Here is a 57671-nt window from a genome sequence, read left to right as displayed (position 1 = left end):
CGGTGAAGACCCTGCGGGCGGACCTCGCCCGCGATCCGTCCTTCCAGGCCCGGTTCCGCCGTGAGGCCCAGTCGGCCGCCTCGCTGAACCACCCGTCCATCGTCGCGGTCTACGACACCGGCGAGGACTACGTCGACGGGGTGTCGATCCCGTACATCGTCATGGAGTACGTGGACGGGTCCACGCTCCGTGAGCTGCTGCACTCCGGGCGGAAGCTGCTGCCGGAGCGGTCGCTGGAGATGACGATCGGTGTGCTCCAGGCCCTGGAGTACTCGCACCGCGCCGGGATCGTGCACCGCGACATCAAGCCGGCCAACGTGATGCTGACCCGTACCGGCCAGGTCAAGGTGATGGACTTCGGCATCGCCCGGGCCATGGGCGACGCCGGGATGACCATGACGCAGACCGCCGCGGTGATCGGTACCGCCCAGTACCTGTCGCCGGAGCAGGCCAAGGGCGAGCAGGTCGACGCCCGCTCCGACCTGTATTCGACGGGCTGTCTGCTCTACGAGCTACTGACGGTACGGCCGCCGTTCGTCGGGGACTCCCCGGTCGCGGTGGCCTACCAGCATGTGCGGGAGGAGCCGCAGCCGCCGAGCACCTTCGATCCGGAGATCTCCCCGGAGATGGACGCGATCGTCCTCAAGGCACTGGTCAAGGACCCGGACTACCGCTATCAGTCGGCGGACGAGATGCGGGCCGACATCGAGGCGGCGCTGGACGGCCAGCCGGTCGCGGCGACCGCCGCACTGGGCGCGGTCGGCTACGGCGAGCAGGACCAGCCGACGACGATGCTGCGGGCGCAGCAGGACCCGGGCGGCCCGAAGACGGCGATGCTGCCGCCGATGAACCCGGACGACGGGGCCTACGGCTACGAGGACCGCGGCGACCGGCGGCGCGGCGGCGGCCAGAAGAAGAGCAACGTCTCGACGATCCTGCTGGTGCTGGCGGCGATCCTGGTCCTGGTCGGTGCGATCTTCATCGGCAAGGCGATGTTCAGCAACAGCAACAAGAGCAACTCCGTCACGGTGCCCAACCTCGTCGGCAAGACGCTGCAGGAGGCGAAGTCCTACGGCGAGAACAGCTCCTTCAAGGTCGTCAAGAACGGCAGCAAGCAGTGTGACAACGCCAAGAAGGGGCAGATCACCGAGCAGGATCCGGCGGACGGCGGCAAGCTCGACAAGGGCGGCACGGTCAAGGTGACGATGTGCTCGGGCGCGGTGACGGTGTCCGTGCCCGATGTGCAGGGCATGCAGTTCGAGGCCGCGCAGCAGGAGCTCAACAGCAAGGGCTTCAAGAACGTCACCAAGGTGGAAAAGGAGTCCGACCGGACGGAGGGCGTCGTCATGGGGCAGGACCCCAAGGCGGCATCCCAGGCGGCCAAGGACACCCAGATCACGCTGACGGTGGCCAAGGCGGCGCCGAAGGCGACGGTTCCGGACGTCACGGGACAGGACTACAACGCGGCGAAGAAGCAGTTGGAGGACCAAGGCTTCCACGTCAACCCGACCTATCAGAATGTGCCCGACCCGGCGCAGAACGGAAAGGTCATCCAGCAGTCCCCGACCGGGAACAGCCAGGTGGCCGAGAGCTCGACGATCACGCTGACGGTCGGCAAGGCCGCGCAGGCGCAGGTCCCGGAGGTACGGGGCAAGAAGGTCAAGGACGCCAAGCAGATCCTGCAGCAGGCCGGCTTCACCAGCATCCAGTTCGCGGGCGGCAGTTCGCAGGACGACAACGCCATGGTCGTGAACCAGGACCCGCCGCCGGGGACCCAGGGCGACCCCGCGTCGACCACCGTGAACCTGACCACCGTGGGTGGCGACAACGGCGACAACAGCGGAGGCATCTTCGGCGGGCCGTTCGGCTGGGGGAAGAAACACTAGCCCGGTGCGACCTGCATAAAGTGGAGCTCCCGCGTCCCTAGGAAGGGACGCGGGAGCTCCACTTTATGCAGGTCGCACCGGGGGCCCAAGTGGCTGCTTTCAGTTCTGGAGAGTAATCTCTTGACGAAGACAACCTTACGAGGCTCTTAGAGCGCCCCGATCAAGGCAACCAAAAGGGGATCAGCAAGTTAGCAGAGGCTCTGAACTCGACGCCCAAGACCAAGAGCCTGCCTATCCCTGATGTCACTTATGCTTCAAAGCAAGTGACCACGCGGCAGACTTGCTGTGAAGGTTATCACCAGGCTTTAGCTGGTAACTCATACCCGTGCAATTCTTACCCTTGTAAACCACCACCCAATAAGCCTGCCAGGGTTCCTCATAGCCAATCAGCCCGTTCACCTGAGCAGAACGGATCGGATGGGAGGTGTTGTAGCATTCACCGTGCCACGAATTCGGCCCAAAGGATGTTTCCCCCTTCGAATGCCCATAATACTCGTCGGAATACAGACAGAGCATTGGCGTTCCGCAGTCGCCCGAAGCCTGAGCAGGCGAAGCCAGAACCGGAATCGAAAGCGCCGCAACTGAAGCTATTACAAGTCCAGTTCGAGCAGCCTTCCACTTCATCAAGTACAGCCCCTTTACTATCCCCTGAAACAAAGAATGACTTGAACGCCCAAGACCAGCTCGTAAATCTCAACCACGAGAGATCATCGACACTGCAAACGAGGATCGCACGTATGCTCGAATATGTCCATCCCGCCCCTCTCATTCAAGCCAGGTACGCTTTCCATCTCGCGCACACTAGCCATTTTTGGTAAAATTTTCTATTTGACTGTAATTCCCTCAAATTTCGGACTAATGCCCCGAAGGGGCGGCCGGCACAGGGAATGGGCGCCGCCGGTATTCCGAGATTCGAATGAGAGCCGGCACGCCCCCACCCAGTGGGCAGCGAGAACGGCGGAACTGCAACCCCGATGTGCGGAGAAAACGCGAGCCCCGGAAGTATCTGCTCGCGAAGGCACCCCAGGGGAACCCGACCACAGCGCCCGACCGCGGGCCCGTTCTTGTCCCGCCTGTCCCACCGCACCACCGGCGCACACCGTGCACAAGACGTGCGCACCACGCTCGAGCCACTGGTACGTATGTGTGTGCCGGAGGGACCCCATGTCACGCACTGCGATAAGGCGGCCAGGTGGGACGCACATCTCGCTGATCATCGGACCAGCCGCATTCTGGGATCTGACCCGCTCCGTGCTCGCGGTCGCCCGCGACCGCGTCCGGGAGGCGAGTGATCGGGAATAGATGCTGACCAAGAACAGCCTACGAGCGCTTGATCAGCAGCCACTCGCATACCGCATCGACGCCTGCTCCAAGCGCCAACTGGACCAGCTGGGCTACTGAGACTTTCGGTTCGGGGCGACGTGATGGCGAAGCTGGGATCAGTTCGGCCTCGGCGATGAATCCGTCGAGCAGGCTGGGTTGGTACTGCATTCGATTCAGGCATGTGCGGGCCAGTGCGGCGCGATCTTCGATGCTGCACGGGGCCAGGTTGCCCAGGCTGTGACGTCGGTGCGGCGCTGGCTTTCTCCACCGGCGGCTGGTTGACATTCGTATCCGCTGTCCGGTGTGGAGAGTTCTCTGTCTAAGCCAATTCGCGAGCCCCTCGGATCGTCGGCCTCCATCGCCTCACACTGGGGGCCGCCGCCACGTCCGCGTGCGGCAGCTCTCCGGCCTACAAGGCAGCACGAATCTCATTGCATTACAGCGGTGTCCCGACGGCGCTTAAAGGGCACACTGGAGGTTCTCGTGGACCGGCGCGGGCTGGATACGGAAAACCAGGACCTGACGGTTGGCCTAGCGGAGTTCGACGGGCGGCGTACGGTCGGCGTCGACCTTCTGGGTGCGGACCAGTTCGCCCCAGACGACGTAGCGGTACTCCGAGGTGAAGACCGGGGTGCAGGTGGTGAGGGTGATGTAGCGGCCGGCCTTGTGCTTGCCGGATTCGGCCGGGATCTTTTCGAGAACCTTCACGTTGTACTTCGAGGTCTGCGGCAGCGTCGCGTAGACCTTGTAGACGTACCAGGTGTCCTTGGTCTCGAAGACGATCGGGTCGCCGGCCTTGAGCTTGTCGATGTTGTGGAACTTCGCGCCGTGGCCGTCACGGTGGGCGGCGAGGGCGAAGTTGCCCTGCGGGTCCTGCGGCAGACCGGACTTGACGGGCTTGGTGTAGTAGCCGGCCACGCCCTCGTTGAGGATGTCGCTGTCGGTGCCCTTCTTGACCAGCACCTCGCCGTTGTTCATCGCCGGGACGTGCAGGAAGCCGATGCCGTCCTTGGTGTCCAGCTCCCCCGGCCCCTTGGGTCCCGGTGGCGTCGCCGCCCAGTGCTTGCGGATCTGGTCGCTCTGCTTGTGCGACTCGCGGTCGGCGAGGACGTTGGTCCACCACAGCGAGTAGACGACGAACAGGCCCATGATCAGGCCGGCGGTGATGAGGAGTTCACCGATGACGCTGACGACGGAGGCGAAGGTGCGCCACCCCCGGCGCGGCTCCGGTGACATCGCGGGCCGGTCGAGTTCCTCGTCGATTCCGCTGGCAGTCACCGCGTAGCTCCCCTTCAGTCGTCCGCTCAGCCGGCGAGCGCTTCCGGTTTGCCCTTGCTCCGCGGCCGCTCGTCGACCATCTTGCCCCAGACGATCAGCCGATAGGTACTGGTGAACTCGGGGGTGCAGGTGGTCAGGGTGATGTAGCGCCCCGGCCTGGTGAATCCCGAGCCGGGCGGCACCGGGTTGATCACGCTGGTGTTGCTGGGCGAGGTCTGCGGAAGGACGCTCTCCATCTCGTAGGTGTAGTAGGCGCTCTGCGTCTCCACGACGATCTTGTCGCCCTTGGTGAGGCGGTTGATGTAGCGGAACGGCTCGCCGTGGGTGTTGCGGTGCGCGGCGACGGCGAAGTTGCCGGTCTTGTCCCAGGGCATTGCGGTCTTGATGCCGCTGGCAGGGCCGTAGTGGCCGATCATGCCGTGGTCGAGGACGGAGTGCTTGTCGATGCCTTCGGCGATCGGGGCCTTCACATCCAGCTTGGGGATGTACATGATGCCGAAGCGCTCGCCCTCGGCGAGGTTCTTCTTCTCGCCGCCGCCCTTGTCCCACTGCTGCTGGAGGTTCTTGGTGGCGCCGCCGGCCTCCTCGTCGGCCATGACGTTGGTCCACCACAGTTGGTAGGTGACGAAGAGCAGCATCAACACGCCGAGGGTGATGAACACTTCGCCCAGCGCGCGGCTGGCGATCAGGCCGGGGCTGTCCTTGGCGGCGCGCTGGGCCCGGCGGGCCTCGACGCGGGTCATGGGGGCCTTGGGCGTCTCGGCCGGCGCAGCCAAGGCCGAGGCGGCGCGGGAGCCATGGCGGCCGTGGCGGCCACCGCGTTTGGCGGCGGCCTGGGCGGCCTTGCGGCGGGCCGCGCGGCCGCCCGTCGCCGGAAGCGCCGTGGTTTCACGTGAAACGGCGGTGGCGGCGTCGGTTTCACGTGAAACGGTGCCGCTGGTTTCACGTGAAACGGTGCCCCCGCCGTGCTGTTCGGCCTGGCGCAGCGCCATGGTCTCGTTGTCCGGCCGCGACGGAGTCTCGGCCGGCGCGGACCGGGCGGGCCGAACGGACCGCGGCGGAAGCAGGGGCTGGATCGTGGGGAGGGGCGCGGTCAGGGCCTCCGGGACGCCGTGCGGGCCGGGTATGCGTTCGGCGGGCGGGGCGTATCTGCCGTGGCCGAGGCCGCCGTTCACCTGGCTGTAGGCGTCGGCTTCGGGGGCGTGGGGGCGGGCGGGCCGGGGCGGGGGGACCGCGTCCCCGGGGCCGGGCTTGCGGTGCCGTGCCGGGCGCCGCGGCGCGGTGTGCGGCGCGGGGCGGGGGGACGCCGAGGGGTCCTGGCGGGGCCGGAACCACGGCGAGCCCTCGGCCGTGACTCCCCCGCCGGTGCCGGCGGTCGGCGTTTCCTGCGGGTAGGGGCCCGCGCCCGGGTGGTGCCCGGGGGCGCGGCCGGGCAGGGGGTCGTTCAGCGGGTCGTCGAGCCGCTGAACCGCCGTCTCCAGCGCGTCGGACCGTTCGTACGGGGTGTCCGCCGCGTACGGCTCGTGCGGAGCGTACGGCTGGTCGTCGTACGGCTCGTGGGGCCGTCCGTCGCGCTCGGGGCGCAGCGCGGTCACGCGCCGGCCTTGCCGACCACCGGGGCAAGCCCCGCCGAACGCTCCACCGCCTCCTTGTCGCCGCACTCCACCAGCCAGTTGGCCAGCATCCGGTGTCCCCATTCCGTCAGGACCGACTCGGGGTGGAACTGCACGCCCTCGACGGGGAGTTCGCGGTGCCGCAGGCCCATGATGATCCGGCCGCCGGGGGCGTCGTCGGCCTCCGTCCAGGCGGTGACGGCCAGTTCCTCGGGGACGGTGTCCGGTTCGACGGCCAGGGAGTGGTAGCGGGTGGCGGTGAACGGCGAGGGCAGTCCGGCGAAGACGCCGGCGCCTTCGTGGAGGACGGGCGAGGTCTTGCCGTGCAGCAGTTCGGGGGCCCGGTCCACCACCCCGCCGTAGGCGACCGCCATCGACTGGAGGCCCAGGCAGACGCCGAACACCGGGACACCGGTGGCGGCGCAGTGCCGGACCATGTCGACACAGACCCCGGCCTGCTCGGGCGTCCCGGGCCCCGGGGAGAGCAGCACCCCGTCGAAGCCGTCCTGCGCGTGGCGGGGGGCGACCTCGTCGTTGCGCAGCACCTCGCAGCTGGCACCGAGCTGGTAGAGGTACTGGACGAGGTTGAAGACGAAGCTGTCGTAGTTGTCGACGACGAGAATCCGTGCGGTCATCGGGTGGCTGCCATCCCTTGGTCGACAGTGACGTCATTGAAGGGCAGCAGGGGCTCCGCCCACGGAAAGACCCACTGGAAGAGCACGAAGACCACCGCCAGCGCGAGCACCACGGAAATCAGCGCCTTCACCCACGTGTTGCCCGGCAGATGCCGCCAGATCCAGCCGTACATGCTGTCGCTGTCCCCTTGCCGATGCCGTTGACGATGTCGATTGCGACACCAGAGTAAAGGGAGAGGGTGCGGGCAGGTGGGTCAGCCGGCCAAAGCCGAGGGCCTTCCTTGTGTGACGGGTTGGGTGGAATCGAGGTGTGCCCAGGCGATCAGCCGGTGGCTGTGGCCCCACTCCGGTTCGCAGGTGGTCAGGGTGAGATAGCGGCCGGGGCCGGTGAAGCCGGATTCCCGCGGTACGGGGTCGATCACGCCGATGTCGGTGGGGAGCGTGGTGAAGGGCCGGTTGTCGATGCGGTAGGTGAACCACGTCGTGCCGTCGGTGAGGACCACGGCGTCCCCGGGGCGCAGGCGGGGGAAGTCCTTGAAGGGGTCGCCGTAGGTGCGACGGTGGCCGGCCACGGCGAAGTTGCCGGTCGCGCCGAGGCGGGCGGTGCGGTCGTAGTGGCCCAGGCCGCGCTGGAGGACGTCGGTGCCGGTGCCCTCCAGGACGGGCTTGGCCCAGTCCGGGCCGAGGCGGGGGATGTACATCACGGCGAACGAGCGGCCCGGCTCGTAGCGGCGGGGCGGGGCGGTGGGTGCCGGGCCGGGGGTGCCGGGGGCCGGGGTGCCGGCCGCGGCGGCCGGACCGGTGGACCACTGGTGCTGGAGGCGGTCGATCTCGCCGTCCATCGCGCTGTCCGCCCGGACGCCGGTCCAGTAGAGGAGGTAGACCACGAAGAGGACGATCAGTGTGCCGGCCGTGAGGCAGATCTCGCTGGCCGTCCGCACGATCCACCGCACCGTCATCGGGCCGCCCCTCCCCGCCGGCCCGCGGGTGCGGGCTACGGCTTCACAGGCTGTGCGTAGTGGAGATCCACTGTGCCGGAGTAGCCGGGAAGAGTCACCGCCTCGTGCTGGTCGACTTTCCAGCCGAGCCCGTAGGCGTTGACGTACTGGAGGTAGTTCTGGATGGCGAGGGAGGCGGTGAGCGCGCGGTTGAGCGCGTCCCGGTCGCCGACCGCGGTGATCCTGTACGGCGGGGAGTAGACCTGGCCCTGGAGGATCAGGGTGTTGCCGACGCAGCGGACCGCGCTGGTGGAGATCAGCCGCTGGTCCATGACCTTGATGCCCTTGGCGCCGCCGTTCCACAGGGCGTTCACCACGGCCTGGAGGTCCTGCTGGTGGATGACGAGGTCGTTGGGCTGGGGTTCGGGGATGCCGGGGATCTTGGCGGTGGCGTTCGGCGGGGCGTCGGTGAGGGTGACCGTCAGGCCGGGGCCGGACAGCGGCTTGGTGCCGGCGTTCTGCTCCAGTGCCTTGAGCCTGGCCTCCGCCGCGCCGGAGGGGCGGGTGTCGCGGCGGGCCAGGGCGTCGACCTCCGCGCGCAGGCCGGCCATCCGCTCGTCCTGGACGCCGTTCTTGTGGCTGCGTTCCTGGATGAGGTCGGACAGGCGCAGCATCGAGTCGTCGGAGCGGAGGTTGGTGCCGCGGGCGGTGTCGAAGCTCAGCCAGAACATCAGGCCGGCGAGGGCGAAGACGAGGAGGGTGAGGAGCCGGACGGGCCGCAGCCGGAGGCGGGAAGGGCGCCCGGGGGAGCCGGCGGAAGTGCTCAACGTACCCTTACTCCTTACGACGCCGCGGAAGCACTACGCTAACGGACGCCTGGGAAGGAAATCCGTTCCCCTCGTGTCCGTACCCTGGCTCCCGCCCCGTAGCGCCCCGCCCGGCGGGGGAGACCGCCCGCTCGCCGTGGAGAGCGGGGGAGCAGCACATCGACAGGAGAGTTCCTCGTGCCGAAGTCACGGATCCGTAAGAAGGACGACTTCACGCCGCCGCCGGCGAAGTCCACCAACCTGAAGATGAACTCGGGTCGTGGCTGGGTCGCGCCGCTGATGCTGGCGATGTTCGTGATCGGGCTGGCGTGGATCGTGCTGTTCTATGTGTCCGAGGGCGATCTGCCGATCAAGGCGATGGGCAACTGGAACATCGTGTGCGGCTTCGGCTTCATCGCGGTCGGGTTCGGCGTCTCCACACAGTGGAAGTAGCGCGGGACGCGCTCCCGAGGGCGGCACAAGCCCTGCCCAAGGCCATCCACACAGTTATCCACAGCCGGGGAAAACTTCAGAAGATCTGTGGATAACCTTCGGGAGGTTGACGCCGGTGTGACTGGCGGCACCTCCCGCAAAGGCCCTCCGCCCCCGTCTCTTCCTGCGGAAACGCCGTTCTACGAGGCGCCGGGGCGGACGTCCGCACAGCATGCACAAGATCCTTCACGGACTGTGGACAACGCGCGCGCCGAGCGCCTCAGCCGGTCAGCTGAAGGGTCCGTACCCACACCGTCGCGACGATCGCCAACAGGACCACCACGCACGTCCCGACGTGCACCAGCGTCCGGCGGTCGCGCGGCGCGTGCACCATCCCGAACGCCACCGCGGCGCCCACGACCAGGCCGCCGACGTGCGCCTGCCAGGCGATGTTCGGCCACAGGAACGTGAAGGCCAGGTTGAGGCCGAGCAGGATCAGCACCGGCTTCATGTCGTAGCGCAGCCGGCGCATCAGCACCGCCGTGGCGCCCATCAGCCCGAAGATCGCGCCGGACGCGCCGAGCGAGGGCTGGTTCTGCGCCGCGAGCAGGTAGGTCAGGGCACTGCCGCCCAGACCGGCGAGCAGATAGAGCACGGTGAAGCGGAGCCGGCCGAGCGCCGCCTCCATCGGCGGGCCCAGCCACCACAGCGAGAGCAGGTTGAAGCCGATGTGCGCGATCTGCTGGTGCAGGAAGACCGCGGTCAGCAGGCGGTACCACTCGCCGTGGGCGACCCCGACGAGCTGGTAGCGGGCGGGGTCGACGGCCAGACTGATCATGTCGAACCGGCCGGGCAACGGGCTCGCGTCGCCGCCGGTCGCCAGGACCGCGATGAAGACGGCGACGTTGAGGCCCAGCAGGATCTTGGTGATCAGCCGGGGGTCGGCGGTGAGCGTGCCGCCCGCTGTCGTGCGCGGCGCGCCGGCCTGCGGGGCCGGGCCGCTGCCGCCGCCGGTGCGGACGCAGTCCGGGCACTGGAAGCCGACCGAGGCGCTGATCATGCACTCCGGGCAGATCGGCCGGTCGCAGCGGGTGCAGCGGACGCCGGTGGGGCGGTCCGGGTGGTTCCGGCAGGTGGGCAGGCCGTCGTGGCCGTGCGCCTGCTGCGGCTCCTGCGGGCTGCCTGGCTGGTCCATCGGTCCCCTAAAAGTCCCTACGACGAGCTTCGCGCCCCGCCCTCCCGTCGCCCGGCCACCGCCCCACAACGAGCTTCGCGCCCCGTCTCTCTATCATCTACGACCGGACGGGGCGCGATGGTTCCCCGGAGCGGGCCGGGGAACGCGACCCGGGTCAGCGGGTCTCGATCACCACGGACTCGATGACGACGTCCTGGACCGGACGGTCGGTGCGCGGGTTGGTCTGGGTCTCCGCGATGGCGTCCACGACCTTCTTGCTGGCCTCGTTGGTGACCTCACCGAAGATGGTGTGCTTGCCGGTCAGCCAGGCCGTCGGGGAGACGGTGATGAAGAACTGCGAGCCGTTGGTGCCCGGGCCGGCGTTGGCCATGGCCAGCAGGTACGGCTTGTTGAACGCCAGGTCGGGGTGGAACTCGTCGGCGAACTGGTAGCCGGGGCCGCCGGTGCCGTTGCCCAGCGGGTCACCGCCCTGCAGCATGAAACCGCTGATCACGCGGTGGAAGACGGTGCCGTCGTAGAGGGGTGCCTGCGTCGGCTGGCCGGTCTTCGGGTCGGTCCACTGCCGCTCGCCCTTGGCAAGCTCGACGAAGTTCTTGACCGTCTTGGGGGCGTGGTTCGGCAGAAGCCGGAGTTCGATGTCGCCCTGGTTGGTCTTCAGGGTGGCGTAGAGCTGCTCAGCCACGATCTACCTTCCATAAGTCTTCACTGACGATCCCCGATCCTCGCATGAAGCGGCCACCGGGTGTCGGGCCGCCACCTCTTCTTGCGGTTCGTACTGATTTCCCGCGCATGCCGCGGCACCCCGTGGCATGGTCGTCACAAGGCTCCGGAAAGTCCCCGATGCCCCGGATGCCCGCTCGCAGGTGCCGTGCGGGCAGGGAGCGGGCATGCTCGTCATTCGGGTGGACAGGCGACACAGCAGAGGTGGGGGAGCAGCCCCCAGACCCGGACCCCACCGAGGAGGAGGATCCCCGTGACCCGCAAGGACAGCGTGCGCGCCGCGACCCATTCCGCCAAGGACGGCGTGCGGCACGCAGCGGAGGTGGTGGCTCCCTACGCCGGTACGGCCAAGGACACCGCTGTCCACTACTCCCACGAGGCGTGTGCCCGGCTGGCCCCCAAGGTCGCCGAGGCGGCCCACCAGGCCCGTGCCCAGTACGACGCCCGTCTGCACCCGCGGATCGAGCACGCCCGCGGCGCACTGCCGCCCAAGGTGGACGCGGTGGCGACCCGGGCCGCCCGCCGCACCCGCAAGGCCGCCCGGCAGGCCGCCGACTACACCGCCCCGCGACTGGAGAACGCCGTGGTCAGCGCCCGGGCGGCGGCCGAGCCGGTACGCGAGGAGGCGCTGGCCCGGGGCAGTGCGGCGCTGGCGGTGCTGCGCGGGCAGGTGACGGCCGAGGAGATCGAGAAGCTGCACCGGAAGCAGTGCCGCCGGGCGGCGTGCGGCAAGGCCGCCCGCCGGCTGGCGCTGCTGGGCGTCGTGGTGGCCGGCGCGGTCGCCGCCTGGAAGTGGTGGGACAAGCAGGCCAACCCGGACTGGCTGGTCGAGCCGCCGGCGCCCACCGAGGTCGGCGACCGCGGCCACCTGAGCGCCGTCGACGGCAGCCAGGGCACCCCGCTCGACCCCGAGGTCCAGGCCAAGCAGGCCGAGGCCGAGGCCGACTCCGACAAGCGGCGCAGCGGCGGCAACAGCGCCTGATCCCGCTGACGTACCGCCGACGGGCCGCGCACCGCACCGGGGCGCGGCCCCGCCCGTACGGGGCCCCGAGGGGCCGTGGACGGCCGGGAGCGCCGTGGACGCCCCGGGGGCCGGTCAGGACACCTCGGCCCGGGTCTCCTCCCCGGCCAGCGGGTCGGCGCGCCGGGCCAGGTCGAGGAGGGCGTGCAGGGACCGTTCGGCGAGGCCGAGACGGGGGCGCCACTGGGCGACGATGCTGACCGGGCGGATCGGCTCGGCGAGCCGGAGGGTGACGAGGTCGCCCTGCTCCAGCTCCCGGGCGACCGCCAGCCACGGCAGCAGCGTGACGCCGTGGCCGTGCGCGGTCAGCCGGAGCAGCGCGGAGAGCGAGCCGGTGACCTGCGCCGTGTGCGCTCCGGCGAGGAGGTCCCGGCCCAGCCGGTCCACCAGCATTTCGGAGGTGCAGCCCCGTTCGGCGACCAGGAACACGCAATCCAGGAGCCGATCCGGCGTCACCCGCTCCTCTTTGGCCAGCGGGTGGCCCGGGCCCACCACCAGGACCGTGCGGTCCCGGCCGACGACGGTGTGCGGGCCGAGTGTCCGCCCCCCGTTGTCGTACTGGAACGCCACATCCAACTCGCCCTCGCCGAAGGCCCGTTGCACGAGGGCGCGGTTGCCGACCGTCAGCTCGACGTCGGCGCCGGTGCCGGGCCCGGCCGCGCCGTACTCCAGGGCCGCCAGCACCTCCGGCATCCAGCCGTGCGCCAGCGACTCCTGGGCGCCGATCCGCAGCCGGGGGCGGTCGCCGCGGGCGGCCCGCCGCATCCGCTCCTCCAGCTCCAGGGCCTCGCGGGCGTGCGGCAGCAGCCGGCGGCCGGCGTCGGTGAGGGTGGCGCCGGTGCCGGCGCGCACCAGGACCGCCGCGTCCAGCTCCGCCTCCAGCCGCTTGAGCTGGGCGCTCACGCTGGACTGGGCATAGCCCAACTCCTGGGCGGCGGCGGAGATTCCGCCGTGGTCGGCGACGGCGACGAAGGCGCGAAGATAGCGGGAGTCCACGCGCCAAGGATGCCACCGGGCATCGGAGTTTCCGATGGGGATATCGGAAGTGCGGCGTCGCCGACGGGGCCGCTTCCGGGCGACCGTGCCGCCATGACCACCGACACCGTCGCGCCGGCCGCCGGCGCCACCTCGCCGGCACCCGCCCGGTCCCGGCTCGCGTTCGCCGGGATCGCCGCCGGCAATCTGCTCGTCCTCCTCGACACCACCATCCTCAACGTCGCCCTGCCCGACCTGCGGCGTTCCCTGCACCCGGCCGCCGCCGCGCTGCCCTGGGCGGTCGACGCCTACACCGTGGTCTTCGCCGGACTGCTGCTCGCCGCCGGGGTGTTCGCCGACCGGTGGGGCGCCCGCCGGATGTACACCTGGTCGCTGGCCGGCTTCGCGGTGCTGTCCGTGCTCTGCGCCGCGGCGCCCGCCGCCGGCCCGCTGATCGCCGGGCGGGCGCTGCTGGGGGCGGCCGGCGCCGGCCTGGTGCCTGCCTCGTTGGCGCTGCTCATCGCCCTCTATCCCGACCCCGCGCGGCGCACCCGGGCGATCGGCGCCTGGGCCGCGCTGAGCGGGCTGGGCGCGGCGGCCGGCCCGGTGCTGGGCGGCGCTCTGGTCGAACTCGGCGGCTGGCGGCTGGTGTTCCTGGTGAACCCGCCGATCGCGCTGGCCGCGCTGCTGCTCGCCCGCCGGCTCCCGGCGCCGCCTGCCCGCGCCACCGGCGGCACGCCGCGCGCCCTGGACCGGGCCGGGCTGCTGCTGTCCACCGGCGCGCTCGGCGCCCTCACCTTCGGCCTGGTCGAGGCCGGCATCGAGGGCTGGTCCGCGCCGTCCGCCTGGGCGCCGGTCGCGGCCGCGGTGCTCGCCCTCGCCGCGCTGGCCGCCGTGGAGCGCCGGGCCGCGGCGCCCGTACTGGCGCCGGCGCTGCTCGCCCTCCCCCGGGTCCGGGCCGCCCTGCTGGCCGCCGCGGTGTCCTGCTTCGCCTACTTCGGCGGGATGTACCTGCTCGCCCTGTGGCTGCAGCGCACCTACGCGCTCGCGCCGCTCGACGCCGGGCTGGCGTCGCTGCCGCTCACCTTCCCGGTGTGCGTGATGCCGTTCTTCACCGGGCGGCTGGTCGCCCGGCACGGCGCCCGCCCGGTGCTGCTGGCCGGGATGACGGCCACCGCGCTGGCCGGGGCGCTGCTGCTGCTCGCCGGCGGCCGGCCGCCGCTGCCCCTGCTCCTGGCGGCCGAACTGGCGCTGGCCGCCGCGGGCACCCTGTCCATCCCCGGCGCCGCCGCCGCGGTGGCCGTCGCCGCACCGCCGGAGCTGACCGCCACCGCACAGGGCGCCCTCAACGGCATCCGGCAGGCCGGTGCGGCACTCGGGGTCGCCGTGCTGGGCACCCTGGGCGGGCTGCCGCACGCGGGCGGGGTGCTGCTGGTCGCCGGGCTCGCAGCCGCCGCACTGATCTTCCGCGCGGGCGCCCCGAGCCGCGGGTGACGGCGGCCGGTGCGGCGGCGTCCCGCAAGACGTCGCCTTGGTCCGACGAGCTCCCGACGACGGCCGAACCCTGCTTCAGCCGACGCCGACAGTAGCCATGGCCTCACCAGCACGTTCGGGCTCCGCGCGGCACGACGGGGGCAGCCGCGCGAAGAGCCGACCACACTCGGCCGAGGTGTAGGACCGGTTGCGATACAGGGGGCTGTGGACAGCGCCGACAGCGACGCACTGCGTCCTCCAGAGACTCGAGCGATACCTCATCGCGATCGCCGGCCTTGAACGCGACGTCGCACAGCGCCTTGTCGATGCCGACGGCCTGCATCTTGGCCCGCACGCGGGCGTCTTCGGGAGCCCCCCGCTCCGTCCGCGGCCTTCAGGTCGAACAACGGCTTACGAGCATCATGAGCCAGTGGCATCAGACTGCGGTAGTTACGCAGCGTTGCAATGCGATACCGATCGTCGTCACGCGATGGCGGTTGCTCCCCGCGGAAGCGGAATACACCCACGGGATTCGCTGCAACCAGCGCTCATACGCTTTGACTGGCCTGTCAAGGCGCATCTCCGGCTGCCGATGGGCGAGCAGCGTCGGCAACGCCTTTGGAGCAACGATCGAGCCGGGTCGGCCGGGCGATCCGCCAGCGGATCTCGAACCCGCCTCTAACGCGCGCCCCGATGCTGCTGCCATGACACCTCCGATCAGCATCACCGACCTGGTCTGCTGCGGCGTCGTGGCCGGAGTGCTGTTCGCGGTCGCGCTCGGCGCCGTCCCGGCGTTCCTCGCCATGCCCCCCGCGGGCCATGTGCCGGTGCACCAGCTGGTGGGCGCGGCACTTCGACAAGATCATGCCGCCCCTCATGCTGTGCAGCGTGGCCGGCGACGTCGCCCTGGCCGTAACGAACCCCGGGACGCAGGGCCGCCATTTCGCCGGCGCGCCGCTGCTGGCCGAGGTGTCGGTGGTCGCCCAGTTCGGCGACGTCCGATCAACCGCAGGGTCAACGCGCTCCCCCATCGACTCGCCTGCCGGCTGGCAGGTCCCCCGACCGCGCGGGCGGAACCTCCGTCGCTGCGCACCGCCTTGGCGTTACTGGCCGCGCCGGCCAACGCCTGCGCCGCCGTCCTCTAAGGGGACCTGCATCCACACACGGCCTCTGCCCATCACGGCCGACAGGGGCACACAGGAACCCGGCCACCGGCGCGGCGCGCACCGCCTCCGCGACGGACCGAGGAGCCGGAGGGGCCGGGCGTGACCCCTGGTCGGCCTCACCATGCCGCTGGTCACCGAGGGCGGCTCGGAGTACACCGCCGCCGAGTGCCGGCAGTGGCGGTCCGACGCGGGCTGCCAGGACGTCTCCACCCGGTCACTCGGCCCCACCAACACCCTGATCACCGCCGTCGCCGATGAGGCCCGTCGGACGGCGGGCCCACCGAACCCACGAGGAATCCAAGTGCCAGCTCAGACCATCGCGTTCCCCACCAACCGCCCCATCAGCCGCCGAGGGGCGTTGGCCGGTATCGGCGCGGCCGTTCTCGGGATCGCCGTGAGCCGCGTTCCCGCCGCGCACGCCGCCAACTTCCCGTCGGGCGATCCGCGCAATCGCTTCGTCGACGTGGCCGGCGCCTTCAACGTCAGGGACGTCGGAGGCTGGAAGGCCGCCGGCGGCACGATCGCGCCGCGCGTCTTTTACCGCGGCGGCACGCTCGGCCAGGTCAGCGACACCGGCCTCGCCCAGCTCTCCGCCCTCAAGCTGGCCGCGAACGTGAACTTCCTCAGCCGCGACGAGGTGGAGAAGTCCAAGCCCGACCGGCTCCCCAAGGGAGTGCGGACCATTTCGGCACCCGTCGAGAACCCCGGGGGCAGCAACAGCCACGCCGGCGGCTTCGACACCTCCAAGCCCGACCCGGGCGTGCTGGCCAAGTTCCGTGACTACGTCACGGACAAGGGGGCGCAGGCATCCTTCGGTCTCGCCGTCCGCGAGATCGCGACGCTCGACGGCAAGCCGTTCTACCTGCACTGCAACTCCGGTACCTACCGCACAGGTTGGGCCGCTGCCGTGCTGATGACGATCCTGGGAGTCGACCGTGACCAGGTGAACGAGGAGTTCCTGCTGAGCAATCTCCCCTTCGGCGCCACCTACGCCTGGACCGAGTACCTGGACGCCGCCTTCGATCAGGTCGACAAGTCCTTCGGCTCGTTCGACGGCTATCTCACCAAGGGCCTGGGCGTCGGCGACGCGCACCGTGGCCGCCTCCGCAAGGCGCTGCTGGCCTGACCTGCGCGCAACGGCTCCTGGGGAAGGGCGCGCTTCGGCGCCCTTCCCCAGCTCTTCCCTCACTTGACGGAATCCCGAGGCTGACGGCCCGACCAGCAGGGAGCCCGCGCAGGCGGCCAGGAAGACCCGCACCGCGTCCAGGCCGTGCCGACGGAGGAACCGCCACAGCCGGCGTATCCGTCAGCCACGCCGGGCGGACTGCCCCTCAGCCGCCGGCCGCGGCCTCCGCCCTGGCCGGCGCCGCCTTGAGCAGCCCGGTCCGGCGGGCCCGCGCGGTGGCGGCCGCCCGCGCCCGCATCGTGGCCAGCAACGGCCTGCCCAGCACCCGACTGACCAACGCGAGACTGATCAGTGCGGCCAGGGTCGGCAGCGGGGAGACCACCACCGCCACGCTCAGCGGCGTGGTGTAGACGATCACCACGCGGAGCACGGCCGCCACCACGAAGCCGACGCCCCAGAGCACGTTGAGCAGCCGGAACCGGCGGACGAACACCGGGTCCTCGGCCCAGGCGGCGTCCCAGGCGGCGATCAGCCGCGGGTCGCCCTTGGTGATGAACGGGGTCACCACATCGTTGATCACGGTGCGTCCGAAGTACGTCGTGACCAGTCCGTAGACGCCGCCCAGCGCGGGCACCACGGCCGACTTGGCCAGCACCAGCCGGGCGTCCCCGGTGACGAAGGTCAGCACGAGGCTGCCGACCAGCGTCACCATCATCATCAGCGGGAAGGCGCTGAGCCGGCGCGTACGGACGCAGCCGACGACGGTACGTAGTCCCGCCGCGGCCGCTCCGACGCTCAGTGCGAGCACCGGCCCGGCCCCGAAGACGAAGTGCAGGACGAAGAAACTGACCGCGGGCGCCGCCATGTCGAGCAGCAGCGGATAAACGGTGCGCGCGGCGGGCCCGCGCAGGACGGTCAACGACTTCACGAGTTCTTCCTTTCAGGACCGGACAGCACCTGTCGGGTGCAGGCCCCGGTGAGTCGATCGGCACGGAATACGGTCTCGCTGCCACGCAGCGAGACTGCACCCCCTCGGCGCCCCGCGGCGCCGGCCGGGAGGAGAGCAGGGCAGCATCGGGCAGCGCCGTGTTGGCGCCCACGCCTCCCACGGCCGTCTTTGGACCGCCGCGGGGCGCGCCGTCCGGCCCGGTCTCGGACAGCGACAGGACATGCATGCTTCGCACGCTCCTCACGCGTACGTGCGGGCCGGGGTCGCCCGGGCCGAGTCCATCCCGTGGCGATCAGGTTTCGTTCGACTCGCGTTCGAGCTCGCCCGCAAGCTCGCCTTCACGACGGATGGCCTGCGCCGGGCAGCCCTCGACAGCCACCCGCACGGTGGCCGCCGGCTGAGCGACGACGCGCTCGTGGCGAGCATGGCGTTCCTCAGGTCGGCCAGGGTGAAGGCGGACCTGTGGTGTCGGGCTTGCTTCGTCCAATAAAGGCTGTACGTCGACGACTTGATGTTGTGTCAGCCCTGTTTGAGCGACCAGCAGAGGTGAAGCCACCGGCGCCACGCGTGAGAACGACCGCGGTGCACCCCCGGCACTCGCACGGCTCTCCGCGTACCACTGGATGTCACATGGCGGGGTGGAAAGTCAGCTTGACGTCCCACGGGAAGGAAAGCACACTTTCCATGTGAGGAATAAGGTCAGGGAGCTGCGATTGGCACGCGGACTCTCTCAGGCGCAGCTCGCGGCGGCCGTCAGAGTTTCGCGGCAGACGATCAACTCCATCGAGGCCGAGCGGTATACGCCGTCCTTGCCGCTTGCCTTGTCCTTGGCCCGGTTCTTTCAGCGCAACGTAGAGGAGATGTTCTATGCCGACGGGGGAAAAGCGCATGACTAGGACCCCGACCAAGTGGTCCGTACCGGCATTCTTCCTCGGCTTCGGTTTTATCTGCTTGGTGACCGCGTCCGTCGGTGGCCATGTCGGCATCGGACTTGTGGTGTTCGGGGTCATGGCGGTGTGCAGCCTGACATTGCTCGTGCTGGCGCACCGCAGCAAGAGCTACCGCGAGGCCATCGATCACCCGGACGAACGCTCCCATTCGATCAACGTGCGTGCCTGGGCCGGCGTGGGCGCGATCCTCACTGTGGGAAACATGAGCGCCTTCATCGGCGAACTCGCATCTGGCCGCAGCGGCGATCCCTACTACTGGATGGTGCTGGTGGCCGGGATTTCCTACATCGTCTTGATCAATCTCTTGCGCCGACGCAGCTGAGCGGCATGTCGGCTGCGCACCGTGTTCAGGTGCTTGATTGCGCGTGAGCGGGTGGTCAGAGAGGGCCAGGCGAAGAGATCGTGCTGAGCGGCCATGGGGTCGGGGCCGCGCTCTGCCGCCGGTGGGCGGGACACGGCAGCACCGACTCGCCCACCGGGTGCGCTGCCTCATCGCCGGCAGGGGCCCTCCGAGCCGACGGCGGGCATCGCCCAGTCGTAGCCACAGTCGTAGTCACGCATGCTCTGACGCCAGGCACACGGCGATGTGGCGCGGTTGACGCGCCGTCACACTCCATCGGTGCTCACGGTCGATGTCCTCATTCCAGCAGCTGACCCTGCCCAACCCGCCACGAAGATGACGGCTTACGGCTGCCGTGTCCGTACTACGGGCCATGCTCGGCTCCGAATTGACCACCGATACCAACAGACGGACCCAGCTAGGAGGTTGGCATGAGCAACCTGCCGGACCCGCAACCTGAGGTGGTGATCCCCTCGGGACGGCCAAGGCCCTGGTACGGTCCGATGATTACCGCCGATGACCCTTACCCTGGCGGACTTTTCATCCTGCTCACCTTGCTGATCGGTCCCGCTTATGCGGCGATGGGCCTTCCGGCCGGGCTCGCGCTGCTCAATTCCGGTGCCCTCGGCCTCTTCGCGGCGCTGTTCGCCCTGAGTCAGTGGATCACTCCCAAGTATCCGCTCGCGCTGCGGTTGTCGTGCTACGCGGGGTTGACCGCAATGACGGCCTGGGGGGAGTGGGCGCTCGCACCGGGGTGGTGGGCGGCCGCCGTATTGACGGCGATCGCGTGCGCGAATCTGCTGGTTCGCACGCGTGGCGCGGCCCTTGGCATAGCTGGTGTCACGCTGCTGAGCCTGCTCTCGGGTGCGCCGCCGTCAGCGGCGGCACTGGTTGTGGCGTCCGGTGCCATCGCCATCCTGCGTGGCCGTCTGCTCCTGGAGGTCGCCCGGTCCCGGGCCAGCAGAAAGGCATACGCCACAGCAGCGGTCGAGAACGAGCGGCTGCGATTCGCCAGAGATCTGCACGATCTGCTCGGGCACAGCCTGGTCACCATGATGGCGAAGGCGGAACTGGCGGAACGGCTGGCAGGCGTGGATCCGGGAGCGTCAGCGGCGGCCGCCAAGGACGTGCACGAAGTGGGGCGGACCGCCATGATCGAAGTGCAGCAGGCAATCACCGGCTACCGGTCGACGTCGTTGGCTGACGAGATCGAACAGGCACACCGGAGTCTTGATCCCCTGTTCAACAGCGTCGTCGTGACCATGCCGGATCGCATATGGCCGACCCAGGTCGATTCGGTGCTGGCTTGGGGCGTGCGGGAAGCAGTGACGAACATTCTCCGACATGCCGACGCCAGCGAATGCGCGATCACTGTCGAGTCGACCGGACGATCGGTCCGGCTCGACGTCGTGAACGACGACCTGGGCGGCCGGACTGTCGAGACCGGCGGCTCAGGTGGCCACGGGTTGATCGGCCTGCGAGAACGTGCGCGGGAACTCGGTGGCGACCTGACCGCGGGGGTCCGGCAGGGCGGCGGATTCCGGCTGACGATGGAACTGCCGATCGAAACGGACGAACCGTCCTGATCCGGGGTCGCCGACCGGCCGCACCGTCGACCGGTGCGGTGCGCTCCGCCGGAACACGGCACAGGAGAAAACTCCTGAACAACTCCGTAGTTCCGCCTCTGTCCGGCTCCCGGCGCGAGTGGAACGATCTCGATGCCGGGCAGTCACAGCGGCCCGGCGCGAGAGAACGGCACTGGGAGGGCACATGGCAAACACAACGCAGCCTCGGCCACAAGTCGGCGGTCTGATGACGATCGTCCTCGAACTGATCGTGTCGATCGCGGGGTACTACTGCCTGCGTGCGTTCGGCATCGGTGTGATCTGGTCGCTGGCGATTCCCGGCATCGTGGTCGGCCTCATCGCGCTGGGCAGCACTGTTCGCCGCAGGAAAATCGATGCGATGGGGATACTCGTACTGCTCGAACTGGCTGCGACGCTAGGGCTGTCGTTCACCACGGGTGACGTGCGGATCGCGGCGTGCCGCCAGCCGTTGTACGTGCTGATCGGCGGGGCGTTCTGTCTGTGCACACTGCTGGCGGCCCGTCCGCTGACGGCGACCTTCATCGGGTCGGCGGCGACCTTCGGAGATCCGGTGCGGGCCAGGGCTTTCGAGATGGCGTGGCAGGAGAGCCCCGACTACCGGCGTGCACAACGCGTCATGACCACCGCGGTCGGCTCCATCATGGTCGTCGACTCCGTGCTACGGATACTGGTGATCTACGTCTTTCCCGCCACGCGGATCGATCTCTCACTGCTGCTGTCGAACGGCGCCGGCATCGTGATGTTCGTGCTGATCGGTTTCGTCGCGCGGGCCTTGGTCATGCCGGCGCGGCGGATCGTGCTCGACTACGTCGAACAACTGAAAGCCGAAGCGGCTGAGTGAGCCCTTCTATTCGGCCTCTTGACAGGCCAAGTCACAGGTCAGGGAGGCGTTGGCGACATGTCGAAGTCCCGGACGGAGCCCACTGTGATTTCCACGGGCGACGCCGTGCCGCACCCACGACCTGACCACGGCCCGGGACCACACGGTCAGCGGTGATCAGCATGCCCGGCTCGACATCGGCGGGACGAGGGCCTATCTACGGCGACTACTCGGAATGCGTTGGCCGGCAGTCCGCGGAGTCGGCGCCGCGCTGAGGATTCGCCGCGGCCCACACTTCGGTGAGCGCGTCGCGCAGCTGTTGCCGAGGCGTCCAGCCGAGCAACTCGGCAGCCGTCGAGATGTCGAGTCGCTGCCATTCCATCCGGTCGGTTCCCGACGGCGGCGCATCGTCGAGGATCTCCGTCGGCCAACCGCTGACAGCCACGAGCGTCTCGACCAGTGAGCGCACGGAGATCGCCTCCCCGTAGCCGAGGTTGATGATCCGGCCGACCGCCTGTCTGGTCTGCGCCGCCGCCAGGACCCCACGGGCCAGATCATCCACCGCCAGGAAGTCTTGATGAGCCGTCAGGCGGAACAACCTCAACACCGCGGGTCGGTTCTCCCGCACCGCCGCCGCCAGCGCCGACGAAACCATTCCGAGCAGGCTTACCTGCGGGCTGCCTGGTCCGATGGTGGTAGGCAGGCGCAGGACCACACCGTCCACCTCGCCTCGCCGTGTGGCCGCGAGCACCGCTCGGGTGGCCGCCAGCTTGCTTCTGCCGTAGACGCTCCCAGGGCGTGCGACGGCGTCTTCGGCGACCGCCATGCCGGCAGGTCCGCTGCCGTACTCCTTGGCCGAACCCAACTGAATGAGACGTGTCCGTCGAGGATGCTTCGCGAGCGCGGCCACCAGCCGGTCGACCAGCACGGCATTCGAATCGATCACCTCCTCGTCGCTCAGTTGCCACACCCCGCCGGCGGCGTTGACCACCAGACTCGGCTGTGCCTCGGCCAGCACGTCAGAAATGTTCGCACTGGCCAGATCGGTCACCAGCAACCGAGCTGCGGTTACCGGTACTGATCGACGCCCTACGGCGACCACCGACCAGCCTGCGGCGGTCAGCTCCGCACACAGCCGATGACCCAGGTATCCGGTACCACCCAGCACGAGAGCGCAGGGCCCCGGCGCGGTCATGTCAGCCACCCCGGGACCGCCTTGGCAAGAGCCTGGCATGCGTCATAGGTCGGCAACAGCCGTTCATCCAGACAGTCGCGCAGCCCGCGGCCCTGTGTCGAGATGTCTGAGGGGATCGGATCGGCGACCGGCCAGGTGATGCCGAGTTCGGGATCCAACGGGTTCAGCACGTACTCGATGTCCGGAGCGTACGAGGTGGAACACAGGTAGGAGACGGTGGCGTCCTCGGTGAGAGCGCAGAACCCGTGCGCGAAACCCTCGGGCACATACACGCTGTGCTGTTCCACCGAGTCCAGTCGCACCGTCTCGTGCTGCCCGAATGTCGGCGAGCCGAGCCTCAGGTCCACCAGGACATCGACGATCGCGCCGCTCATGCAGGTGACGTACTTGGCCTGTCCCGGTGGGGTCCTGGTCATGTGCAGACCACGGATCGCACCAAACCGGGAGACGGACAGATTGACCTGCGCGACGTCAAACGCGTGCCCCGTGGCCTCACGCAGCCAGTCGGCGCGAAACCATTCGAGGAAGACACCCCGCTTGTCGCGATGCCGGTCGGGTATCACTTCGAACGCACCCTGCAGAGTCAGCGGACGAGCCTTCATCTGACCTCCCTTGCACCCTCTGGATTAGTCGAACGCCGGATTCCGGCCCGCCCACATGCCCGTGCCTGCCGCCGAGTCCCGCTCGATCCGGGCGACGACCTCGGCCGGCGAAGGCAGCGCAAGATGCTCGTCCTGCAGCCGCGAGGCGGCCTTCTGGTAGCCGGGCAGATCGGCGACGAACTGGCTGAGCGCCTCTTTGAGGGTGGCGTCCTCAAGGCCGACCGGCCACAGGTGATGTCCGCTGCCGGTCGTTTCGACCTGCCTGGCATTGACGATGGCATCGGGCCACCAGGGCACGACGAACTGCGGGGTACCGCAGCTCATGGCCGACATCGTGGTGCCTGCGCCGCCCTGGTGCACGATGGCCGCGCAGCTCGGCAGCAGCAGGTGCAACGCGACCGGGCCGACATGCACGACGTTCGCGGGCAGGTCGGTGAACATGTCGCGGTACTGCTCGTGCACCGCGACCACGACCTCCACGTCCTGGTCCGCGAGGGCACGCACGACGCGAGGCGCGAGAATGCCGTCGTTCCAGCCGAACTTGTACAACGACCCGCCCCAGCTGACGACGATCCGCGGCCGACTGGGCGGGGTGCGCAACCACAGCGGCAGCTCAGCTGGGCCGTTGTAGGGGATGTACCGCATGGGCGTGCTGTTCACCTTGGGGTGGACCCGACGTAGCCGTGGTGGGCACGGGTCCAGCGTCAGGTCGCCGAGCAGGTTCACGCGGTCCGCGCCGACCCGTTGGGCGAGCCCGCCCAACATCTCATCCTCGATGCGGGCGATTTTCGCGGCCGAGTCGGTGGCCCACAGCAGGCGCATCGAGGGAACCCCGAGCGCATCGGCGAGAATCGGCCCCAGGAAGGCCATCGGCTCGAAGACGACGAAGTCCGGCCGCCACTGACGAGCGAATTCCGTTGCCTCCTCGGCCATTGCCTCGGCGGACTCCGCGATCCGGTACAGCGAGACGATGCCGTTCCGCCTGTGTGGACTGTTCTCCACGGTGGCACGGTCATTTTCCGGACGCCAGTCACGGTACATTCCCGACAGCTGATCGACGATGTCGAGGTCCGGACCTACGGGCAACGCAGGCAGCCCGGCTCCGGTGATCGTGGGCGCGAATGACGGCTGACTGGCCACCATCACCTCATGACCCGCGGCGCGCAGTGCCCAGCCCAGCGGTGCCATCGGATAGAAATGAGAACTCCATGGCCAAGTGATGAATAGTGCGCGCATCAGCGGGTGCCTCCACTTATCCGGTCCATGGTCATGTTCGGGCAGCGAGCTGGGAAACCACTGGTGCATGGTTGGGGACGGACCTGGGCCCAGGCCCGGTGCGGCCGCCGCTGAGCTGGCCGGCGAGCAGGGCGGCGACCTCGGCGGGGCTGGGCAGGGCACGGTGTTCCCGGTGCAGTTGGCCGGCGTGGTCCTGGTAGGTCGGCAGGTCGGCGAGGAATGCGTCAAGTGCGTCGGCGAGTGCGCTGTCGTCGAGGTCGTGCGGTTCGAGGTGACGTCCGCTGCCGGTGGCATGGAGTTGCCGGGCGGTGAGCACACCGTCGGGGATCCAGGGGAGGAGCAGTTGCGGGACGCCGTGGCTCATGGCGGTCATGGTGGTGCCTCCGCCGCCGTGGTGAACGATGGCGGCGCAGCTGGGCAGGAGCAGGTCCAACGGCACGGGCCCGACGTGGCTCACGTTGTCGGGCAGCTCGGTGTAGTGCTGACGTTGATCGGCGGAGGTGGCGACGACGACGTCGACATCGTGGCGGCCGAGTGCGCGGACGATACGCGGGCCCAGGGTGCCGTCGTGCAGACCAATGGGAAGCAGGGTCTTCCCCCAGGTGACGGCGATGCGTGGCCGGTCGGGCCGGCGGCGCAGCACGGCGGGCAGCCGGGCCGGGCCGTTGTAGGGGATGTACCGCATCGGCTGACGGATGACGTCATCGGCGGGGACCTGCAGCCGGGGTGGGCACGAATCCAGCGTCACATCCCCGAGTGGGGCGAACTCATCCACGCCCAGCCTTTCGGCCAGGCCGCCGAAGAGTTCGTCGCCGAGCAGGGTGATCGCGCGCGAGAAATCTATCCCCCACAGCAACCGCAGTGCGGGGACACCCAGATGGGCAGCCACCAGCGGCCCCAACAGCGCCATCGGCTCGTACACGACGACGTCTGGTTGCCATGAGTGCGCGAAGGCCATGGCGTCGTCGGCCATCGCCGCGGCACAGTCCGCGGCCAGCTGGTAGGTTCTGCGGCCCCTTGGGCCCTTCGGTGCGCCCTCCGCACCGTGCGCAGGCACGCCGGGGCGCCAATTGCGGTACGCCGCTGTGACGCGGCCCTGCATGTCGATGTCGTCACCGAACGGCACCGCGGGCAGGCCGGCGTCGGTGATGGTGCTGGTGAACGAGGGCTGGCTGGCGACCATGACCTCGTGGCCTGCCGCCCGCAGTGCGTGGCCGAGCGGGACCATGGGGTAGAAGTGAGTGTTCCAAGCCCAGGTGATGAACAAGGCGCGCATCGCCCCATGGTTGACCGGACTGCTCGCGAACGACTGGGGAGAACCGCTAGACCCCGGCCGGAGCTACGCCCCACCACACTCCCACCGGTCCTTGAGGCAGCAGGGTAATGCTGACCCTAACGGCAGGAGAGGAATTCGGCATGCTCGCGAAAAAGGACATCCCGCTCGAATACCGGGAGTGGAACAAGCGCTGGGGGGCACCCTACGGTTTCCACGTCGACAACTCGCAGGTGTCTTTGCAGAGGTTCAGCGCCAAGGACCCGGAGCGCTATGGCCCCTTCGGTTTTCAGCCGACCAGCCACACCAGGACCCTTGAGTATCCCTGGGCTTACTTCAGCGCCGATCCGCAGCCGGGAATGCGGGTGCTGGACGTCGGCGGCTGGCTCAGCGGGCTCCAGGTCGTTCTGGCAAAACAGGGGTGCGAGGTCGTCAACGTCGATCCGTCGGAAGACGAGAAGTGGTCGATCGGCGTCGAGAAGGGCAACGACACACATGCGGAGATCCACCGCTGGTTCACGTCGATGTTTGACGTGGATGTCACTCTGGTCACCGAACGCCTGCAGGACTCTGACTTCGAGGCGAATTCGTTCGACCGGATCTTCGCCATCTCCGTTCTCGAACACGTGGATCAGGATGAAGCCGAGCTGATGGTCGACACCATGTGCCAACTACTGGCACCTGGGGGCCTGATCGTGCTGAGCATCGACCTTTTCCTGGACGTAAAACCCTTCGGGATGCTCGACAAGAACGTCTGGGGGCGAAACACGGACGTGCATGCCCTGTTGTCGCGAAACAACCTGACGCTTGAGTGCGGCGACCCCGCCGAGCTGTGCGGATTTCCGGAGTTCGACCCGCAGCGCATCGCGGACCGGATCGACGAATTCTTCATCGGCTGGAACTACCCCGTACTCAGCCAGTTTGTCACGCTCCGCAAACCGCTTGGTTGACAGGTGATCCCGGTCCCGACACAGCAGATGGCGCAATAGGCGGAAGGGGCCTGCTTCCATGGGCCGGGAGGCTGCGGGGCCCCTCCTTCCTGGTCCCTGTCGGGAGGGGTGCGGCCGTCAGGTGGCGGGCGGGCAGGTGGGGGGAGCCGGAAACGCAGGTGTCGGGTTCGGCGTCGGCCGGTTCCTTCCCCGACCAGCCCCTTACGCCTGCCGTCACAGTCACGGTGCGGCCCCACTTATCAGGGTGTCAGTCAGCTTCACGCATTCCGATGAACAGCCGGAGTGTAAGGGACCGTCCCGAACCGGGACAGTCCGTCGTTCCGACTTACCGATGCAGCCGACGCGATCCGGTATCCGACGCGCCGCTCTCTGCCACGAGACGCTCGAGCGAGTCCACAACCCGGGCCGCGGACGGCTGGGCAGCCATCTCTGCCCGCAACCGAAGTGCCTGCTCGCGATGGGCTCGGTCGTCCAGTAGCCGCTCGACGTGGCCGCGGACGGCCTCCGCAGTGACCGATTCCGCGGACAGCCAGCTTCCCGCACCGCTACGGGTCAGCCGCCGGGCGTTCCAGACGTGGTCGACCGACATCGGCAGCAGCAATTGGGGCACACCGTGGGCCAGCGAGGTCATCACGGTCCCGCCGCCACCCTGATGTATCACCAGATCGCACGTCGGCAGCAGCAGATGCAGGGGAGTCGGGTCGATCACCCGCACGTTGGCAGGCAGCGGTTCGAGGAATGCGTGGGTGCGATCCCCGGCGATCGCCAGTACCTCGACGTTCAGCCCGGCCAGGCCCCGCAACACTGCGGCGAAGAACTCCCCGGCCGCGTCCGTTTCGCCGTGGAGCCCGGTGATGCTGCTGGCCAGCAGGACGATGCGCGGTCGCGTGGGCCTCTCCAGGTGCCACGGCTGGAGGACGCCCGGGCCGTTGTAGGGCACGAAACGCATCGGCAAACGTGCCACATCAAGCTCGGTCTGCAATGACGGTGGACATGGATCGACGGTGACCGTACCCAAGGTGTCCATGGGGGCGATCCCGATGCGCGCACACAGTTCCCCGAGTGCCTCCGGCTCACATTCTCTGGTCACCGAGGTGTAGTCCATCCCCCAGATATGCCGTGCCGCCGGCACGTTCATGGCGGCGGCGGTCAGTGGTCCGACGAAGGTGGTGGGATCGTAGACCACCAGATCGGGTCTCCACGTCCGAGCGAATCGCAAGGTGTCGTCGATCGTCGCTTCGGCCATTGCCCGGTACATCGCGACGGCATGTGGGCCCAGCTTCCGGACATCCTCGACCGTCGCGGGCCCCGACAACGTGGCAAGCCAGTCGAAGTAGTATCCGGTCATCTGCCGCATCACGTCCGGGCGTTCCTGCCCAAGCACCACGGCAGGCAGTCCGGCGTCCCGGATGGCCGGCACCAGGCCCTCGGTACTGGCGACGATCACTTCGTGCCCGGCGGCCCGCAGCGCCCAACTCAGCGGAACCATGGGCTGCAGATGCGAGCGCCATGCCCACGTAGCAACGAGAACGCGCACAAGCGGTTGCCTCCTTTCATGAGTAGTTCCATCGACCATGGATCGAACCGGTCGAAGACCACTCAAGAAGCACCCGACAGCGTGGCGGGCAGGCAACACCACTGGGCCTCCGCCCACGGTCCCCTTCTGCCGGGCCCACCGCGGCGGGAACGCACCACCGGATGCGTTCGTACCCGCGCGCCCATGGGGGCCATCATGTCGACCGGGCCATCAGCGGTATCCGAGAAGGCGGTCTTAACGTTCCGCCGCATGAAGGCTCTTGTATTGGCCGGTGGCTCGGGCACGCGCCTGTGGCCCCTGACCCACACCTCGCCCAAACAACTGGTACCCGTGGCCAACAAACCGGTCCTCCACTATGTCCTTGAGGACATCGCACGGGCTGGGATCACCGAGGTAGGGATCGTGGTGGGGGAAACCTGCTTCGAGATCCAGGAAGCGGTGGGCGACGGTTCCAAGTTCGGTTTGCAGGTGACCTACCTGCCACAGGAAAGGCCGCTGGGACTCGCGCACGCCGTCCTCGTCGCCCGGGACTACCTCGGCGACGACGACTTCGCCATGTACCTGGGTGACAGTTTCGCCATCGGCGGGGCGGCCTGCCTGGTGCGCGAGTTCCGCGCCGACCGGACCGACGCGCGGGTACTGCTCACCCAGGTGCCGGACCCGACCGCCTTCGGCGTGGCCGAAGTGGCCGACGACGGACGGGTCCTGGGCCTGGAGGAAAAACCGGCACGGCCCAAGAGCGACATGGCCATGGTCGGTGTGTACCTCTTCACGTCGGTCGTGCACGAGGCGGTGCGAGCCATCGCTCCGTCCGGACGTGGCGAGCTGGAGATCACAGACGCCCTCCAGTGGCTGATCGACACCGGACACGAGGTCCGGTCGACCCGCTTTCACGGCTACTGGAGGGACGCGGGCGACGCCCTCGGCGTACTTGAGGCCAACCGGTCGGTGCTGGAGGACGTCGAGACCCGGACCGAGGGCACGGTGGACGCGGACAGCGAGGTGATCGGCCGGGTCAGGATCGAGGCCGGCGCGCAGGTGCGCGGCTCCCGTGTCGTGGGCCCGGCCGTGATCGGCTGCAACACGGTCATCAGCAACTCGTACATCGGCCCGTACACCTCCATAGCGGAGGAATGCCGGGTGCAGGACACCGAGATCGAATACTCTGTCGTGCTGCGTGAGGCCCGGCTGGACGGCGTGGGCCGGCTCCGGGAATCCCTCATCGGCCGCAACGCGAACGTGACCTCCGCCGTGCGGAAGCCGCTCGGCAACCGGCTGATCCTCGGCGACCACAGCGAGGTGCAGATCTCGCCATGAGCATGCCGATGCTCCACCCGTCGTTCAGGCGGCGCCTCCCGTCCCTGAGCGCAGCCGTCGTCGCTGCGGTCTCCGCCGCCCGCGTCCTGCGGTCCCCGTACCTGGCGCCGGGGGATCGACGCCGTACTAGCCTGGGGGCCGCGCGAAAGGGCCAGTGACCTGGACGGCCGAGTGGGCACGCGCCCCTGCCAGGCGGCTGCCACCTGACCATTGACCTGCCGCTGGAAAGCGGATCCGTTGAGGGCACCGACGTGAGGGAGAGCGGGCGTTCGTGATCAATGTGGCGATCGTCGAGGACCAGGCGATGCTGCGCTCGGCCATTGTGGCTCTGCTGGAACTGGAGCCCGATATCAAGGTCGTGTCCCAGCTCGGCCGGGGGGACACGGCCGTGGAGACCCTCGCGGGCACCGGATGCGACGTCCTCCTGCTGGATGTCGAGATGCCCGGTGTCAGTGGTCTGGACGTCGCCGAGGCGCTCAAGCACCATCCCCACCCACCGCTGGTGATGATGCTGACCACATTCCAGCGGCCAGGGTACGTGCGGCGGGCGCTGGAGGCGGGAGCCCGCGCCTACCTCACGAAGGACTCGTCGGTGGGCGAGATCGCCGCCGCCATCCGACGGGTAGCCGCAGGTGAACTCCTCTTCTCCGGCCAGCAGATACGGCTGGCCATGGAGTCGGGCGACAGTCCGCTGAGCAAGCGTGAGCGTGACGTGCTGCGTGCCGCGCAGTTCCACGACACCTTGGCCGACATCGCGGAGTACCTGCACCTGTCGGTGAGCACCGTCAGCAACTACATCACCGCGGCGATCGCGAAGACCACTTCCCGCAACAGGGCCCAGGCCATCAGGGTCGCGCGCGACCGCGGCTGGTTGTAGCGGAGGCACTCGCGCGGTCCTTCACCAGTCCTCGACCGGTGCGGTCCATCGTGAGGGTCCGGAGAGAAGGGGTTCCTTTCATGCGTGTGCTCGTGACCACATGGGCATGGAGGTCGCGTTTCGTGTGGCCCGCCCCGTCGAGTTGGGCCTCCCTCTCTGCCGGGCACGCTGGGGAGCGGCGGTGAAACGGACTCTCGGGAGCCTGGCCGTTCTGGGCGGCGCGCCGGCGTTCGTCACTCCCGTCACCTTCGGCCGGCCCAACATCGGTTCCCGCAAGGCGTTCTACGACCGGCTGGACAAGGTTCTCGACAGCAGATGGCTCACCAACGGCGGCGTCTTGTGCGAGGAGTTCGAACGACGCGTCGCCCAAGAGGCCGGCACCCCCTACTGCATCGCCACGTGCAACGCCACCTCCGCCCTTCAGCTCGCCTTGCGGGCGCGGGGCGTGACAGGAGAGGTGATCATGCCGGCGTTCACCTTCGCGGCCACCGCACACGCCCTGTCGTGGATCGGGCTGACTCCCGTCCTGTGCGACGTCGACCCCGAGGACGGCTCGCTGCTGCTGTCGGAGGCCGAAGCCCTCATCGGCCCGGACACCACGGCCATCCTGGGCGTCCACATCTGGGGCCGGGCCAGCCGGCTGGACGAGCTGACCTCGCTGGCCCGGCGCCACGGTCTCGCCCTGGTCTTCGACTCCGCGCACGCTTTCGGATGCGGCTGGAACGGCCGGCGCATCGGCGGCTTCGGCGACGCCGAGGTATTCAGCTTCCACGCCACGAAGTTCATCAATTCCTTCGAGGGCGGCGCGCTGGTCACCTCTGACGGGGAACTGGCCCGCCGGGCCCGCCAGATGCGCAACTTCGGCATCTCCGGAGATGACGACGTCGTCTCGGTGGGCACCAACGCCAAGCTCCATGAGGCCAGTGCCGCCATGGGACTCACATCCCTCGACGACATGGAGTACTTCGTGCGCCGCAACCGGGAGAACTACCGGCGCTACCGGGACGAGCTCGCCGACACGCCGGGGCTGCGGTTTCTGGAGATCGACGAGCGCGAGGCCAACAACTACCAGTACGTCGTACTCGATGTGGACGCCGCGGTCACCGGACTGGATCGCGACGATCTCCTGGCGGTACTGGCGGCTGAAAACATCGTCGCCCGCCGCTACTTCTATCCGGGCTGCCACCGCATGGACCCCTACCGCACCCCTCGCCCGTTCCCGGGCACCGACAGCATCGCCGCCCGCGTCATGGCACTTCCCACCGGGGAGTGCGTCACCGCCGACGACATCACCGCAGTGTGCGCGATCATCCGGTTCGCGGTGGAACGTGGCCACCAGGTCACCCGTTGCCTGCGCCGGGCCGGCTGAAAGTAACCAGGGCGTCTCGGGAACCGGTAGAACCCACGTGCAGGAACGGACGCCGACACACGTCCAGCGACGCTGGAGCCATGCCCACTGTACTGGCCTTCCGGTATGACCGAGCTTGCGCCAAACACAAAAGGGGGGCGTACGAGATGCCCGGACATGCATCCCGCGCGGAGCGCATCACCATACGCCGGGCAGTGGTGATCGGAGCGGGCGGATTCATCGGCAGGAAGCTCAGCGCGGTACTGAATCAGAGTGGCATCGACACCGCGTGTTTCACCAGGAAGGCCGGCTTCATATCGCCCGTAGGGCTCGCGTACTGCCTGCTCACCGCGGACGTCGTCTTCTATCTCGCCAGCAGCATCAACCCGCTGCTCGGGGAACAGCACCCCGAACGGGCCCAGGCGGACCACCGGCTGTTCGCCGAACTGCTCCGCCGGCTGGCGCAGATGCCGGATCCGCCGGCGGTGATGCTGACCAGTTCCGGCGGCACGGTTTACGACCCGGACGTCCGCCCGCCGTTCTCGGAAGTCTCGTCGACCCGCGCCACTTCCTCCTACGGCGCCGCCAAACTGGCCTTGGAGGAGGAGTTGTCCGCGTACTCCGACACCATCCCGGGCATCATTCTGCGCCTGTCGAACGTCTACGGTCCCGGGCAGCGCGCCACGGCCGGGCAGGGCGTCCTGGCCCACTGGCTGCGCTCGCTGCAGGAGGGCCGGCCGCTGAGGATCATCGGTGACTCGGCGTGCACCCGGGACTACGTGTACATCGACGACGTGGTCGACTGCATGCACCGGCTCCTGCACGCCGACCGGAGCGAGCTCCTCGCCGCCTGGGGAAACCCACTGGTCCTCAACGTCGGCTCGGGACGGTCCACCTCCCTCGCCGAACTGGCCGACGTGGTACGGACGGTGGTGGACCGCCCCCTGACCTTTGAACACCTACCGTCCCGCGGCCTCGACCGCGCCCATGTCCGGCTGGATGTGCGGCGTGCCCGTGACGCGATCGGCTGGCAGGCGCGGACGTCCCTGACCGACGGCGTCAGAGCAGCGTGGCGTGCGGCCGTTCCCGCGCCTGCGGGGCACAGCTCCTGACGTGCCACGCGGGCGCCGTGCCGTCACGGCCCCTGGGCGCTCACGAGGGAACAGCCCCGTCAGCAGCGCGTTCGGCGACGGTGGCGAGCGCGCTCACCGTCGGGTTCTCGTAGATGTCGGCGACCCGGACGCGGACGCCGCAGTCGTCGGACAGGAGAGCGGCCGCCCGGATCACCATGACCGACGTCCCGCCCAGGGAGAAGAAGTTGTCGTCGACCCCCACATCCTGCCGCTCCAGCACCTGCGACCACACCCGGACGACGGCGTCCTGCCACGGTGTCAGCGGGCCGACATCCTCGGCGGCCGCCAGGGCGGATCGCGAGGCACGCTGCTCCGCGTCGTGCGTCCCGGCGTCCTGTCCTGGGTCGTATCCCAGCAGCATGTAGGGTTCGCCCGCGCCGAGTGCGATCTCGAACAGGCCGACCGCCTCGTCCCGGTCCATGGTCCGAAAGCCCCGGCGCCGGACCGCCACGTCGAGCTCGGCGGCCTTCCGGCTCATGCCAAGCCCCGACCACACGCTCCACGCCAGGGCGTGCGCCGACCCGGAGCCGGGCGGGCGCGGACTGCGGGCGAAGGCGTCGACGCCTGTGCAGGCCGCCGCGTAGGAGCCGAACGGCGAGGCCCCGAAGGCGCCGTTGAGCGAGGAGAACAGCACCAGCGTGCACGAGGGGCGCCGGGCCGCGAGTCGCGCGGCGGCCCAGGCGGACAGGAATTTGTTCCGCAGGACGGAGCGGAACGTGCCTACCGGCTCGTTCGCCACCACATGCCGCTCCGGCTCCAGCCAGTTGCTGCCCACGTCCTGCGACGCAAGAGGCAACACCAACCCCACCGTGCTGCCCCACCGGGACTCCGTCTCGGCGACGGCCCTGTCGAGTGCCACCTCGTCGACGGCGTCGCAGCACACATAGTGCACGCGGCCCCGCTGCGCCAGCGCGGTCAGGCGTTGCGCACGCTCCCCGGTACCGCCCACGCACGCCGGAGTGCGTCCCACGAGCACCAGGTCCATCTCGTACCGGTCCTGGAGGTGACGCGCCAGCTCGTACCCCACGTCGCCCAAGCCGCCGGTGATCAGTGCGGTCGCACCAGTGCGCAACGCGGACGGGGTCCCCCGGTCAGCCGGAGCCGGCGCCTTCACCGGGACCCTGCGGGGCACATACCGGGTGCCGTCCCGATAGGCGGCGACGGCCTCGCCGTCGGCGCTACGCGCCTCCTCGCCCAAGGCGTCCAGGACGGCGGCGGGGGTCTCGGCCGCGCCGAAGTCCACCTGTCGTACGTCAAGCCGGATGCCCTCCGACCGTGCCGTCCTGACCAGCCCCGTCACGGTCGCCGCCAGGGGGTTCACCGGCTCGTCCGCACGGACCGCGCAAGCGTGGCGCGTCGCGATGAAGAATCGTTCAGGGGGCGCCGGGGCACGCTGCGCGGACTGGAGGGCGACCAGGAGTGAGGCGGGCCCGCCTCCGTCGAGGACCTCGGGCCGCGGTGTCTCGGACAGCGTGGTTTCCGGGCCGGGCAGCCAGGTGTAGACCGCCGTCCGGGGGCGCACGCCGTGACGGTCCAGGGAGGTGTGTACAGCCGCGTGGGAGGCGGCGTCGTCCGGGTCGATCTCGTAACGCAGTGGGGTCAGTTCCCGGAAGGCGGGGCCGCGTGAGACGACGACGCTGCCGGATGGCGCGGTCTGCGCATCCTCCGCGTCAGCGAACAGCAGCAGCGTCCCCGGCTCTGCTCCCTCGGCCGGCGGCGCGGTGGTGGGGTCCCAGATCTCCGTACACATCCAGGAGGCCGGGTCCTCGGAACGGGCGTACTCCTCGGCGAGCCGCTTCCGCTGGATCTTGCCGATCGCGGTCTTGGGAAAGGACTCCGCCGGGATCACGACCACGTCGTCGGGGGCGAACCCGAACTCGCGTCCTGTCACCTCACTCACGGACGCGGAGAGTTCCCGCGACGTCGCGGTGGAGGCGGGGGTGCGGGCCGCGAAGACGACGGTGCGCCGCTCTCCGCGGTGCGTGTGTACCCCGCACACCGCGACGAAGCCGGGCCTGAGGTCGGGGACCGACTCCAGCGCCGCCTCGATCTCGTGGACGGGGACGTTGACGCCGTTGACGATGATGGCGTCGGTTCCCCGCCCCACGATGGTCAGTTCGCCATCATGGACGAACGCCCGGTCCCCGGTGCGGAACCAGCCGTCGGCGGTGAACGCCCGTCCGTTCGCCTCCTCGTCGCCCACGTAACCGCCGAACAGCGTGGGCCCGCTGATCTCCAGCTCGCCCACCCGGTCGCACGGCAGCACCTGGCCGTCCTCGCCGGTGATGCGAACCGTGACGCCCGGCAGTGGGACGCCCGTGACGGTGAGGGGAAGCGAACTCGTCCGGTCGGGGCGGACGAAGGCCAGCTCACCGTCGAGGGAGGCCGCGTCCACATGCACCATGCCCACTGCGGTGTCGGTGGCGTCCAGGCGCGAGTAGACCACTCCGGAACCGGTCTCCGACATGCCCCAGCTCGGGTGCACGGCGGTCGCCGGAAGCCCGTGGCCGACCAGCCGGGCGGCGAACTCCTGGGCGGTCGCGCCGACGACGGCCTCGCCACCGTTGAGCACGTGTCGCAGCGCTCGCAGGTCCCAGCTGCGCCCGGTGCCGCGGCGCAGCTCGCTGTTGACGAGACCGTAGGCGAAGTTGGGCGCCCAGGTCATCGTCACATGGTGTGTGCTGAGCAGGTCGAGCCAGGCGAGCGGGTCGGCGAGGATGAGGCGGGTGTCCACGTCGACGTAGTGGCACCCCAAAAAGGCGGACTGGAGGCACCACATGACCAGACCGCCGATGTGGTCGAGCGGCATCCAGTTCAGCGCGACCTCGTCGGGCTCGAACCCGTTGTGCCGGGCCGTGGCCCAGGCGCGGTGCGCCAGTGCCCGGTGGGTCAGCGGCACGCATTTCGCCACGCCCGTGCTGCCCGACGTCAGCAAGTGCACCGCGACGTCGTCCGGGCGGCGCTGGACGGCCTCACCAGGATGCGGCTCGGTCTCCTGGCTGCCGGAACGCGGCAGCCGGCGCAGGTCGAGGCGGCGCGCAGCGGCATCCTCACCAGCCCAGTCCTCGTCGACGACGACCAACGGTCCACGCAAGAGCCGGCACACCCCCGCCAGTCGGCGCCGGTCGGCCTCCTCGGACCGGCCCGCCGCCGGCGGCGCGAACGGGGCCGGTACCAGTCCCTCAAGCACGCACGCCCAGAACGCGGTGAGGAATCGCATCCTGTCGCGGACCGCGAGCACGACCGGATCACCGGGGCCGGTACCCGCCGCGCGCAGTGCCGACCGCACCCGGCCTGCGGCACGGGCCAACTCGCGGTACGTCACCACCTGTTCGCGGCCCTCGGCGTCGAGGGTGGTGACGGTGCGTCCACCGTCCGCCGCACGCAACAGCGCGGCGCTCAGGGTGGCCGGCCAGCTGGCGGGCGGCTCAGCTGCTTCCCCGCTCAGGACCGCCTGCGATGGTGCGTTCACCACGTGACCTCCAGCCTCTTCAGCCCGAAGAGCACGGCCTCGTAGTCGACCGCGTCGTCGGTGATGCGTTGCGCGAGCCGCAGACCGGGCAGGCGCTCCAGCAAAGTGGTCAGGACGACGGCCAGCTCCAGCCTCGCCACTCGCGCCCCGATGCAGGCATGGGGCCCGTGACCGAAGGCCAGGTGCCGAGCCGGGGAGCGGTGGATGTCGAAGCGCTCCGGATCCTCAAAGACCCTCGGGTCCCTGTTGCCCGCGGCGCCCAACAGAACCACGCCCTCGCCGGCGCGGATCGTCGTCCCGTGCAGTTCGATGTCCTCGGCCGCGATCCGTACGGCGGCCAGCTCACCGACCGACAGGTACCGCAGCAGTTCCTCGACCGCCTGCGGTACCAACGCCGGATCCCGGCGTACCGCGGCAAGCTGCTCCGGGTGGTGCAGCAGCGTCAGGACACCCAGCGAGATCATGTGCGCGGTCGTCTCGTAGCCCGCCATCAGGATGACGAACACGGTGGCCAGCATGGACCACGCATCCAGCTGACCCGCCGCGACGTACTCCCGGAGCACTCTGCCGATCATGCCGGCGGAGGCGGGGGATTCGGCTGCGTCGTCGGCGATCTCCCTGACGAAGTTGAACAGCTCCTCGTACGCTTTGGTGTCGCGGTGGGTGAGCGCGGCCACCGACAGCTCTTCCAGCCTGGGCAGTTCGCCCTCCGGTACGCCGAGGATCCGTCCGGCCGTGAGCGCGGGCACGGGCATCGCCAGCGACGTCACCAGGTCCGCCGGCGGTCCCTGGGTGACCATCCGGTCCAGGTGTTCGTCGACGCAGTGCTGCACGAACGGCCGCAGCTCATCGACCTGCCCGGGCCGGAACTCCGACCGGAACATGTGGCGGTACGCCAGATGGTCCGGCGCGTCCATGCTGAGAAAAACCGGCACGTCGGCGAGTTGGGCGGTCTCGCTGTCGAGGAAGGGAAAACCCGGCCGCGACCGGTCCGCGCTGAGTCGGGCGTCGCCCAGCAGAGTCCGGATGTCCTCGTGGCGGGACACCAGCCACACCAGAGCACCGCCGGCCAGGCGCGCCCGCCGGACCGGCGCATGCTCGCGCATCTCGGCGTAGGCGGGTGGCAGCCCGAACGGGCAGGGCCGGCGCATCGGGAACAGCGGCGCGCCCCCGGGCACGGCCCCCACCGGGCACTTGTCACCCGCCACGGGGCGGTCTCCGCGTCCATCGGGGGCGTTCATGTGCCGGCCTCCGGTCTCCTCGGTTCCGCCGCCGACCCTGGTACGCGCCCGTCAAAGACGATCCGTGCCCGCGTCGAGTCGCTGATCGAGAGGGAGGACAGCGAGGCTGGACCGGTTTCCGAGCCGTCCCCGGCACGCTGCGCCCACCATGACTGTTCTTCTCAGCGACGACCTGCGGGTCAGCCCTGTCGGCCTCGGCACGACGATGTCGGTCTTCAGCCCGGCTGCCGAACCCGTCAGTCCGCACGAGGCGCTGACGCTCCTGCGACACGCCGTCGACATCGGCGTCACCTTCCTCGACACCGCCGATGTGTACGGCAACGGCGCCAATGAGGAACTTGTCGGCAGGCTACTGGCCGACCGGCGCGCCGACGTCACCGTGGCGACGAAGTTCGGGATCACCGGCGACCTCCAGGGGTCCCGGGGCGCCCGGGGCGATCGGTCCTACGTGGCGCGCTGCGCCGAGGCCAGCCTCCGGCGGCTGGGCACCGACACCATCGACCTGTACTACCTGCACCGGGTGGACCCGAACGTGCCGATCGAGGAGACGGTCGGCGCGATGGCCGAACTCGTCACCGCCGGAAAGGTGCGCCATCTGGGGCTGTGCGAGGTCACCGCGGCCGAACTGCGTCGCGCCCACGCCGTCCACCCGATCGCGGCCGTTCAGTCCGAGTGGAGCGTGTGGAGCCGTGACGTCGAGGCCGCAGTCATCCCGGCGGCGGCCGAGCTCGGCACCGGGTTCGTACCGTACTCGCCGCTCGGCCGCGGCATGCTCGCCGGCACGGTCAGTGAACGCTCGTTGCCGGCCGACGACCTGCGGCGGGCCCTGATGCCGCGCTACAGCGAGGACAACCTGGCGGTGAACGTCTCCGCGACCCGGACCATCGCCGCGGTCGCCGAGGAGACCGGACTGACCCAGGCGCAAGTCAGCCTTGCCTGGCTGAAGGCCAAGGGCCGGGAGTTCGGCCTGCCGGTGGTGCCGATCCCCGGTACCCGGCGACGGCGGTATCTGGCCGACAACCTCGCATCCGCCGGTGCCGTGCTCACCGAGAACCACATCCGGCGACTGGACTCCGTGGCCGGGACAGTGGAGGGAGCCCGCTCTCGGGACCCGCACTGGATCTCCGCCGGCCGCGAGTGACGGACAGCGCCCTTCGACGGACGGGAGACGAGGAGTTGAAGGACATGCAGCCGGCCCAGTCGGCCACGGTCGCCCCGCTGGACGGCGGCCCCCGCGCGGCGCTGACCAGAGCCATGGACGACATGGTCGCCGCCGGGGCCACCGGCGTCCTGGTGCGGGTGCACGACCGGCTCGGCGTGTGGAGCGCCACGGCCGGCGTCGCCCGACGCGGTCGGCCGGACCCCGTCCCCGAACATGCCGTGTTCCGCATCGGCAGCGTCACCAAGACCTTCGTGGCGGCCATCGTGCTGATGCTCGCGGCCGAGGGCGAACTGGACCTCGACGACCCCGTCGACCGCTACCTTCCCCGCTTCGGACTCGACGGCCGTATCACCGTAAGGATGCTCCTCCTCCACGTGAGCGGCCTGTACAACTACTCGGGGAAGCACCAGCTCGACCGTACGGTCCAGCCCGGCCTCTTCCCCACCACCGGCGACCTGTACGTACGGCAGCTCACGACCTCCTACACCCCCGACGAGCTGGTTCGCTTCGCGTTGGACAAGCCCGCGTACTTCGCGCCCGGAGAGGGCTTCGCGTACTCCAACACCAACTACGTCCTGATCGGGCTGCTGATCGAGGAAATCACCGGGGAGCCGTACGCACAGCAGGTATACCGGCGGATCGTGCGGCCGCTGGGCCTGTCCGACACCACCGTGCCGGGGCACGACACCGCCATCCCCGGCCCCCACGCCCATGGCTACCTCGGCTACCGGCTGGACGGGCAGCCGCAGGTGGCCGACGTCACTCGCTCCAACCCCTCCTGGTACGGGGCCGCCGGCGAGATCATTTCCAGCGCCCGGGACCTCGACGTGTTTCTGGCCGCATTGCTCGACGGCCGGCTGCTGCCCCCGCGCGCGCTCGCCGAAATCACCTCGTTCACCCCGCCGCCACCCGACCCGGGCGTCAGCCCCGGCCTGTTCCGCCGGCAGTTCGCCCCCGACCGCACCGGCATCGGCCACTTCGGCAGCGTCCCCGGCTACATCTGCCACGCCTACAGCACTTTCGACGGTGCCGCTCGGCTCGTGGTGTCGGCGACCAAGGGCGCCGTCGACCGCTTCGACCCGGCCGCCTTCTCGGTGTTCCAGACCGCCATGGACCGCGCGCTCGTCGCCTGCTTCTCGTCGTTGGTCCTGTCGTCGTGACCGCCGAGATGCGGTGGCTCGGCGGCCTGCCCGCACCACAGGCCCGGTACTGGTTCGTCGAGAAGGCAAGCCCCGGATCACCGGACGCGATGGACTCCTTCACGTTCCGGATCACCGGCCCGATCGACGAGGCGGCACTACGGACGGCCCTGCGCACCGTCGTCGGCCGGCACACCGCCCTGCGTACCCTCATCACCAGGCAGTCCCACAGGCTCGTCGCGACGGTCCTCGAACCTGACGCGGTGGCCGAGGTACTGGAGATCCGCCGCGCCGCGCCGCCGGAGCACGAGCCGGCTCTGCGCGCCTTCGCGTATCGCCCCTTCCACCTCGATCGGGACCTGCCGGTGCGGGCGCTGCTGCTGACCTGCGGCACGACGGACGACGGGCTGGCACACCTCATCGTCTCCGTGCACCACACCGCCTTCGACGGATGGTCGGCGACCGTGTTCTTCTCCCAACTCGGCGCCGCCTACCGGGCGCTGCGGCACGGCGATCCCCCTCCCGGCGACCCGCCCAGCCACTACGAGCGGATCTGGCGGGCACAGAGCGACACAGAGACGGAGCAGGACCGCAACGACCTGATGGAGTGGGCCCAGGACCTCGCCGGCGTGCCCGACCTGCCCTTGCCGCTGGGCCCCGTGCCCGCCACGCCTGGCGCACTCGGTGAAGAGCTGGTCGTCCTGTCGCCCCGCCACACCGGACTGCTGGAGTCGGCCGCCAGGACCGCGGCCACCACACCCAACGCCCTCCTGCTCACCGCGTGGGTCCGGGCCCTGCGTGCGCTCACCGGAGGCAGCGACTTCGCCGTCGGGTTGCCGGTCAGCGGGCGCACCTCGCTGGCGAGCATGTCCGCGATCGGATGCTTCGTCTCGGTGGTGCCGTTGAGGTTCCGGGCCCTCGGCGGCGTCGAGCGCGACCTCGGGCAAACCGTGGCGGGGCTGGCCAAGACCCTGCGCTTCCAATTCGCACCGCTGGAACACCTTGTCGGCGACAACAGCGCTCACGATGCACAGCGCACCCCGTTGTGCCAGGCAGCGTTCGTATCGCAGGAGCAGACCGATCTCACCCTGTGCCTCGATGGCGCCACGAGTGTGTACGTACCCCGGCTCAAGCCGGAGTCCGCGTTCGAGGTAACGCTGGAGGTGTGGTTCGGCACACGGACCACCGCGCGGATCAAACACCGCATCGATGTTCTCGACCATCGGCGCGCGGCACGTCTGGCCGGCCTGTGGTGCACGGAAGTGGACACGGTTCTGAAGGCGGTTGCCGACCCGGTGCGATGACCCGGGCCGGCACTCCCAGGGGGAGCGGTGGTGCGTGCTTTGTTCGTCACCTGGGCTCTGGGGAACGGCTGTTGTCGCCCCTTTCGTGCTGGAGGAGATCTCCGACTCCAAGGTGTGGACCGGTACAGGCTCAGTAAGGTCGGCGCGGCCTACGGCTTCACATCGGCCCTTGCGTCGGCCTGCGTTGCTGCCGCACCCTCCACGTTCCCCCGCACCGGCGCTGGGAAGTCCGGCGATCACCACCGCCCGCATCACGAACAAACACCCCGAGCCCGCCCGACACCCGTGAGCGGAATTCACACGGTGGACCGAGGCACCAACCAGGGGCTTCACCCTCACTGACGCCGGGACACTAACGGCCGAGAAAGCGCCGTCACGCACCGCGACCAGCACGTTGCCGAGAGGTCTTTACTCGCGCGGGCTTTGGGCATGCCCGGATCGGTCCAAACGGGCTCAGGTTGGCGGCTGCCACGATCCTCACCCTCGTGAGGCGCACGCGAAAAGGCTCCAGGCTCATGCCGCTCCCGCTTTTCCTGCGCCGCAGAGCCATTCAGCGAAACGAACCCTCAGTACAGGCCAGATCTGTACACCGAAAGGCTGATACTGAACCCCAAGTTAACATCCTCGCAAAGAAATGGTAAATGCATGCAAATGGCGATGCGGACCGGCGGGCGGCCGGGCGGCCGTGAAAAACACTGAGACTTGCAGGAGCGTCCTCGTTTTGTCCGACTTAAGCCTATTTATCCTCCATGCACAGAGGGGTGCACGCCCTCCGTGAACCATCGACCAGCTCGTCCACTGTCGGACAGAGGGAAACAATCGAGCCATGTACGCAGGGGAACTCATGTCCGTATGAGATCTTGTGATGCATAGGACACCTGGTTTTTGGCGGTCATCAGCCAGAAGGTGTCGAACGTGTACATGGCCGAATCCACGCTGCCCCAACTTGGGATTGACCACCCAGCAGGAAGCGTGGCACGGGGGAGAGCTGTTCGATATGTGGGAGCGCAAAGACACGCCGGGTGACCTCTATGTCACTGACAGCAACAGAAGCGAATCAGACAGTCCTCGAGTAGACCGCGACACCGGAAAAGCGGGCGCATTGCCGTTGATGATTTCGGTGCTCAGTCCCTTGAGTCTCATCGTCGGAGGCGTCGACGTCACGCCGACAGCGCCGAAACTGCGGACGATCATCGCCCATCTCGCACTCCGGCGGAACAGAGTGGTGGCGATCGAATCGCTGGTCAGCGAAATCTGGGGGCAGGACCCGCCGGTAAGCGCCACGGCGACCCTGCAGACTTACATGTACCAGTTGCGGCGGATAATCACGCAGAGCGGCCTCAACAGCAAGGAGATTCTCCTTACCAAGCCAGTCGGGTACGAACTTCGACTCGGGCCCACCGAACTGGACTTGGACATTTTCCGTAGCCTGGTCGACCAAGCCAGAGGTCATCTTCAGGAAGGCGCCGACGAGGCCGCCCTCGACGTCGTGACCAAGGCACTCGATATGTGCCCGACGGCACCGCTGAACGATGTGATCGGAGGCGAGATAATTGATTCCTGTCTGGGCCAGATCGCCGAATCCGTGCTCCAGGCGGTGGAGCTGAGGATCGAGGCCAAGCTGCGATTGGGCTACCACCAGGAAATCGTCGCCGAGCTCAAATCCCTGTGTGCCGAGCACCCGTATCACGAGAATCTTCATGCGAAACTCATGGTGGGCCTGCAGAGAACGGGGAGACGCTCCGACGCGCTGGTCGTGTACCAGACGATCCGGAGGAATCTCCAGGACGAGCTCGGCATCGACCCCTCAGCCAGCCTGCAGGAACTCCAGCGCAAGATTTTGACCGCCGACTCCAGCGCTGTCAGTGAGATCGAGTCGGCTTGGCAGACGCGGGAGACGATCTCCCCCGCACAACTCCCCGGCAATATCGCGGAATTCACTGGTCGCGAGGCCGAGATAGAGCAACTGGGCCGGCTCCTGACGCCCGACCAGAACACGCTGGCGCCCACCGTCGTGACCCTGACGGGCAGTCCAGGCACGGGAAAATCCGCGCTCGCGGTCCGCGTGTGCCACGAAATCAGGGAGCGCTTCTGTCACGGCCAGCTCTACGCCGACCTCGGCGGCGGAACCGTCGAGCCGTACCAGGTGCTCGGCCGGTTCCTGCGCGGTGCCGGCTTCAAGGGCGAGGAGATCCCGGCCGACCTCGACGAGCGTTCCCAGCTGTTCCGGAGCTGGACCGGGCAGCACGAGGTCCTCATCCTGCTGGACAACGCGGGCTCCCGCGCCCAGGTACGCCCGCTGCTGACGTCGCGACCAGGCAGTACAGTCCTCATCACGGGAACGCAACTGGCCGTCGGCGGCCTGGAAGGGGCACGGTCGTTCCGGCTGGACGCCCCCTCGCTGAACGAGTGCGTGGCGATCCTGAGCTCGATGGTCGGCGTGGAACGCATGGCCGGCGAGGAGGACGTCGCCCGCGACATCGCCCGGTCGTGCGACCAGCTTCCGGTGGCACTGCGCATCGTGGCCGCAAAACTGACCACCGGCGTATACACGTCGCTGACGGAAGCCGCCCAGCGGCTGGCTGACCCCGAAGCCCGCCTGGAGGAACTCCGCTTCGGGGAATGGGACATCCGCGAGACCTACTCCGTCGGTTACCGCCTGCTCGACGGTCAGGGCCGCAAGGCCCTGACCATGATGGCGATCTCCGATCTCACCTCGATGACGTCGGTGCGGATCGCTGAACTATGCGGCTGGAGCCGTCTCCAGGCCGACCGTGTCCTCACCCAGCTGAAACAGCTACGGTTTCTGCGCTCGGTGGCTGCCGGCATCGGTCCGGGCAGCTACATCATGCCTCCGCTGGTCCGTTCCTTCATCGATGACCTGATGAACGGCGACATCGCCATCGTGCGCGCTGTCGGAACCTGAACGGGCGAAACCGTCGCACCGGCCCGGAGCACGGCGCCCAGGAGAAATCTCCCGACAAAGTCCGTAGACATACCACTACACGGCCGAGGGGCCGGTGGAAAGACTGCTGACGAACCGGAAACGAGAGGCGAGGACGACAGATGGCACTCACGTCGGTGTGATCTGGGCACCCACGGCGAGACGGCCTGGGGAGCACCCGGGGTACCGGTCGCGGCAGCGCACGCTGACGACGGCCATCGGGACGTTCGTGACATCCGACGCGGCGATGCGCGTCATGCCCGCCGGGAACCCGTGCCCCGCACCTCCGAGAAGCTCAGGACCGACTCCGACGACGTCCCTGCCGGCAAGCCCGCCAGTCCATGACCCGCCACTCCCGCCACGCGCGGGACACCTCTCGACGGGAGAGTCACCAAGCCGATGGCCCACCTCATTCAACTCGCCCGACTCCGCCTCGACGACACCGACCGGGTCGGCAGGAAAGCCGCGGTACTCGGCGCGGCACGCCACGCCGGCTTCCGCGTGCCCGACGGGTTCGCGGTGCCCTGGCAGGTGCTCGCGGAAGTACTCGACGGCGTCGGCGACGACCCACGCGCTGCCGTGGAGCGCATCCGTACCGCCCCACTCCCGTCGTCCCTGTGCGCGGAGTTGTCGGCAGCGCTGGACGCACTCGGCGGCGTGCCCGTCGCGGTCCGGTCGTCCGGAGTCGAGGAGGATTCGGCGGGACGGTCGTTCGCCGGCCAATACGAGTCGGTGCTCAACGTGGTCGGCGCCAAGGCTGTGGCCAAGGCGCTCCGGCACTGCTGGGCCTCTGCGTTCTCCGACCACCTCGCCGCCTACCGCGACGGCGCGGAAGCCTCCGCACGCGTCGGCGTCCTCATCCAGGCCATGGTCCCCGCCACCGCGGCGGGTGCGGCCTTCAGCACCAATCCCGTCACCGGCGACCGCGACGAGACCCTGGTGAGCGCCGTGACAGGTCTCGGCGACCGGCTGATGGCGGGCGAGAGCGTCGCCGACGAGTGGTCCGTCCGGGACGGCGCGGCCCGACTGGTATCCGGCTCCGGCAAGGCGGTCACCGAGGCGCAGGCACGTGAGGTGGCCCAGCTCGCCGACCGGGCCACCGAGCATTTCGGTACGCCCCAGGACGTGGAATGGGCGTTCGCCGACGGCACGTTGTGGCTCCTCCAGGCACGCCCCATCACCACGCTCGCGGGCCATCCGACACCGGGAACCGTAGAGGTACCGCCGGGGTTCCACGTCCGGGATCCACGGTCTCCGGCCCCGCGGCCGCGCCTGGAATCCTCCGTGTACCTGCCCGTGCTGTCGTCCTCCGCACGACACCTGTTCGCCTTCACCACCGGAGCCGCGCTGACCGCAACGGACATCGGCGGCTGGGTGTACCTCAACTCCGAGCCCGCAAAGGCCCGGAACACGCACCGCATCGCCGAACAGGTCGCGGACGGCGTGCCCCTCGCCCTCGTCAAACGGTGGGAGTCCGAGTGGAAGCCGACCTACGCAGCGCGCATCAGGAACCTGCGCCAAAGGGACCTCCGAGGACTGCACGGCCCGGCGCTGGCAGCCCATGCCGAGGAGGTGTCCACGCTCTTCACGGAATTCCACGATGTCTACTTCCGGCTGGCCGGAGCCGCCATGTTCCTCAGCGCGGAACTCGGCATGCTGGCACAGCGCATCGTCGACTGGCCGCCCGGCGACCCCCTGCCGGTGCGCGGTGGGCTGGTCGGCGTACACATGGGCGCCGTCGTCGCGCTGGGTGAGCTGTCCAGGCAGGCCGCCGCCGACCCCGTTCTCCGTGCGGAACTGGAACGCGACACAGCGGGCGCCCGCGAACACCTCCACTCGCTCAACCCGCACTTCGCGGAGGCGTTCGCGTCGTATCTCGACGAGCACGGCCACCGCAGTCCGGGCTTCGATCTCACCGAGCCCACCTTCGCCGAACGGCCCGCCATGGTCCTCGCCATGGTGGCCGCGCGACTCGACCAACCCTTCGACTTCGAAGATCGCCGCGCCGCCCTGGCCCGCCGTGTCCGCCCGCTGCGCGCCGAACTGGAACGCCGGCTCGCCTCTCGGTCGGCTACCGAACAGCAAACCCTCGCCGCGGCGCTTGCCGCCGTCGAGCTCAGCACGCCCATCCGCGACGAGAAATCCCATCTTGCCGTGTCCGTATGGGCGTTGCTCCGCTACGCCGCCCTGGAAATCGGTGCCCGCCTGGTGGCGGCGGGCCGAATGGACCGGCAAGAGGACGTCTTCCACGTCTCGCTCGACCGGGCCCTGGACGCACTCGGCAACTCCGCCGACCTCCGCCAGGAGGTACGGCTCGGCCGAGCACAGCACCACTGGGCCCTCGCCCACCCCGGGCCGCGTTTCCACGGCACCCCGCCCGCCGGACCGGCCCCGGAGCCTGACACGACCGAACTTCCCGCAGACATCCGACACGTGACGGATGTCGCCATGTGGGTGGCACGCCAGATGCAGGCCACACCGCAGGAAGCGCCACAGACGGACGGACTCGGCGGGCTCGGCGCCTCCGCGGGCCGGACCGTCGGCCCCGCCCGTATCGTCCGCGGCCCGCGGGACTTCGGCCGGGTGCGCAAGGGTGACGTGCTCGTCTGCCAGGACACCACCGCGCAGTGGGCAGTGCTCTTCCCCAACCTCGGTGGCCTCGTCACCGACAACGGCAGCCTGTTGTCCCATCCGGCGATCCTCGCCCGCGAGTACGGCATCCCCGCGGTGGTCGCCACGGGCGACGCCACCACCGTCCTGCCCGACGGCGGCCTGATCGAGGTGGACGGGACCGCCGGCACCGTTCGGCCGGCCGGCACTTCCCTCGCCGCCCGACGCGCCGAGCAGTGCCAGGACTGATGCCGCAAGCGGGCCTGCCGGCCTGGGGGTGCCGTCGCCAGGCGCACGCAGGAGAAAAAGAAACCGCCGACCGGCGTCGAGACGACCGACCCCCTGGAGGATGAGATGCACGTACTGATAGCCGGTGCCGGCGTGGGCGGGCTGTGCCTCGCGCAGGGACTGCGCAAAAGAGGGATCGGAGTGGTGGTGCTGGAACGGGACGTCGCCCCGGACGCCCGGGCCCAGGGCCTCCGGCTCAAGATAGACGCGCACGGCCGGGCGGCGCTCGCGGACTGCCTGGACGAGGAGCACTACCAGCTGGTCACCGCGACGGCGAACATGCCCTACCAGTCCCGCGGCGTGACGCTCGACGAGAACCTCAACGAACTGCACTCCGCCGTTCCCGCCCGGCCCGTGGACGAGGCGACGGCGAGCATCGTCGTCAACCGCCACACGCTCCGCCAGATCCTGATGTCCCAGATGGCCGGGCACATCTTCTTCAACAAGGAATTCGAGCGCTACGAGCTCGTCGACGACCGGGTCGTGGCCTACTGCCGGGACGGGAGCATCTGGATCGCGGACGTTCTCGTCGGCGCCGACGGGATCAATTCGGCGGTGCGCGGCCAACTCGTTCCGGACGCCGAGCTCATCGATACCGGACTGTGGTCGATCTACGGGCAGTTGATGCTCGACGAACAGAACCGCAAGTGGCTGCCGGACAACGTCTTCGGCGGATCCCGGCCGGTCCTCGGCCCGCAGGGCCGCACCCTGGCACTCGGGTCCTTCCAGCCCCAGATGCCCATCGACGAAGCAATCGCCCAGTTCGCGCCGCGGGCCGAGATCACCCCGGTCGACGACTATCTCAAGTGGAACCTCATCGCCCCCGCCGAGCAGTTCGGGGTCGACGCGGCGGAGTTCTTCGGCGGCTCCCCGGAATGGCTGCACGCCAAGGCACGCGACATGACGGCCCAATGGAGCCCGATCGTGCAGCGGATGCTGGCCGAGTCACTTGAAGCAGTGACCTTCCCCCTGGCGATACGGGCCTGCCGCCCCGGAGCGAGCTGGCCGGCCGGCCGCGTCACCCTGCTCGGCGACGCCGTCCATGCCACCACCCCGGTGGGCGGGGTCGGCGCCAACATCGCCCTGCGTGACGCCGCCGCCCTGGCGCGCAACCTCGCCGAGGTCGCGGACTTCCCCGAGCTCGTCCAACCGGCCATCGCCCAGTACGAAACCGCCATGCGGGAATACGGCTATCAAGCCGTCCGCGACTCCCTGGCCGGCGCCGAACGCATCCTGCGCAGCAAGCGCCTCCTCGGCACCGGGCAGTCCGGCTGACCGGATCGGCGGGACGGCACGGCTCAAGGCAGGGGTTGGGTGGCCCCGGACCCGGTGAACCACACGGGTCCGGGGCCACCGTAAGTGACGTTGTTCCACCGCGTCCGGCGGGCCGCAACGCGCGGCGCGCTCACGAGATCCGGAAGACGAGCTTGCCGGTCGTCGCCCCGGTGAGCATGGCTCGCATGCCGCGCCCCACCTCACGGATGTCGAGTACGTCGGCCACGGTGGGCCGCACACCAGTGGTGACGAGGAAATCCATCAGGTCCCGAAGGTCCGCGGCCGTTCCCATGCCCGAGCCCAGTACCCGGATCTCCCGGAACACCAGGTCCCTCATGGCGTCCGCCGCGCTCTGCGGGAGCGTTTCGCCGCCGGCCCGGTAGCCCGCGCAGACCACCGCCCCGTGCGGGCGTACGGCGGCCACGTCGTCCAGCCAGCCCACTCCGCTGACAGAGGCGTCCAGTACGGCGTCCACGGGTGCGGGAAGCAGGCGGGAGTCGGTTTCGAAGACGTCCGCACCGAGCCGCAACGCCAGTTCCCGGTCGCCCGGCTCTCCAACGACCCCTACGCGCACGCCTGCCGCGTTCGCGAGCACGATCGCCGCCGAGGCGATGGTGCCGAGCCGCCGCCGGCCCCGGACCAGCACCGTCTGCCCGGACACCGCACCCGCGGTGACGAACAGCATGCGGTACGCGGTCAGCCACGCTGTGGACAGGCACGCCGCGTCAACGGCCGACAGCTCGGGCGGCTTCGGCAGCGCGTTGCGGTACGGCACCACCGCGAACTCCGCGAAGGTCCCATCGTGCCGCTCGGAGAGGACCGTGCGCCCCGGGTCCAGACTCTCCGGCCCTGCCCAGCCGGGGGAGGCCACGGACGCGTGCACGACCACCTCGGTGCCGTCGTCGAGCACACCGCAACCGTCGCTGCCCAGGATGATCGGGTACCGCTGTCCTGCGCCCGCACGGCCGCCGAGCACGGTGATCTCCCGCATGTTCAGCGACGCGGTGAGCATCCGGACCACCGTCCACCCGTCGGGTACCGGTGGCCGGCGACGGTCACCGACCGCCACGGCTCCCAGCGGGTCGGCGGAGTCGGGCCGGGAACAGTAAACCGCGAGCATGACGCCTCACCCCCTTCCGTGCCGTGCTCTCAAGCGGCCGGCTTGCGGCCGATGACCAGGGTGTCGGCCGGACCGAGCGGAGCGACCCGCACGTCGCGGCAGCCCGCCGCCCCCAGCCACGCGGTGGCCTCACCAGCCGTGTACTCGGAGCCCTCCTCGGTGACCAGCAGCATGTTGAGACTCACCAGGATGCGAGCCAGGTCGGTGGGTTCCTCGTCGAGCATCGCGTCGTAGATCAGCAACGCCCCACCCGGCTTGACCGCCTGGTACGCCTTGGCGACAAGGAACTCCCTTTGTTCCACCGACCAGTTGTGCAGGACGTGGCCCAGGATCACCACATCGGCTGCGGGCAGCGGATCGCTGAAGAAGTCCCCGGCCCGGAAGTCGGCACGGTCGGCGACGCCGAGCGCGGTGACGTGCTCCGCGAACGGCTCGGCGAGCTCCGGCAGGTCGAAGACTGTTGCCCGCAGGGTGGTGTGACGCCTCAGCAACTGTCCCACGAGGTTGCCGCGGCAACCGCCGATGTCGGCGACGTGCCGGTAGGCGGCCCAGTCGAGGGCGCCGGCGAGGTGGCCCGCCACGAGGCCGTTGGCCGAGTCCATCATCCTCAGGTACTGCTCACGCTGACGCGGATCGCCCAGCATGGTCCGGAACGCCTCGGGCCCGGCACCGGGCGCCTGCGGCCTGCCGGAGACCAGGGCCTCGGTGAGGTTCTGCCACGCCGGGTACAGCATCCGGTCGGCGCGCCGCAAGAACCCGCCGACGTAGTCCGCCCCGCCCGGCACCAGGGCCACCGTGGCCGCGGCACTGTTGGCGTAGCGGCCGTCCCGCCGCTCCAGCAGCCCCAACAGGACGAGTCCGTGCAGGAGTTCGCGCGCACCGCGGGGATGCAGCCGCAGCCGCTTTGCAAGGGCCCCTCCTGTCGACGGGCCATGACGGTGCAGGTCAGCGAAGACGCCGAGTTCCTCGGCGGCCAGCAGCAGTTTCGCGTGGCAGAACCCGTTCGCCAGACGCTTGACCGCCGCAGAGGCGGCATCCGGCACGGACTCGGCAAGCTCGGTCATCGTCAAAACCTCACAGTTGGGGGAAACGGACACGGGTCGTCATGGGTGGATCGCCACGGCGCCGGCGTTGGCCAGCACGGCGCACAGCGCCAGTACGGTGCGCACCAGATGCCAGCGCGCCCAGCGGGCCCGCGGGTCGTCCCAGTCAGGGCCGACGCAGAGCGGATCGGTGCTCTTGACCTTGCGATTGATCGGCACGTTGGCGAACTGGGACACCACGCTCACCCCCAACTGGGCGACGGCGGCGGCCGAGAACAGGATGACGCGGCCACCGTCGCCGACAAGGACTGCCAGGGCGATGTCGACCCCGGTACAGCCGATCACCAGCGGTGGCATGACGCGGTCGTAGTACTGCCCGGCGAGCCGGTGCACGCGGATGTACTGGTCGACAGGCAGCCCCCGGAACGCGGGCACGATCCCCAGGGCCACCGCGGCCAGCACGCCGGCCAGTGTTCCGCTGGCGCCCAGCGCGAGCGCGCTCAGGACGGCGATCACAGGCTTTCCTCCCCACACGTCTGCCGGGTGCCGCCACTGCAGGACGCCATCATGGTGTCCGCCCGTCACGGCCCAAAGCGTCCTCGGCCGATTCCCAGTCCGGGGTCCGCAGCATCTCCAGGACGGCACAGCCGAAGTTCATGCCGACCCCCGAGCCGGACAGGACCACGTAGTCGCCGGCCGCCACGGCTCGCGTCTCCACGAGGTGGGTGAAGCCGGCCGCCTGGTCGCCCGCGCCTATGTGGCCGACCTGCCGGCCCCATTCCCAGGTGGTGCGGCCCGGTTCGAGGTCCCGGTGCCACCACCGGCCGTTGGGGTAGACGAACCGGGCCACCTCGTCGGCCTTGACCCCGGCCTCGGACAACGCCTGCTCCAGGGCGCGCTGTTGCCCCGCGGTGAGCGTTGCCACGACCTCTTCGCCGGTGGCCCCCGTCGCCAGGTACTCCCAGGTCCGCGCACGCAGGTCGACCGGTACGGTGCGGCCTCCGCGGGGCTCGCCCCAGGGTCGCATGCCCCGGTACGCACCCTCGTGGGTGGAGTCGCCGAGCAACACGGTGGACAGCAGCCGGGCGACCGCCGTCGTGGCCGCCCGCGGGCCCCGGGACAAGACCACCGCCGTGGCGCCGTCACCCCGCGCCAGGCTGCTGTCGGACCGGTAGCGGTCGAACTCCGGGAGGCCGTACCGGTCCGCCGTGGTGACCAGCGCCGCCCGGGACTCGGGCCGTGCCGCCAGCCAGGACGCGGCCAGGTCGAGGGCGGCCAGGCCGCCGTTGGATGCCTGCCGGATGTCCAGGGCCGTCGCGCTTCCGGCGACCGTACGCGCCTGGATGTACGAGGCCGGGACCCAGTGGTCCCGCCCCTGGAAGCCGACGCTGGCGTGCGCGACGAGGGCGACGTCGCCAGCGGGGACGGCAGACCGTGCCAAGGCCAGCCGGGCGGCCGCCACCGCCATGTCCGGCGGGTGGACATCGTCGGAAACCCGGACGGCGAGGTAGTCGTCCCTGGCCGCCTCCGCCGCGTCGTAGCGGCCTTCGGCGACCGCGTCCCGAACGTCTTCCCGGCGCCCGAGCCACGCCCCGCTGGCACTGACGTAGAGGTCGTTCCACCACATCGCTCGCTGCCTTTCGTGCTGAGGAGTCACCGCGGATGGTTGGGGGTACGCCCGTCAGGGGCGCGCATGGCCGTCCACCGGGACGATCTGTTCGATGTGGCGGGCGACGTCGGCGGGGGTGGGCATGTCGAGGTGTTCGGCGTGCAGGAGATCGGCGGCCTTTTTATGGACGGGCAGGTCGGCGAGGAAGGCGTCCACAGCGGCGCGCAGTCCGGCGTCGTCGAGGTCGAGGGTGGGCTGGAGCCGTCCGGCGCCGGCCTTCTCGATCTGCTCGGCGTTGATGAGGGCGTCGGGGGCCCAGGGCATGATGAGTTGGGGGGTGCCAGTGGTCATGGCGGTCATGGTGGTGCCGGCTCCGCCCTGGTGGATGATGGCGTCGCAGGACGGCAGGAGCAGGTGCAGGGCGATGGGCCCGATGTGGGTGACGTTGCCGGGCAAGTCGGTGTAGAGGTGCCGTTGGGCTTCGCTGGTGGCGATCACGATCTCGACGTCGTGTCCGGCGAGGGCGCGGGCGACGCGGGGGCCGAGGATGCCGTCGTGCCAGCCCAGGTCGAAAAGCGAGCCGCCCCAGGTGACGGCGATCCTTGGCCGGGTGGGTGGAGTGCGCAGGGTGGTGGGCAGCACGGCGGGGCCGTTGTAGGGCACGTACCGCATCGGTCTGCGCACCACATCGTCGCCGTTGGTGATCTGCAGCGACGGCGGGCACGGATCGAGCGTCACATCGCCGAACGACCGTGCCATGTCCTGGCCGAGCTGCCCGTCAAGACGGGTGAGCATGTCCGGGTTGCGCTGGACGATGGAGGCGGCGAAGTCGGTGGCCCACAACAGGCGCAGCGCGGGCACGCCCAGATCGTGGGCGAGGCCGGGGCCGAGGTAGGCCATCGGCTCGTACACGACGACATCGGGCTTCCAGCTCTCGGCGAACCGGTAGGTGTCGACCGCCATCGCCGCCGCGCTCTCGGCGGGCGCCGCCGTCCAGCTGATGTCCCGCAGCCCGCGCTCGGCTGCCGAGGCATGCCGCTTGTCGCCCTCGTCCCGGCTCGCCGGACGCGGCCTTCCGGGCACGACGACGCGGGATTTCAGGTCGATGTCGTCGCCGACCGGCAGCGCGGGCAGCCCGGCCTGAGTGATGGTCTTGGCGAACGAAGGTTGGCTGGCGACCATGACCTCGTGGCCCGCGGCCCGCAGCGCCCAGCCGAAAGGCACCATGGGGTAGTAGTGCGACCCCCAGGCCCAGGTGATGAACAACGCACGCATCAGTCTGCCTCCTTACAGTCTCCGGGCAGCCGGCGAGCACCGCCCGGCAGCCAGCTCTTCAAGCCGGGCGACCGCCTCGGCCGGTGCGGGTTGCTCCCGCATCTCCTCGCGCAGCGCCTGCGCACGGCTGCGGTACGTGTCGGTGTTGAGGACCGCGTCGAGCCTCTTGGCCGTCTCGAGCTCGCTGAACTCTCCGGGCCGCAGCACGTCCCCGGCCCCCACCACCCGCACACGCTCCGCCTGGAACATCTGGTCCGGAATCTGCGGGAGGACGAGCTGCGGCACCCCGTGCACCGCGGCCGTCAGGGCGGTGCCGTTGCCGCCCTGGTGGATGATCGCGGCGCATTCGGGCAGCACCAGGTGCAGGGCGAGTGAGTCCACCACCCGCACCTGCTCCGGGACGTCCCCGAGACGGTCCGCGTCCCCGCCGGTCAGGGCCATCACGACATCGACGTCCATCCCCGCCAGCGCCCGGAGGAGCCGCGCCGGCATGAACGTGTCCGGTCCCGTGATACGGCTGGTCGACGTCCCCCACGTCACGCAGACCCGGGGCCGCGTGGGCCGGGCTCGCAACCAGTGCGGAAGCACCGCAGGGCCGTTGTAGGGGACATAGCGCACGGCGATGCGGCGCACGTCCGAGGGGATCTGCAGGCTCGGCGGGCACGGGTCGACGGTCGCGTGCCCGAGGACGTCCACCTCGCCCACCCCCAGACGTCCGGCCATGTCCCCGATCAGATCCGGGACGACGTCCCGGGCCTGGTAGGTGACGTCGATGCCGTGCACATGCCGCACCGCGGGCACACCGAGCGCCGCCGCGACGAGCGGGCCGGCGTAAGTGGTGGGGTCGTACACCACCAGGTCGGGCCGCCAGGCCCGGGCGAACGCGGCGAGCTCGTCCAGCATCGCATCGGAGTACGCCGCGAAGGTCCCGAACACCTGCCGCACCCGGCGCAGCCGCTCGGGCGGCCAGCCCGCCATGGAGGACCCGGCGGTCGGCACCCTGGGAACGTCCGAGAACGTCATCCCCGCCATCTGCCGGCTCCGTACCTCGTCGTGGTCCAGATCCGGACCGACGGGCACGGCAGCCGCACCCGAGTCGTTGATCACCCCGGTCAGCGCCGGCTGACTGGCGACGCGGACCTCATGGCCCGCCGCCTGGAGCGCCCAGGCCAGCGGCGCGAGCGGCATGTAGTGCGAGGCCCAGGCCCAACTGGTGAACAGCACACGCATGGCAGAAACCTTCTGTGGTCGGGCCTTCCCTGGGCCGTGTCAGCACGGGGCCCCATCCTGCGGCCCGCTGCTCGGGGATCGTTCGCGTTGCGGTGAAGCGCGCCTGGAACGGGCGCCATGCCGCCCTACCGCGTCGACCACGGCTCCGCCCGTCCTTGAGGGCGCGCGGTGAGGATGCGGGCATCCGATCAAGGAGTTCAGCCATGGAGCTGGGAGTCTTCCTGTCCCACGAGACCGCCTGCGACGTAGCGGAGGAGGCCGAGCGGCTGGGATACGGCATGGCCCTCGTACCGGAGGGGTTCCGCTCGGACGCCCCCACGGTGCTGGGTGCCGTAGCGGCGCGCACGCGGCGGATCGCACTGGCGTCCGGAGTGATGCAGGTGCCTGCCCGCGCCCCCGTGATGACCGCGCTCACCGCGGCCACCCTCGACAGCGTGTCCGGCGGGCGGTTCCGGCTCGGTCTCGGGGTGTCCAACCCCGACGTGTCCCTGGGCTGGTACGGCGTCCCGTTCCCCGAGCCGCTGAGTCGCCTGCGCGAGTACGTAACGGTGGTACGGATGGCGCTGCGCGGCGAGCCGGTCCGCCATCCCGGCCGCCACTACCCGCTGCCGCCCGAAGGGGCCGACGAGGCGGCCCACCTCGCCGCCGCGCCCGTCCGCGCCGACCTTCCCCTCTACCTGGCCGGCGTCCGCCCCCGCAGTCTGCGCCTCGCCGCGGAGATCGCGGACGGCTGGGTCGGCGTCTTCAGCTCACCGCGGCGCATCGCCGAATCCCTGGAGCTGGTGCGCGAGGTACGGGGCAGCCTGGACGGTTTCGAGGTCGTCCCCTCGGTCCCGATCGCCCTCGCCGACGACCCGGAGCAGGCTGCCGACACACTGCGCGGCTACTACGCGAACTTCATAGGTCTCGCCAGCAAGGAACGCGGTATCTACTTCGCTCTCGCCACCGAAATGGGCTTCGGCGAAGCCGCCGAGGAAATCCACGCCCGCTGCGCGGCGGGCGACCGGGCGGGTGCGGCCAAGGCCGTCCCCTTCGCCTTCATGGACCGCACCGCCCTGATCGGGCCGGTGGACCGCATCGCGCCACGGATCGCCGAGTACGCCGCGGCAGGGGTCACGACGCTGGGGCTCACGGTGCTCGACCGCACGCTGGCGGGGCAGCTCGCGGTGGTGCGGGGGGCGGCGGAGGCGATGGCGGACGTGGGAGCCGCGGGCGGCATGGGCTGAACCGCGGGCGCGGGGGTGGGCCTGGTGACGGCCGGTGGCCGCAGGCCCGCGCACCCGCAGCACGCGAGTCAGACGAGCCAGACGCCGTCGTGCATGATGACGCGGTCCGGCATCTCCCCGAAGTTCCGCCAGGCTTGGACGCGGCGTGGCGTCAGGCACACGCTCACGGCATCTTCGACACGGTCGGGGTCGAGCGGGAGACGGGCGTGACGAGCCCGGACCTCGGGCGGGGCGTCCGCCGGATCGGTCAGTTTCACGGTGCCGTCGATCAGCACCACGTCGGTCGCCGCGCCGAATGCCGCCCGGACCAGGCCGTTGGCCGCCAGGTTCCGCGCGGTGCGACCCGACCGGCGGGTGAGCATGGTGATCACACCGCCGTCGAAGACATAGGAGAGCGGGACCATGTGCGGGCGGGGCCCCTTGCTGGCGAGCCAGAGGTGCCGCTCCTGCGCCAGCAGCCGCTCGGTGTCGGCACGGCGTTGCGCGATCGGCCTCGGGGCGGGCAGGCCGGGGCGGCCGGCCGGAGCGTGCCGCGCTGCCGGGGACGTTGCTTCGGACGGGGACATGTGACCTCCGCTGAATTGACCGGCCAATCTAGGGGCCGTCCTGGCCGGGGTGGGGTGACGGCCGACGGCAGCAGGTGCCGACGCCGGCGAGGGCGACCGGGCGCTACCAGCTCACGGGAATCTCGGTGAACCCCTCCAGCAACGCCCCCTCCTCCCTCTTCAACTCCTCGGCCGGTACCGCCAGCCGCAGGTTCGGAAAGCGGGCCAGTAGGGCCTCCGTGGCGATGCGGAGTTCCGCTCGGGCGAGAGAGGCGCCGATGCAGAAGTGGGGGCCGAGGCTGAAGGTGAGGTGAGGGTTCTCGGAGCGGGTGATGTCGAAGGCCCGGGGGTCGGGAAAGCGTTCAGGGTCCTGGTTGGCGCAGTCGGCCCCGGGGATGACGCTCATACCCTTCTTGATCACGCAATCCTCCAGCTCGATGTCGTCGGTCGCGTACCGCAACATCGACACAGAGGAGCCGACGAGCTTCCAGCGGAGCAGCTCCTCGATCGCGTTCGGCAGAAGCGCCGGATCCGCACGCAGCAGCCGCAGCTGCTCGGGGTGGCTGAGCAGCATGGCGATGCCGCCGCCGAGTTGCGTTGCGGTCGTCTCATATCCGACGAGGAGAAGCAGTCGGCACCACCACTGCAGTTCGTACTCGCTCAGCTGCCCCTCATCGTCGCGGGCCCGGATCATCGCGCTGACCAGGTCGTCGCCGGGGTGTGCGCGGCGGTGGGAGATGTGCTCGGCGATGTAGCGGCTCATCTCCGCCATCGCCGCCCGGATCTCCTCGGGCGGGAAGTGGCTGATGGACAGGAACGCCGACGTCCAGTGCCGAAACAGCGCCACGTCCTCGTCGGGTACTCCGAGCAGGCTGCAGATGACGCGGACCGGCAGCGGGAAGGCGAGTGCCTCGTTGAGGTCGAGGGGGCCGCCGGAGCGTTCCATCGCGTCGAGGAGTTCGTCGACCACGGCCCGGATGTGCGGTTCGAGCCGCTGTACGCGGGCCGCGCTGAAGGCCTTGGCGACCAGGTTGCGCACCCGCGTGTGCTCGGGCGGGTCCGGGTTGATGCGCGGGTCCTGGAACATGCTGTTGTGCCGGCTGATGCGGGCCGCGTCCGGCCGGTTCAGATTGCGGCTGAGGCGGTCGTCGGTGAGCACCTGCCGCACGTCCCGGTACCGGGTCAGCAGAACGGCCTCGTCGCCGCTCGGCAGCACGACCGGCACCAGCGGCTCGTCGTGGACCCCGGCGAGGCGCTCCGGGACGCCCAGTGCCGTGGGGCGCGGGAAGGGATAGGGGCAGCGTTCAGCCATGGCAGGGCCTTTCCGGGTACGGGCTCACCAGGTCACGGGGACTTCACGGAAGCCCTGGGTGAAGGCGTCCTCGACGCGCACCAGGCGGTCCGCCGGCACGCCGAGCCGCAGGTTCGGGAAGCGGTGCAGCAGTGAAGCAAGGCCGATCTGCAGTT

The 57671-nt window shown here is 69.6% G+C and carries 48 protein-coding genes and 1 pseudogene (2 of these 49 only partly in view); 21 read left to right on the top strand and 28 right to left on the bottom strand.

The features are described from left to right. Positions 1-1886: the 3' portion of a Stk1 family PASTA domain-containing Ser/Thr kinase gene (pknB, locus tag B073_RS0135165; protein WP_018542759.1), read on the top strand. Its footprint begins 112 nt before the window's first position; the window shows 1886 of its 1998 coding nt (coding positions 113-1998); its start codon lies off the left edge, out of view; its stop codon occupies positions 1884-1886. Between the two features lie 243 nt (positions 1887-2129). On the opposite strand, the gene B073_RS46930 is transcribed toward pknB, so the two are convergent. From B073_RS46930 to B073_RS0135135, 8 genes and pseudogenes are all read right to left on the bottom strand, one after another. Further along, the gene (locus B073_RS46930; RefSeq protein ID WP_158690300.1) at positions 2130-2510 is read right to left on the bottom strand and encodes a hypothetical protein; all 381 of its coding nucleotides are present in this window, start codon (positions 2508-2510) and stop codon (positions 2130-2132) included. An 801-nt stretch (positions 2511-3311) separates the two neighbouring features. Beyond that, a pseudogene (locus tag B073_RS49475) lies at positions 3312-3452 on the bottom strand (IS630 family transposase); the annotation flags it as partial. A gap of 288 nt (positions 3453-3740) precedes the next feature. Next, positions 3741-4487: a class E sortase gene (locus B073_RS0135160; RefSeq protein ID WP_018542758.1), complete on the bottom strand. Its 747-nt coding sequence runs from the start codon at positions 4485-4487 to the stop codon at positions 3741-3743. A gap of 26 nt (positions 4488-4513) precedes the next feature. Further along, the gene (locus B073_RS0135155; RefSeq protein ID WP_018542757.1) at positions 4514-6082 is read right to left on the bottom strand and encodes a class E sortase; all 1569 of its coding nucleotides are present in this window, start codon (positions 6080-6082) and stop codon (positions 4514-4516) included. Then, complete coding sequence (locus B073_RS0135150) at positions 6079-6735, bottom strand: aminodeoxychorismate/anthranilate synthase component II (protein ID WP_018542756.1); 657 nt, start codon at positions 6733-6735, stop codon at positions 6079-6081. The genes B073_RS0135155 and B073_RS0135150 overlap by 4 nt, the downstream gene beginning before the upstream one ends. After that, on the bottom strand, positions 6732-6908 hold the full coding sequence (locus B073_RS47375) for a hypothetical protein (RefSeq protein WP_018542755.1): 177 nt from the start codon (positions 6906-6908) through the stop codon (positions 6732-6734). Before B073_RS47375 ends, B073_RS0135150 begins: the two co-directional genes overlap by 4 nt. A gap of 81 nt (positions 6909-6989) precedes the next feature. After that, positions 6990-7694 (bottom strand): class E sortase, encoded by a 705-nt coding sequence (locus tag B073_RS0135140; protein WP_018542754.1) that lies wholly within the window; start codon positions 7692-7694, stop codon positions 6990-6992. 35 nt (positions 7695-7729) lie between these two features. Next, positions 7730-8500, bottom strand: coding sequence for a DUF881 domain-containing protein (locus B073_RS0135135; RefSeq protein ID WP_018542753.1), 771 nt, complete (start codon positions 8498-8500; stop codon positions 7730-7732). A 177-nt stretch (positions 8501-8677) separates the two neighbouring features. On the opposite strand from B073_RS0135135, the gene crgA reads away from it, so the two are divergent. Beyond that, complete coding sequence (gene crgA, locus B073_RS0135130; RefSeq protein WP_018542752.1) at positions 8678-8932, top strand: cell division protein CrgA; 255 nt, start codon at positions 8678-8680, stop codon at positions 8930-8932. Between the two features lie 259 nt (positions 8933-9191). Here crgA and B073_RS0135125 read toward each other — a convergent pair whose 3' ends face one another. Further along, positions 9192-10106: a rhomboid family intramembrane serine protease gene (locus tag B073_RS0135125; protein ID WP_018542751.1), complete on the bottom strand. Its 915-nt coding sequence runs from the start codon at positions 10104-10106 to the stop codon at positions 9192-9194. A gap of 154 nt (positions 10107-10260) precedes the next feature. Next, positions 10261-10788 (bottom strand): peptidylprolyl isomerase, encoded by a 528-nt coding sequence (locus tag B073_RS0135120; RefSeq protein WP_018542750.1) that lies wholly within the window; start codon positions 10786-10788, stop codon positions 10261-10263. 291 nt (positions 10789-11079) lie between these two features. Between B073_RS0135120 and B073_RS0135115 the strand changes: the two genes are divergently transcribed. Further along, a complete protein-coding gene (locus B073_RS0135115) occupies positions 11080-11808 on the top strand; it encodes a DUF5324 family protein (RefSeq protein WP_018542749.1) in 729 nt (242 codons plus the stop codon). A gap of 114 nt (positions 11809-11922) precedes the next feature. Here the strand turns inward: B073_RS0135115 and B073_RS0135110 are convergent, their stop codons facing one another. Next, positions 11923-12843, bottom strand: a complete 921-nt coding sequence (locus B073_RS0135110) for a LysR family transcriptional regulator (RefSeq protein ID WP_018542748.1) — start codon at positions 12841-12843, stop codon at positions 11923-11925. Positions 12844-12936: 93 nt separating this feature from the next. Between B073_RS0135110 and B073_RS0135105 the strand changes: the two genes are divergently transcribed. Both B073_RS0135105 and B073_RS0135100 read left to right on the top strand, forming a co-directional pair. After that, a complete protein-coding gene (locus B073_RS0135105) occupies positions 12937-14316 on the top strand; it encodes an MFS transporter (protein ID WP_018542747.1) in 1380 nt (459 codons plus the stop codon). A 1266-nt stretch (positions 14317-15582) separates the two neighbouring features. Continuing rightward, a complete protein-coding gene (locus B073_RS0135100) occupies positions 15583-16587 on the top strand; it encodes a tyrosine-protein phosphatase (protein WP_018542746.1) in 1005 nt (334 codons plus the stop codon). A gap of 205 nt (positions 16588-16792) precedes the next feature. On the opposite strand, the gene B073_RS0135095 is transcribed toward B073_RS0135100, so the two are convergent. Then, positions 16793-17515, bottom strand: coding sequence for a VC0807 family protein (locus B073_RS0135095; RefSeq protein ID WP_018542745.1), 723 nt, complete (start codon positions 17513-17515; stop codon positions 16793-16795). 644 nt (positions 17516-18159) lie between these two features. Here B073_RS0135095 and B073_RS0135085 point away from each other — a divergent pair. The 4 genes from B073_RS0135085 (at position 18160) to B073_RS0135070 (ending at position 21274) form a co-directional block, all read left to right on the top strand. Next, positions 18160-18432, top strand: coding sequence for a helix-turn-helix transcriptional regulator (locus B073_RS0135085; RefSeq protein WP_199788232.1), 273 nt, complete (start codon positions 18160-18162; stop codon positions 18430-18432). Beyond that, the gene (locus B073_RS0135080) at positions 18404-18808 is read left to right on the top strand and encodes a hypothetical protein (protein ID WP_026248022.1); all 405 of its coding nucleotides are present in this window, start codon (positions 18404-18406) and stop codon (positions 18806-18808) included. Before B073_RS0135085 ends, B073_RS0135080 begins: the two co-directional genes overlap by 29 nt. A 449-nt stretch (positions 18809-19257) precedes the next feature. Further along, complete coding sequence (locus tag B073_RS0135075; RefSeq protein ID WP_199788231.1) at positions 19258-20412, top strand: sensor histidine kinase; 1155 nt, start codon at positions 19258-19260, stop codon at positions 20410-20412. A gap of 226 nt (positions 20413-20638) precedes the next feature. Continuing rightward, the gene (locus B073_RS0135070) at positions 20639-21274 is read left to right on the top strand and encodes a VC0807 family protein (protein WP_018542740.1); all 636 of its coding nucleotides are present in this window, start codon (positions 20639-20641) and stop codon (positions 21272-21274) included. A 205-nt stretch (positions 21275-21479) separates the two neighbouring features. Here the strand turns inward: B073_RS0135070 and B073_RS42145 are convergent, their stop codons facing one another. The 4 genes from B073_RS42145 to B073_RS0135050 form a co-directional block, all read right to left on the bottom strand. Further along, entirely contained in the window at positions 21480-22448 is a 969-nt protein-coding gene (locus B073_RS42145; RefSeq protein ID WP_063740931.1) for an NAD-dependent epimerase/dehydratase family protein, read from the bottom strand. Next, the gene (locus B073_RS0135060) at positions 22445-23050 is read right to left on the bottom strand and encodes a dTDP-4-dehydrorhamnose 3,5-epimerase family protein (protein WP_018542738.1); all 606 of its coding nucleotides are present in this window, start codon (positions 23048-23050) and stop codon (positions 22445-22447) included. The genes B073_RS42145 and B073_RS0135060 overlap by 4 nt, the downstream gene beginning before the upstream one ends. A gap of 24 nt (positions 23051-23074) precedes the next feature. Next, positions 23075-24238, bottom strand: a complete 1164-nt coding sequence (locus B073_RS0135055; RefSeq protein ID WP_018542737.1) for a nucleotide disphospho-sugar-binding domain-containing protein — start codon at positions 24236-24238, stop codon at positions 23075-23077. 79 nt (positions 24239-24317) lie between these two features. Further along, on the bottom strand, positions 24318-25562 hold the full coding sequence (locus B073_RS0135050; RefSeq protein ID WP_018542736.1) for a nucleotide disphospho-sugar-binding domain-containing protein: 1245 nt from the start codon (positions 25560-25562) through the stop codon (positions 24318-24320). Positions 25563-25702: 140 nt separating this feature from the next. Between B073_RS0135050 and B073_RS0135045 the strand changes: the two genes are divergently transcribed. After that, the gene (locus B073_RS0135045; protein ID WP_018542735.1) at positions 25703-26509 is read left to right on the top strand and encodes a class I SAM-dependent methyltransferase; all 807 of its coding nucleotides are present in this window, start codon (positions 25703-25705) and stop codon (positions 26507-26509) included. Positions 26510-26834: 325 nt separating this feature from the next. On the opposite strand, the gene B073_RS0135040 is transcribed toward B073_RS0135045, so the two are convergent. Continuing rightward, positions 26835-28046 (bottom strand): nucleotide disphospho-sugar-binding domain-containing protein, encoded by a 1212-nt coding sequence (locus B073_RS0135040; protein ID WP_018542734.1) that lies wholly within the window; start codon positions 28044-28046, stop codon positions 26835-26837. Between the two features lie 249 nt (positions 28047-28295). On the opposite strand from B073_RS0135040, the gene B073_RS0135035 reads away from it, so the two are divergent. The 4 genes from B073_RS0135035 to B073_RS0135020 all read left to right on the top strand — a co-directional run bounded on the left by B073_RS0135035 (position 28296) and on the right by B073_RS0135020 (position 32700). Then, complete coding sequence (locus tag B073_RS0135035; RefSeq protein WP_026248019.1) at positions 28296-29363, top strand: glucose-1-phosphate thymidylyltransferase; 1068 nt, start codon at positions 28296-28298, stop codon at positions 29361-29363. A gap of 271 nt (positions 29364-29634) precedes the next feature. Next, positions 29635-30240, top strand: a complete 606-nt coding sequence (locus tag B073_RS0135030) for a response regulator transcription factor (protein ID WP_018542732.1) — start codon at positions 29635-29637, stop codon at positions 30238-30240. Positions 30241-30421: 181 nt separating this feature from the next. Beyond that, positions 30422-31609: a DegT/DnrJ/EryC1/StrS family aminotransferase gene (locus B073_RS0135025; RefSeq protein WP_018542731.1), complete on the top strand. Its 1188-nt coding sequence runs from the start codon at positions 30422-30424 to the stop codon at positions 31607-31609. 146 nt (positions 31610-31755) lie between these two features. Further along, on the top strand, positions 31756-32700 hold the full coding sequence (locus B073_RS0135020; protein WP_063740930.1) for an NAD-dependent epimerase/dehydratase family protein: 945 nt from the start codon (positions 31756-31758) through the stop codon (positions 32698-32700). Between the two features lie 40 nt (positions 32701-32740). Here B073_RS0135020 and B073_RS0135015 read toward each other — a convergent pair whose 3' ends face one another. Both B073_RS0135015 and B073_RS0135010 read right to left on the bottom strand, forming a co-directional pair. Beyond that, on the bottom strand, positions 32741-36196 hold the full coding sequence (locus B073_RS0135015; RefSeq protein ID WP_018542729.1) for an SDR family NAD(P)-dependent oxidoreductase: 3456 nt from the start codon (positions 36194-36196) through the stop codon (positions 32741-32743). Next, entirely contained in the window at positions 36190-37401 is a 1212-nt protein-coding gene (locus tag B073_RS0135010; protein ID WP_018542728.1) for a cytochrome P450, read from the bottom strand. Before B073_RS0135010 ends, B073_RS0135015 begins: the two co-directional genes overlap by 7 nt. 181 nt (positions 37402-37582) lie before the next feature. Between B073_RS0135010 and B073_RS0135005 the strand changes: the two genes are divergently transcribed. The 6 genes from B073_RS0135005 (at position 37583) to B073_RS0134980 (ending at position 48156) form a co-directional block, all read left to right on the top strand. After that, the gene (locus B073_RS0135005; protein WP_018542727.1) at positions 37583-38575 is read left to right on the top strand and encodes an aldo/keto reductase; all 993 of its coding nucleotides are present in this window, start codon (positions 37583-37585) and stop codon (positions 38573-38575) included. Between the two features lie 44 nt (positions 38576-38619). Beyond that, positions 38620-39756: a serine hydrolase domain-containing protein gene (locus tag B073_RS0135000; RefSeq protein WP_018542726.1), complete on the top strand. Its 1137-nt coding sequence runs from the start codon at positions 38620-38622 to the stop codon at positions 39754-39756. Then, entirely contained in the window at positions 39753-41039 is a 1287-nt protein-coding gene (locus tag B073_RS0134995; protein ID WP_018542725.1) for a condensation domain-containing protein, read from the top strand. Before B073_RS0135000 ends, B073_RS0134995 begins: the two co-directional genes overlap by 4 nt. A 946-nt stretch (positions 41040-41985) precedes the next feature. After that, positions 41986-43965 (top strand): AfsR/SARP family transcriptional regulator, encoded by a 1980-nt coding sequence (locus tag B073_RS42140; protein ID WP_158690298.1) that lies wholly within the window; start codon positions 41986-41988, stop codon positions 43963-43965. A 417-nt stretch (positions 43966-44382) separates the two neighbouring features. Next, complete coding sequence (locus B073_RS0134985) at positions 44383-46842, top strand: PEP/pyruvate-binding domain-containing protein (RefSeq protein ID WP_018542723.1); 2460 nt, start codon at positions 44383-44385, stop codon at positions 46840-46842. Between the two features lie 105 nt (positions 46843-46947). Then, positions 46948-48156 (top strand): FAD-dependent oxidoreductase, encoded by a 1209-nt coding sequence (locus B073_RS0134980; protein ID WP_018542722.1) that lies wholly within the window; start codon positions 46948-46950, stop codon positions 48154-48156. A gap of 130 nt (positions 48157-48286) precedes the next feature. On the opposite strand, the gene B073_RS0134975 is transcribed toward B073_RS0134980, so the two are convergent. Genes B073_RS0134975 through B073_RS0134950 form a run of 6 tightly spaced genes read right to left on the bottom strand, consistent with a single transcriptional unit; the run spans position 48287 to position 54433 of the window. Beyond that, positions 48287-49276 carry a quinone oxidoreductase family protein gene (locus B073_RS0134975; RefSeq protein ID WP_018542721.1) on the bottom strand — a complete coding sequence of 330 codons (990 nt, stop codon included), beginning with the start codon at positions 49274-49276 and terminating at the stop codon, positions 48287-48289. A gap of 29 nt (positions 49277-49305) precedes the next feature. Continuing rightward, positions 49306-50340: a methyltransferase gene (locus tag B073_RS0134970; RefSeq protein WP_018542720.1), complete on the bottom strand. Its 1035-nt coding sequence runs from the start codon at positions 50338-50340 to the stop codon at positions 49306-49308. A gap of 39 nt (positions 50341-50379) precedes the next feature. Then, positions 50380-50835, bottom strand: coding sequence for a DUF1772 domain-containing protein (locus B073_RS0134965; protein WP_018542719.1), 456 nt, complete (start codon positions 50833-50835; stop codon positions 50380-50382). A gap of 49 nt (positions 50836-50884) precedes the next feature. Next, entirely contained in the window at positions 50885-51946 is a 1062-nt protein-coding gene (locus B073_RS0134960) for a ketoacyl-ACP synthase III family protein (RefSeq protein ID WP_018542718.1), read from the bottom strand. A gap of 54 nt (positions 51947-52000) precedes the next feature. After that, positions 52001-53203: a nucleotide disphospho-sugar-binding domain-containing protein gene (locus tag B073_RS0134955; RefSeq protein ID WP_018542717.1), complete on the bottom strand. Its 1203-nt coding sequence runs from the start codon at positions 53201-53203 to the stop codon at positions 52001-52003. Positions 53204-53215: 12 nt separating this feature from the next. Beyond that, positions 53216-54433: a nucleotide disphospho-sugar-binding domain-containing protein gene (locus B073_RS0134950; protein ID WP_018542716.1), complete on the bottom strand. Its 1218-nt coding sequence runs from the start codon at positions 54431-54433 to the stop codon at positions 53216-53218. Between the two features lie 203 nt (positions 54434-54636). Here B073_RS0134950 and B073_RS0134945 point away from each other — a divergent pair, with 203 nt between their 5' ends. Beyond that, the gene (locus B073_RS0134945; protein ID WP_018542715.1) at positions 54637-55659 is read left to right on the top strand and encodes an LLM class flavin-dependent oxidoreductase; all 1023 of its coding nucleotides are present in this window, start codon (positions 54637-54639) and stop codon (positions 55657-55659) included. A 68-nt stretch (positions 55660-55727) separates the two neighbouring features. Here the strand turns inward: B073_RS0134945 and B073_RS0134940 are convergent, their stop codons facing one another. The 3 genes from B073_RS0134940 to B073_RS0134930 all read right to left on the bottom strand — a co-directional run. Then, entirely contained in the window at positions 55728-56225 is a 498-nt protein-coding gene (locus tag B073_RS0134940) for a pyridoxamine 5'-phosphate oxidase family protein (RefSeq protein ID WP_018542714.1), read from the bottom strand. A gap of 103 nt (positions 56226-56328) precedes the next feature. Next, positions 56329-57516, bottom strand: coding sequence for a cytochrome P450 (locus tag B073_RS0134935; RefSeq protein ID WP_018542713.1), 1188 nt, complete (start codon positions 57514-57516; stop codon positions 56329-56331). A gap of 24 nt (positions 57517-57540) precedes the next feature. Further along, positions 57541-57671, bottom strand: the 3' end of a protein-coding gene (locus tag B073_RS0134930; RefSeq protein ID WP_018542712.1) for a cytochrome P450. The gene runs 1012 nt beyond the window's last position; 131 of the gene's 1143 nt are visible here — the last part of the coding sequence; its start codon lies beyond the right edge, outside the window — the gene reads right to left on this strand; the stop codon is at positions 57541-57543.

Source organism: Streptomyces sp. MspMP-M5 (assembly GCF_000373585.1).
Taxonomy (GTDB): domain Bacteria; phylum Actinomycetota; class Actinomycetes; order Streptomycetales; family Streptomycetaceae; genus Streptomyces.
Note: the sequence above shows the minus strand (reverse complement) of the source record. Positions and strands in the feature narration are given on the sequence as shown.

Bases quoted from the DNA above. Each gene is read 5' to 3' on its own strand.
- B073_RS46930 (WP_158690300.1), bottom strand. From the start codon at position 2,510: ATGAAGTGGAAGGCTGCTCGAACTGGACTTGTAATAGCTTCAGTTGCG.
- B073_RS0135150 (WP_018542756.1), bottom strand. From the start codon at position 6,735: ATGACCGCACGGATTCTCGTCGTCGACAACTACGACAGCTTCGTCTTC.
- B073_RS47375 (WP_018542755.1), bottom strand. From the start codon at position 6,908: ATGTACGGCTGGATCTGGCGGCATCTGCCGGGCAACACGTGGGTGAAG.
- B073_RS0135140 (WP_018542754.1), bottom strand. From the start codon at position 7,694: ATGACGGTGCGGTGGATCGTGCGGACGGCCAGCGAGATCTGCCTCACG.
- B073_RS0135125 (WP_018542751.1), bottom strand. From the start codon at position 10,106: ATGGACCAGCCAGGCAGCCCGCAGGAGCCGCAGCAGGCGCACGGCCAC.
- B073_RS0135105 (WP_018542747.1), top strand. From the start codon at position 12,937: ATGACCACCGACACCGTCGCGCCGGCCGCCGGCGCCACCTCGCCGGCA.
- B073_RS0135100 (WP_018542746.1), top strand. From the start codon at position 15,583: ATGCCGCTGGTCACCGAGGGCGGCTCGGAGTACACCGCCGCCGAGTGC.
- B073_RS0135085 (WP_199788232.1), top strand. From the start codon at position 18,160: ATGTCACATGGCGGGGTGGAAAGTCAGCTTGACGTCCCACGGGAAGGA.
- B073_RS0135080 (WP_026248022.1), top strand. From the start codon at position 18,404: ATGCCGACGGGGGAAAAGCGCATGACTAGGACCCCGACCAAGTGGTCC.
- B073_RS0135075 (WP_199788231.1), top strand. From the start codon at position 19,258: ATGAGCAACCTGCCGGACCCGCAACCTGAGGTGGTGATCCCCTCGGGA.
- B073_RS0135070 (WP_018542740.1), top strand. From the start codon at position 20,639: ATGACGATCGTCCTCGAACTGATCGTGTCGATCGCGGGGTACTACTGC.
- B073_RS42145 (WP_063740931.1), bottom strand. From the start codon at position 22,448: ATGACCGCGCCGGGGCCCTGCGCTCTCGTGCTGGGTGGTACCGGATAC.
- B073_RS0135060 (WP_018542738.1), bottom strand. From the start codon at position 23,050: ATGAAGGCTCGTCCGCTGACTCTGCAGGGTGCGTTCGAAGTGATACCC.
- B073_RS0135055 (WP_018542737.1), bottom strand. From the start codon at position 24,238: ATGGCACCGCTGGGCTGGGCACTGCGCGCCGCGGGTCATGAGGTGATG.
- B073_RS0135050 (WP_018542736.1), bottom strand. From the start codon at position 25,562: ATGCGCGCCTTGTTCATCACCTGGGCTTGGAACACTCACTTCTACCCC.
- B073_RS0135045 (WP_018542735.1), top strand. From the start codon at position 25,703: ATGCTCGCGAAAAAGGACATCCCGCTCGAATACCGGGAGTGGAACAAG.
- B073_RS0135035 (WP_026248019.1), top strand. From the start codon at position 28,296: ATGAAGGCTCTTGTATTGGCCGGTGGCTCGGGCACGCGCCTGTGGCCC.
- B073_RS0135020 (WP_063740930.1), top strand. From the start codon at position 31,756: ATGCCCGGACATGCATCCCGCGCGGAGCGCATCACCATACGCCGGGCA.
- B073_RS0135005 (WP_018542727.1), top strand. From the start codon at position 37,583: ATGACTGTTCTTCTCAGCGACGACCTGCGGGTCAGCCCTGTCGGCCTC.
- B073_RS0135000 (WP_018542726.1), top strand. From the start codon at position 38,620: ATGCAGCCGGCCCAGTCGGCCACGGTCGCCCCGCTGGACGGCGGCCCC.
- B073_RS0134985 (WP_018542723.1), top strand. From the start codon at position 44,383: ATGGCCCACCTCATTCAACTCGCCCGACTCCGCCTCGACGACACCGAC.
- B073_RS0134980 (WP_018542722.1), top strand. From the start codon at position 46,948: ATGCACGTACTGATAGCCGGTGCCGGCGTGGGCGGGCTGTGCCTCGCG.
- B073_RS0134975 (WP_018542721.1), bottom strand. From the start codon at position 49,276: ATGCTCGCGGTTTACTGTTCCCGGCCCGACTCCGCCGACCCGCTGGGA.
- B073_RS0134970 (WP_018542720.1), bottom strand. From the start codon at position 50,340: ATGACCGAGCTTGCCGAGTCCGTGCCGGATGCCGCCTCTGCGGCGGTC.
- B073_RS0134960 (WP_018542718.1), bottom strand. From the start codon at position 51,946: ATGTGGTGGAACGACCTCTACGTCAGTGCCAGCGGGGCGTGGCTCGGG.
- B073_RS0134955 (WP_018542717.1), bottom strand. From the start codon at position 53,203: ATGCGTGCGTTGTTCATCACCTGGGCCTGGGGGTCGCACTACTACCCC.
- B073_RS0134950 (WP_018542716.1), bottom strand. From the start codon at position 54,433: ATGCGTGTGCTGTTCACCAGTTGGGCCTGGGCCTCGCACTACATGCCG.
- B073_RS0134945 (WP_018542715.1), top strand. From the start codon at position 54,637: ATGGAGCTGGGAGTCTTCCTGTCCCACGAGACCGCCTGCGACGTAGCG.
- B073_RS0134940 (WP_018542714.1), bottom strand. From the start codon at position 56,225: ATGTCCCCGTCCGAAGCAACGTCCCCGGCAGCGCGGCACGCTCCGGCC.
- B073_RS0134935 (WP_018542713.1), bottom strand. From the start codon at position 57,516: ATGGCTGAACGCTGCCCCTATCCCTTCCCGCGCCCCACGGCACTGGGC.